General features: G+C 40.6%; 40 protein-coding genes (2 of these 40 running past the window's edge). 14 read left to right on the plus strand and 26 right to left on the minus strand.

Annotation, left to right across the window (positions count from 1 at the left end; all coding sequences use genetic code 11):
- From A7968_RS03340 to bfr (A7968_RS03350), 3 genes are all read left to right on the plus strand, one after another.
- Positions 1–2,115: the 3' portion of a TonB-dependent receptor gene (locus A7968_RS03340; protein WP_064665138.1), read on the plus strand. 24 nt of this gene lie to the left of the window's left edge; the window shows 2,115 of its 2,139 coding nt (coding positions 25–2,139); its start codon lies off the left edge, out of view; its stop codon occupies positions 2,113–2,115.
- Between the two features lie 229 nt (positions 2,116–2,344).
- Positions 2,345–2,818: a bacterioferritin gene (gene bfr / locus A7968_RS03345; RefSeq protein ID WP_064665139.1), complete on the plus strand. Its 474-nt coding sequence runs from the start codon at positions 2,345–2,347 to the stop codon at positions 2,816–2,818.
- A 10-nt stretch (positions 2,819–2,828) separates the two neighbouring features.
- Positions 2,829–3,293: a bacterioferritin gene (bfr, locus tag A7968_RS03350; protein WP_064665140.1), complete on the plus strand. Its 465-nt coding sequence runs from the start codon at positions 2,829–2,831 to the stop codon at positions 3,291–3,293.
- Positions 3,294–3,364: 71 nt separating this feature from the next.
- Here bfr (A7968_RS03350) and A7968_RS03355 read toward each other — a convergent pair whose 3' ends face one another.
- Positions 3,365–4,849, minus strand: a complete 1,485-nt coding sequence (locus A7968_RS03355) for a phospholipase D family protein (RefSeq protein WP_157586623.1) — start codon at positions 4,847–4,849, stop codon at positions 3,365–3,367.
- Between the two features lie 78 nt (positions 4,850–4,927).
- On the minus strand, positions 4,928–5,122 hold the full coding sequence (locus A7968_RS03360) for a (2Fe-2S)-binding protein (protein ID WP_016706844.1): 195 nt from the start codon (positions 5,120–5,122) through the stop codon (positions 4,928–4,930).
- 817 nt (positions 5,123–5,939) lie between these two features.
- On the opposite strand from A7968_RS03360, the gene A7968_RS03365 reads away from it, so the two are divergent.
- Both A7968_RS03365 and A7968_RS03370 read left to right on the plus strand, forming a co-directional pair.
- A complete protein-coding gene (locus tag A7968_RS03365; protein ID WP_157586626.1) occupies positions 5,940–6,425 on the plus strand; it encodes a hypothetical protein in 486 nt (161 codons plus the stop codon).
- Between the two features lie 136 nt (positions 6,426–6,561).
- The gene (locus tag A7968_RS03370; protein WP_064665143.1) at positions 6,562–7,392 is read left to right on the plus strand and encodes a hypothetical protein; all 831 of its coding nucleotides are present in this window, start codon (positions 6,562–6,564) and stop codon (positions 7,390–7,392) included.
- A gap of 723 nt (positions 7,393–8,115) precedes the next feature.
- Here A7968_RS03370 and A7968_RS03375 read toward each other — a convergent pair.
- Positions 8,116–8,919 carry a hypothetical protein gene (locus A7968_RS03375; protein WP_064665144.1) on the minus strand — a complete coding sequence of 268 codons (804 nt, stop codon included), beginning with the start codon at positions 8,917–8,919 and terminating at the stop codon, positions 8,116–8,118.
- A gap of 130 nt (positions 8,920–9,049) precedes the next feature.
- Here A7968_RS03375 and A7968_RS23675 point away from each other — a divergent pair, with 130 nt between their 5' ends.
- Complete coding sequence (locus A7968_RS23675) at positions 9,050–9,178, plus strand: hypothetical protein (protein ID WP_280138452.1); 129 nt, start codon at positions 9,050–9,052, stop codon at positions 9,176–9,178.
- 130 nt (positions 9,179–9,308) lie between these two features.
- On the opposite strand, the gene A7968_RS03380 is transcribed toward A7968_RS23675, so the two are convergent.
- From A7968_RS03380 to A7968_RS03405, 6 genes are all read right to left on the minus strand, one after another.
- Positions 9,309–9,767: a GNAT family N-acetyltransferase gene (locus A7968_RS03380; RefSeq protein ID WP_064665145.1), complete on the minus strand. Its 459-nt coding sequence runs from the start codon at positions 9,765–9,767 to the stop codon at positions 9,309–9,311.
- Positions 9,768–9,783: 16 nt separating this feature from the next.
- On the minus strand, positions 9,784–10,578 hold the full coding sequence (locus A7968_RS03385; protein WP_084447995.1) for a LytR/AlgR family response regulator transcription factor: 795 nt from the start codon (positions 10,576–10,578) through the stop codon (positions 9,784–9,786).
- On the minus strand, positions 10,578–11,630 hold the full coding sequence (locus A7968_RS03390) for a sensor histidine kinase (protein ID WP_227008943.1): 1,053 nt from the start codon (positions 11,628–11,630) through the stop codon (positions 10,578–10,580). Before A7968_RS03390 ends, A7968_RS03385 begins: the two co-directional genes overlap by 1 nt.
- Positions 11,631–11,691: 61 nt before the next feature.
- Positions 11,692–14,214: a glycoside hydrolase family 3 protein gene (locus A7968_RS03395; RefSeq protein WP_064665147.1), complete on the minus strand. Its 2,523-nt coding sequence runs from the start codon at positions 14,212–14,214 to the stop codon at positions 11,692–11,694.
- A gap of 49 nt (positions 14,215–14,263) precedes the next feature.
- Complete coding sequence (locus A7968_RS03400) at positions 14,264–15,040, minus strand: family 16 glycosylhydrolase (RefSeq protein ID WP_064665148.1); 777 nt, start codon at positions 15,038–15,040, stop codon at positions 14,264–14,266.
- 76 nt (positions 15,041–15,116) lie between these two features.
- Positions 15,117–17,819 (minus strand): TonB-dependent receptor, encoded by a 2,703-nt coding sequence (locus tag A7968_RS03405; RefSeq protein ID WP_064665149.1) that lies wholly within the window; start codon positions 17,817–17,819, stop codon positions 15,117–15,119.
- A gap of 493 nt (positions 17,820–18,312) precedes the next feature.
- Here A7968_RS03405 and A7968_RS03410 point away from each other — a divergent pair, with 493 nt between their 5' ends.
- Positions 18,313–18,870 (plus strand): TMEM165/GDT1 family protein, encoded by a 558-nt coding sequence (locus tag A7968_RS03410; RefSeq protein WP_064665150.1) that lies wholly within the window; start codon positions 18,313–18,315, stop codon positions 18,868–18,870.
- Here A7968_RS03410 and A7968_RS03415 read toward each other — a convergent pair.
- The 4 genes from A7968_RS03415 to A7968_RS03430 form a co-directional block, all read right to left on the minus strand.
- On the minus strand, positions 18,867–20,081 hold the full coding sequence (locus A7968_RS03415) for a PepSY-associated TM helix domain-containing protein (protein WP_064665151.1): 1,215 nt from the start codon (positions 20,079–20,081) through the stop codon (positions 18,867–18,869). The genes A7968_RS03410 and A7968_RS03415 overlap by 4 nt on opposite strands.
- 17 nt (positions 20,082–20,098) lie before the next feature.
- Positions 20,099–22,246: a TonB-dependent siderophore receptor gene (locus A7968_RS03420; RefSeq protein WP_064665152.1), complete on the minus strand. Its 2,148-nt coding sequence runs from the start codon at positions 22,244–22,246 to the stop codon at positions 20,099–20,101.
- A gap of 116 nt (positions 22,247–22,362) precedes the next feature.
- Positions 22,363–22,623 carry a hypothetical protein gene (locus A7968_RS03425; RefSeq protein ID WP_084447997.1) on the minus strand — a complete coding sequence of 87 codons (261 nt, stop codon included), beginning with the start codon at positions 22,621–22,623 and terminating at the stop codon, positions 22,363–22,365.
- A 156-nt stretch (positions 22,624–22,779) separates the two neighbouring features.
- Positions 22,780–23,334 carry an isochorismatase family protein gene (locus A7968_RS03430; RefSeq protein ID WP_157586628.1) on the minus strand — a complete coding sequence of 185 codons (555 nt, stop codon included), beginning with the start codon at positions 23,332–23,334 and terminating at the stop codon, positions 22,780–22,782.
- A 355-nt stretch (positions 23,335–23,689) separates the two neighbouring features.
- Between A7968_RS03430 and A7968_RS03435 the strand changes: the two genes are divergently transcribed.
- Positions 23,690–28,171 carry an EAL domain-containing protein gene (locus A7968_RS03435; RefSeq protein WP_084448025.1) on the plus strand — a complete coding sequence of 1,494 codons (4,482 nt, stop codon included), beginning with the start codon at positions 23,690–23,692 and terminating at the stop codon, positions 28,169–28,171.
- A 23-nt stretch (positions 28,172–28,194) separates the two neighbouring features.
- On the opposite strand, the gene A7968_RS03440 is transcribed toward A7968_RS03435, so the two are convergent.
- Together A7968_RS03440 and A7968_RS03445 are read right to left on the minus strand one after the other, a co-directional pair.
- Entirely contained in the window at positions 28,195–30,966 is a 2,772-nt protein-coding gene (locus tag A7968_RS03440; RefSeq protein ID WP_064665155.1) for a hybrid sensor histidine kinase/response regulator, read from the minus strand.
- Between the two features lie 77 nt (positions 30,967–31,043).
- Positions 31,044–31,931, minus strand: a complete 888-nt coding sequence (locus A7968_RS03445; RefSeq protein ID WP_064665156.1) for a cation diffusion facilitator family transporter — start codon at positions 31,929–31,931, stop codon at positions 31,044–31,046.
- 220 nt (positions 31,932–32,151) lie between these two features.
- Between A7968_RS03445 and A7968_RS03450 the strand changes: the two genes are divergently transcribed.
- Complete coding sequence (locus A7968_RS03450; protein WP_084447999.1) at positions 32,152–33,594, plus strand: sensor domain-containing diguanylate cyclase; 1,443 nt, start codon at positions 32,152–32,154, stop codon at positions 33,592–33,594.
- A gap of 724 nt (positions 33,595–34,318) precedes the next feature.
- Here A7968_RS03450 and A7968_RS03455 read toward each other — a convergent pair.
- The 5 genes from A7968_RS03455 to A7968_RS03475 form a co-directional block, all read right to left on the minus strand.
- A complete protein-coding gene (locus A7968_RS03455; protein WP_064665157.1) occupies positions 34,319–34,846 on the minus strand; it encodes a hypothetical protein in 528 nt (175 codons plus the stop codon).
- Positions 34,847–34,916: 70 nt separating this feature from the next.
- Positions 34,917–35,792 (minus strand): SMP-30/gluconolactonase/LRE family protein, encoded by an 876-nt coding sequence (locus A7968_RS03460; RefSeq protein WP_064665158.1) that lies wholly within the window; start codon positions 35,790–35,792, stop codon positions 34,917–34,919.
- Positions 35,793–35,830: 38 nt separating this feature from the next.
- Positions 35,831–36,538, minus strand: coding sequence for a sulfite exporter TauE/SafE family protein (locus A7968_RS03465; protein ID WP_064665159.1), 708 nt, complete (start codon positions 36,536–36,538; stop codon positions 35,831–35,833).
- Between the two features lie 97 nt (positions 36,539–36,635).
- Positions 36,636–37,415, minus strand: a complete 780-nt coding sequence (locus A7968_RS03470; protein ID WP_064665160.1) for an SDR family NAD(P)-dependent oxidoreductase — start codon at positions 37,413–37,415, stop codon at positions 36,636–36,638.
- A gap of 40 nt (positions 37,416–37,455) precedes the next feature.
- The gene (locus A7968_RS03475; RefSeq protein ID WP_064665161.1) at positions 37,456–38,202 is read right to left on the minus strand and encodes a FadR/GntR family transcriptional regulator; all 747 of its coding nucleotides are present in this window, start codon (positions 38,200–38,202) and stop codon (positions 37,456–37,458) included.
- Positions 38,203–38,434: 232 nt separating this feature from the next.
- Between A7968_RS03475 and A7968_RS03480 the strand changes: the two genes are divergently transcribed.
- The 3 genes from A7968_RS03480 (at position 38,435) to A7968_RS23505 (ending at position 43,444) form a co-directional block, all read left to right on the plus strand.
- Positions 38,435–40,063: a sodium:solute symporter gene (locus A7968_RS03480; protein WP_064665162.1), complete on the plus strand. Its 1,629-nt coding sequence runs from the start codon at positions 38,435–38,437 to the stop codon at positions 40,061–40,063.
- A gap of 151 nt (positions 40,064–40,214) precedes the next feature.
- Positions 40,215–42,221, plus strand: coding sequence for a glycoside hydrolase family 88 protein (locus A7968_RS23500; RefSeq protein ID WP_227008941.1), 2,007 nt, complete (start codon positions 40,215–40,217; stop codon positions 42,219–42,221).
- An 8-nt stretch (positions 42,222–42,229) separates the two neighbouring features.
- Complete coding sequence (locus tag A7968_RS23505) at positions 42,230–43,444, plus strand: BNR-4 repeat-containing protein (protein ID WP_227008940.1); 1,215 nt, start codon at positions 42,230–42,232, stop codon at positions 43,442–43,444.
- 55 nt (positions 43,445–43,499) lie between these two features.
- On the opposite strand, the gene A7968_RS03490 is transcribed toward A7968_RS23505, so the two are convergent.
- Entirely contained in the window at positions 43,500–44,528 is a 1,029-nt protein-coding gene (locus A7968_RS03490) for a glycoside hydrolase family 43 protein (RefSeq protein WP_064665163.1), read from the minus strand.
- A 104-nt stretch (positions 44,529–44,632) separates the two neighbouring features.
- On the opposite strand from A7968_RS03490, the gene A7968_RS03495 reads away from it, so the two are divergent.
- On the plus strand, positions 44,633–45,643 hold the full coding sequence (locus A7968_RS03495; RefSeq protein WP_064665164.1) for an arabinan endo-1,5-alpha-L-arabinosidase: 1,011 nt from the start codon (positions 44,633–44,635) through the stop codon (positions 45,641–45,643).
- An 82-nt stretch (positions 45,644–45,725) separates the two neighbouring features.
- On the opposite strand, the gene A7968_RS03500 is transcribed toward A7968_RS03495, so the two are convergent.
- From A7968_RS03500 to A7968_RS03520, 5 genes are all read right to left on the minus strand, one after another.
- Positions 45,726–46,157, minus strand: coding sequence for an FKBP-type peptidyl-prolyl cis-trans isomerase (locus A7968_RS03500; RefSeq protein WP_064665165.1), 432 nt, complete (start codon positions 46,155–46,157; stop codon positions 45,726–45,728).
- A gap of 10 nt (positions 46,158–46,167) precedes the next feature.
- Positions 46,168–48,621: a beta-L-arabinofuranosidase domain-containing protein gene (locus A7968_RS03505; protein ID WP_064665166.1), complete on the minus strand. Its 2,454-nt coding sequence runs from the start codon at positions 48,619–48,621 to the stop codon at positions 46,168–46,170.
- Between the two features lie 59 nt (positions 48,622–48,680).
- A complete protein-coding gene (locus tag A7968_RS03510; RefSeq protein WP_064665167.1) occupies positions 48,681–50,018 on the minus strand; it encodes an MFS transporter in 1,338 nt (445 codons plus the stop codon).
- A 235-nt stretch (positions 50,019–50,253) separates the two neighbouring features.
- Entirely contained in the window at positions 50,254–53,052 is a 2,799-nt protein-coding gene (locus tag A7968_RS03515) for a TonB-dependent receptor (protein WP_064665168.1), read from the minus strand.
- A 527-nt stretch (positions 53,053–53,579) separates the two neighbouring features.
- The gene (locus A7968_RS03520; RefSeq protein WP_064665169.1) at positions 53,580–56,411 is read right to left on the minus strand and encodes a TonB-dependent receptor; all 2,832 of its coding nucleotides are present in this window, start codon (positions 56,409–56,411) and stop codon (positions 53,580–53,582) included.
- A gap of 555 nt (positions 56,412–56,966) precedes the next feature.
- On the opposite strand from A7968_RS03520, the gene A7968_RS03525 reads away from it, so the two are divergent.
- Positions 56,967–57,671, plus strand: partial view of a glycoside hydrolase family 43 protein gene (locus A7968_RS03525; RefSeq protein ID WP_064665170.1) — the 5' portion only. It continues 258 nt past the right edge of the window; the window shows 705 of its 963 coding nt (coding positions 1–705); its start codon is at positions 56,967–56,969; the stop codon falls past the right edge of the window.

The raw sequence follows: 57,671 nt of genomic DNA on the forward strand, positions 1-57,671 counted from the left end.
TTAGCCCTCGCTATAAGTACAGCCACTTTCGCTGATGACGCTATCAATAAAAAACAACTCACTGACGAGCAAATGGAGCGTATCATTGTTTCTGGGAGCCGCGTTTTTGAAAGCATTGATGAGGTCCCTGCATCAATTACCGTTATCAATCAAAAGCAAATTGAAGAGCATTTAAAGGTAAATCCTGAGCTACAAAGCTTACTTGCGCAAATGGTGCCGGGCCTCGCTCCAGATACCGGCAGCTCAAGTAATACCGGACAAACACTGCGCGGTCGCGCCCCGTTGGTGATGATTGACGGAGTACCGCAATCAACACCGCTGCGTAATGGCTCGTTAGGCATTAAAACCCTCGATCCAAGTGCCATTGCTCGTATTGAAGTGATCAAAGGAGCAACCTCGATTTATGGTAACGGTGCATCGGGCGGTATTATTAATTACATCACTAAACAGGCGAGCAGTGATGATAAAACAGCTGGTGAAATAAGCCTATCGAGCCGTTTTAGCGCAGTCAAACTTGAAGAAAGTGCCGGTGCAAGAGCATCAGTGGCGATTAATGGTCGTGCAGATAAGTTCAGTTATTTAGTAACAGCCAGTTATGAAGAAAACGGCGTACAACGCGACGCACAGGGTGATATTTTAGGGTTGCAATACGGTTTATCTGATGCAGTAACGCAAAACTACTTTACTAAGTTAGGGTATGATTTTGATGCTGACAAGCAATTACAGTTTAGCTATAACTATTTCAGTTCACAGCAAAAAACCGACCTTGGTGATGTTAATGGCGATATGAGCTTAGGTGAAAAAACCTACGCAATCCACGTACCACCTGAGCTACAAAAACAAGGCAAGCCACAAGGCCCTGAAGGCAACGAAAATATCACCTTAAAATACACGGACTACGCATTATTTGAAAATACCCAAATGACCTTAGATCTCTACATGCAAGATATAGAAAATGTATTTTTCTTCTCACCTAACCTCGCCAATCCTGACGAAAATTACGAAGGTGGCCAGTCTATTATCAGATCTGACAAAAAAGGCGCGCGTGCGACATTGAATACTCAAGTAGACTTTGACTCTGTCGAAGCCACGTTCGTTTATGGTATTGATGCCTTAAATGACGTTACCTCGCAGCCGCTGGTTGATGGACGAGTTTGGGTTCCTGAGATGGATATGAAAAGTATTGCAGGCTTTTTACAAACTAAATGGGTGATCGCCAATGACCTTATCGTCAAAGCCGGTGTTCGCCAAGAAAGCATTGATTTAAGCGTAGACGATTACCGCACACTTAAACTATGTAAAACACCAACGCAATGCTCAGTGCCAATCAACGTAAAAGGTGACACCATTGATTACGATGCTACGACCTATAATATCGGAATTAAATACAATCTTGATGAAAAATTCAGCCCATTTTTAAGCTACTCACAAGGCTCTGATATTTCAGACATTGGTCGTCTGTTGCGCGCTGCCACGGTGAACGATATTGGGATGATCCAAACCCAAGCCTCAATTATCGACAACTACGAAATTGGTTTTAACTCACAATTTGACAATCTACGTATTGAAGTTGCCGCCTATCGCAGTACTTCTGAACTTGGTACAACCAATAAATTTAACGAAGTGACCGGCGTGTACGAACCAGTACGTGCACCACAAGAAATTTGGGGCTACGAAACGCTAGTAGATTACACAATTGCCGCAAATCTTAAATTACTGGCAACCTATAGCTATGTTGAAGGTAAAAATACCGAAGCGGATGTGTACTTAGGCTCAAAACAAATAAGCCCACCAAAAGCGACAGCAAACTTAAACTGGCAACCAAGCGATGCTATGTCATTGACATTAAGTTACCTGTATGTCGGCGATAGAAAGCGCTTTGCAGCAAACGATGCAGGCAAGTATGTAGGCGATCAAGGCCCTGTCGATAGCTACAATATCTTTAACCTAAGTGGTCAATACCAATTTGCCGATAACTGGCAAGGCTTTGTCGGCATTGAAAACTTATTTAACGAAGACTACTTCCCTGCCCGCGCGCAGTCGTATACATACGGCGGTTACAACATCAAAGGTTTAGGAACAACAGCAACAGTTGGCGTTAAATATCAGTTTTAAACATCATCAAATTCGTTCATTGCCCAGTGCAATGAACGAGCCTCTCTTAATTTCACCTTTCGCCTTTAACCTTAAATATAAATAGCAATCTGTTCATAAAGCAACCAACAATGCAAACTTAAACGAGAATCACACTCAATAGTAACCAACTGATTTACAAGGAAAATACTTGCAATAACTGAGTTTTATACTACACTAGCAGCATTAAGTATTCTAAGAGGCCACCATTATGAAAGGTAATCAAAAAGTTATCGACAGCTTTAACAAGTTACTTGCGAACGAACTTGCTGCAATCGACCAATATTTTATCCACTCACGTATGTACGATGATTGGGGTTTGGATAAACTTTATGTACGCTTAAATCATGAAATGGAAGAAGAAAAAGATCACGCTGATTGGTTGATCAAGCGTATTTTATTCCTCGAAGGCATACCAAATATGACCAAACGCCGTGACCTAATTATTGGTCATGACGTAAAAAGCATGATGCAAAACGACCTCACACTTGAGCTTGAAGTAGTTGAATGTGTTAAAGAAGTCATTGCTGTATGTGAGCAAGAAAAAGATTATCAATCGCGTGAAATCTTAGAGAAACTGTTATTCGATACCGAAGAAGATCATGTTTATTGGCTAGAGCAACAGCTTGGTTTAATTGATAAAATTGGTAGCCAAAACTACCATCAATCACAAATGGGCGAATAGGAGCTAAAATATGAAAGGCGATAAAGACGTTCTTGTTGCATTAAATAAAGTATTGGCGAATGAGTTAGTCGCTATTAACCAATACTTTTTACATGCCCGTATGTTTAAAGATTTTGGTTTTAGCGCATTAGACAAAGCCGATTACAAAACCTCAATTCAAAAAATGAAAAACGCTGACCGTTTAATTGAGCGTATTTTGTTTTTAGAAGGCTTACCTAACCTGCAAGATCTTGGCCGTTTACGCATTGGCGAAAACAGCGAAGAGATGATCGCCTGTAATATGGCCTTTGAACTTGATTCATTGGTTGATCTTAAAGATGCAATCAAACTTGCTGAAAGCAAAAAAGATTATATCAGCCGCGAAGCGCTGGATAACATCTTAAACGAGCAAGAAGAACAAATCGATTGGCTTGAAACACAACAACTGTTGATCAAAAGCACCGGTATTGAAAACTACCTGCAATCGCAAATGTAATTTAATTAGCGTTAAAAAAGCAGCCTAGGCTGCTTTTTTATGTATTAGTTATAGCATTTACAGAGAAAATATTACAACGCATCCTCAATAGGAAATAGCGACATAAACCACACCTGAAAACGACGCCAACTCGACGTTTGAGGCTCATTTTTAAAGATTTCACCTGTCACAATATCCCGCCAAACTAACGCATCTTCCGTCGGGTTTTTAAGCTCTAACTGCCAGGCAAAGAGCTTCATTTTGCTATCAACCCAATCACTGAGCATCATACTCAGCTTTTCACTGTGCACCAATACACCCATTTCAGTATTTAACTCAAATGAACGAGGGTCTAAATTAAGCGAACCTACGAAAAAAAGGCTGTCGTCAATAGTCATGGTTTTAGCATGTAAACTGGCTTGGGATGAACCTGTTTTACGTATTTTATTACTTGGGATTTCCAGTGCAGCTAAATCGCTGGGCTTTAACTCCCACAATTTCACCCCGCCACGTAACAAAGCTGCGCGATAATGTCCGTAACCTGCGTGCACTGCAGCTACATCAGTCGCCGCCAGCGAATTGGTTAGTACAATCACTTCTACCCCTCGCTGCGCCCACTCAGTCAAACGCTTAACACCTTGCTCTTGGGGAATAAAATAAGGCGAAACAATAATAACTTTGTGCTTTGGTTCTCCCATCGCTTGAAAAAGATGTGGCGACATATTGGCAGAGCGCTGCCCTACTTCATTTAAAAGTTTATCAGGGTGATCATAAAATATTTCAGCTTGTTGCCAGTCCAAATCTAAATGCCCAGAATCAAGCAAAGTAACTAAATTACTCGCTCTTAAACGCTGCACATAATTGCTGTCGTGGTTTTGTTTAACATAGTTGTCTAAGTGATCCGTCACCTTTTGCAATGCAGCATCATCACTCTCACCTTGTAGTGTTTGGATTGGGTAAGCCAATTCATGATTCCAATAAAGGTCAAACGCAATTGATGCCTCTGGTACAATTTTACCAACCGCAAGCACATCCAAATCAATAAACTCAGCATGATCTTCGCCAGCATAATAAGCATTGCCCATATTCCTGCCGCCAGTAATAAATACTTGGTTATCTACTATAAAACTTTTGTTATGCATACGCCGCGACAGCAGCTTAAAATTAGTGATAAAACCTAGTGCAGGCAAGCTGCGATTAGGAAAAGGATTAAATAACCGAACTGAAAAATTTGGATGGTGTGCCAATGCCCCTAAATCAAAGGCACTATCAGCTTGAGACATATCATCGAGTAACAACCGCACCCTTACGCCTCGTTTAGCTGCTGCCAATAAGTAAGCCGTAAATAACTTAGTGGTCTGCTGGCGATGATACAAATAATATTGCACATCAATCGTGTGCTGCGCCGATTCAATTAACGCAAGCCGCGCTACAAAGGCATCAACACCATCAGCGAGCAGATAAAACCCAGATAAATCATTGTGGTTATGACCCACTAAATCTCCTAAATTATTTTTCGTGCTGGCATCAATGGCATAGCTTGGAATAATCATATCTCGAGATTGTAAATCCAGCAATCCCGATGATGTATTAACTATAACGTGGAATTGCAGATACTTAAAATAATGGAGAAAACTAGCAGGGGTAAATAGGGACTAAGCAACTTGATCGGTGATATCAGCGATTTCGATAAGCTTACGATTGAGAATTTTTTTAGTACAGCCGCAGCATTTACCGCACTGACTACCGACTTTAAGCTCTTTCGAAAGCTCACGCATTGTTGTCGCGCCGTCGTCGATTGTTTGTTCAATTTTTTTATCTGTCACACCGTGACATAAACAGATATACATGAATACAAACCACTCTCAATTTCATTAGAGCTTGCATATTAATCTAAACGTAAACGGTTCGCAATTACTATTTGCACAAAACTGAGAATTATTTTTATTTGTTGGCCAGCGCCACTTAAATCGAGAATTCGCGGCAGCTTGAGAATTGTTTGAATTTCATTCTAAGTATGGCACTTAAATTGAGATTTATTGATCCTATTATGGCCTTAAGTTATGCCATACAAATCGAGATTAAATTATCTTACTAAACCTCAAAACGGTGCCATTCATGTCGAGATTTATTGATCTCATGATGCTCTTAAACTTAAGTAAGATTAGCTTTAGGTAAATAAGTAGGTGAGTTCATGAATTGATCTCATAAAGGCTTTAAAAGCCTTTATGAATAAATATGGAATTTATTGAAGCGTTTCTATTTCCGGTTTGTGCCATGAGCAGTCATTCATGATTAACTCGTTTCTGCCCCAAAACGAGTTAACGTAAATGCTCTAAGGGCGGCTATGAGCTATCAGATACATTTTTATTCACCTAATGATATTGGCTCTACCCCATAATCTGATATTCCACTAATTTTTATGTTGGTGATGATATAAATTACTGTATTAATATACAGTTTTGTTGTTGTGCTCCCAGATTCAAGAAAATGAGCGACGAGCGTAATTTCTTTTTCTGAATACCTTTAGTGTCATAAAAATATTAAAGTTGGCAATGCATTACGTTATTTGTTAAAAATAGATTCATTAATACATGCGCGTAACATCGGCAGGAAGATGCGCGATGGGCGCACTATAAAATTGTTATACGCAAGGATGAATACGCAGTGATGGTAGAGTTTCTCCCAAAAGAGTTTGATGTTCCAAGGGTGTTTGAAGTCGAAAAATTTAGGCTAGAAGTACTTAGACCTGAAGTTGCCGAAATCGATTATGATGCGGTAATGTCGAGTAAGCGAAGATTGAGGCAGGTGTTTTCTTCAGCTACGGAATGGCCTAGAGACGATATGACGCTCTCGGAAAATAGAGATGATTTGATAAGGCATCAAGCTGAATTTGAGTCACGAGAAGCATTCGCATATACCGTATTAACAAAAGATAGAGCTAGATGTATAGGCTGCGTCTATATCGATCCCTGCAAGCTTGAGAAGTTTGATTGTGAGATATACCTTTGGGTTAGAGAGGACTGCGCCGAACTGGATGATAAACTTTACGAAGCAATAAAAGCCTGGGTCTCAGGGTGCTGGCCTTTCGGTAGTGTAATTTTTCCTGGTAGAGAGGTACCTTGGAGTAAATGGGAGTCATACCAAAAGTAGCGTATAACAAACAGCTCAATCCGACCTCCACTGCGTTGCTCGTTTTGTGCTTTTCCGCTACGCTCGCACAAAACAATCAACTTCGTTCCGGCGGCTTAGCTGGGCGTTATACGTCAGAACAAACTGAAGGAATAGAATGGCACGACTAGCACCAAAAACTGATGTTTTGAGAGCACTCTTTGCAAGATCTGGGAATCAATGTGCCTTTCCAGGTTGCACTCAGTCATTGATAAATGACAAGAACAAATTCATAGCACAAGTCTGTCATATTGAAGCCGCATCGGAAGGCGGCGAGCGATATAATCCTGAGGGAAATGACGAGCATAGAAGAAGCTACGAAAACCTACTGATTTTGTGCTACCCGCATCACATTGAAACTGATGATCTTAAAGAATATCCAGCGGATAGGCTTCAACAGATCAAAAGAGATCATGAGCAATTATTCCTCAAGTCTGACTTTAAAATTGACGAGTCGGAACTTACAAAACTCTCTTATGAAATGGAGAAATATTGGTCTGACATAGATCGCCTTAACAAGCTTGACCACATATTCGCCGATAGCGGATTAGCGATGGATGTAAATGGCGAGAATAGCTTCTTTGAAGTCATCGCAAGTGCGTATGATTCAGTTAATGGTATTGAGTCTCTCCTAGAGTTATTTCATAAGAGTGATGAAGAACTAAAAGCCGATTTTGAAGCATTGCTAGTTAAGAAAGGTGTGTCACCTGAGTTGTTTAGTGACATACCATATTATGCCAACCCTTTTGAAAACAGGAATTGGGAGTCGCATAACCTCGGAACACCAAACTGGCTTCAACGACTTAGAATAGACCTTGTCCATATTGAGGTTAAGTTTCTAGAAGAATATTTAAAAACGCATAGCGACGACCTTCATGCTAAAGCCAAGTTCGAAAAGGCGAAGAAGGAGCTAAAAGAATATGCAGAGACTGCAATGCATGTTGACTAAAACGTATAACAAGGCCAGCCAGAGGGAACAAAAAACCGCCGCTTCGCTCTGGTTTTTCGTCCCCTGCTGGCGGCGTTACCGAATAAATACTCTAACTTGCTTTTGTCCAAAAACGAGTTTACCCGACCGTCCGCTGATCGCTCAAAGCTGAATTTCGGCAAAGTGCCATTTGCGGACGGTGGCAACGAGCCTGTAGAATAACTCGTTTTAATTTATTTTTATTGATGCATTAACCATAGCCGAGTTCCCATTTTGATTCAATTAGTTACTTCGATTTTACGTAAAATATAAAAAGAGGGTTTGCTGTTGCTTTAATTGGCGTTTTGGAAGGTATCACAGGTCTTTGAGTGGCTTACTTGGTGAGGTAGCAGCTACCTCTATTAATGCATCGTGTTTTCACATATCAATATTAGCCTTCAAGTTCACCCTCATTTACTTCTCATTCCCTTCTCTTTGTGCAAAAGATCTTTAATTGAATTATTCACAAAGAGGTTTAGAGGCGCTTCGCTTTAGAGGAATATCAGCAGATGAAGTGCTAAAAACATAAGGATTATTGCGTAGCGCTCCTTGTATGTATTTGCCGTAAGCTACTTTGCTTAACTGGTGTATCGACGGACGAAGTAAACGAATTTGTTTATTGATTTAGAAAGAATTGACCGTTACTGAATGAAAACGGTCAAATAAAATACTATTGCCTATTGACTGAGTTAAGGCTCATATGTGTTAGGCTATTATATAGCTACGTATTTTTTTAATTAGCGGCTTTATGACATCTTTATCTGTCCAATATTTCCCATGACTCCATGGATTCCAGCTAGAAAAAATACCGCCAGCGTTAATCTCATGATCTATCACTAGAGCATTATATGAGTCACTGAGTGGTGATAGCGGCCAACCGAGAACATCATCTCTATCAAAGTAGTTATACCATGTGAACGCATCATTTGGCTTTTGAATCGCCTCAATAGGGGCGAGACCGCCAACAAACATTGGTATATTGCACCCTGTAGTTAGTAAATGAACACAGCTCTCGAGACGTCTAAAGCTCTTTAATTGATCAGAGGCATCAGAATAAAGCCCATTAAATATACCAGAGCCTTTTTTTGCGTCCCAAATGTAATTTGAAATTACCTGACACCCTAGCGATTGTGCAATGATTATGACAGGTTTATCGTTACCCCCGAGCTCAATATATACTTTATCCAAAGCCTGCATAATTTCTTTTTGAACTTTAATATATTGGTCGCTTACGTTAGATCTAGCACTATATTCTAATGAACCTGCGTCGGAGAAACCAAACAGTAAAAAGCGTCTTAATATAGAACCATCCAGCGGAAAACGATTCATTCTTTGCCAAATATCATTTTGGTTATTTTGTAGTATGGGCTGATATTGAACAGGCTCGAAGGCAACCTTCTGCCAGTCAGTATCTAGTGCCTTCACAAGCTTACTTTTTAGTTCCTCATAATAATTAGGTTTATAGTCGCCCATTCCATGAAGTGTGATTATTGCGATTTCTTTCCCCATAAGATTCACCTTTATATTATCCAAAATGAAATTTTGAGCCTAACGAATGTTCTGGACTCCCCCACTTAGCACATTTTTACCAATGTGCAATAGTGAAATTGATAATAAGCTTCTAATATGAGGAGTCCATATGTCTTTAATTAAAGCAGTTGACATCGATTTAGCCAAATTAGTGTTTAGTTTTCACGCTATTGATGAGCATGACAAGAAAATTTATGATGTGTGTCTTTTTAAATTATTTGCAAAAATGTGGAACTGAGCAAACTGTTTGTACTTAGTGCATTTTTATGAGTAAGTGCTAAAAAGTGCAACTTTAACTTATATTTCTTTGCAGTATTAAACCGTTAACATCCTTATCAACTTGGCTTTGATTTAATTTACTTTATAATTTAATGTAGGTTTATCGTCATAAAACGGCTGTGTGGATCTTCAATATAATCTGAAAAAGGGCCGCAGTAACTAAAGCCAAACTTCTCATAGAGGTTTCGGGCTGGTTCAAAAAACGCTTGTGATCCGGTTTCTAAGCTTACTTGTTGATAACCTTGCTCGGTTGCAAAGTTCAGCGCATGCTGAAGTAGCTTAGTAGCAACGCCTGATTTTCGAGCGGAGGTGCTAGTTCGCATTGATTTCAATTCAAGGTGCGAAGAATCGAGCTTTTTAACAGCCAAGCAGCCTTGCAAATTGCCATCAAGCCAGCCACTAAAAAAAGTAATATCTGGCGACTTTAGCTTATCAACATCCAGAGCATGTACATTTTCAGGCGGTGATGTCGCGTACATATCCGCTAAGTGCTCTTCTAATAACTTAATAACCTCACCTGACGATAAATCATCTACAATGATTTTCATAAATTAATTTCCCTCGTTACTGTTTAAATAAACTCTTTAAGTTTTTACTATACGTACGGCTAACTTTAAGTGTTTTACCACTTTGTAATACTGCCATGTATTCAGAGTTTCTCAGTGGGTTAAGTTGCTTTATATGGCTTAAATTAACAATCGTTGATTTATGTATTCGCAGGAAATCTTCAGGAAGGGTGTTTTTTTCAAGCTCTTTTAAACGCGCGCGCATTACGTGTGTTTCAGCGGGTGTGTGCACACACATATAATCCCCTGCCGCATCAATCCATAAAATATCTTTAAATGGAATGATTTGAATTGGGTTTTTTGCATCTTGGATCACTAAGTTTTCAGCTTCAAACTTATACTCAGAATTACCCTTAACCTCTGCTTCTTGAGAATCATTATTAACCAGTGATTGGTGAGCATCTATGAGTGCCGTTTTACGGTGCAGCTTTTCTGTTGTAACAACTCTTTCAATGGCTTCTGCTAGGCGAGCTAATTTAACTGGCTTAAGTAAATAATCCAGTGCCCTCACCTCAAATGCTTGCACTGCATGTTGGTGAAATGCAGTAACAAAGATAACCGCAGGGCAACTTTCAGGTTGAAAATGTTTAATTAACTCAAAGCCTGATTTAGATGGCATTTCTATATCTAAAAAAATTAAATCTACGTCAACCTTGTTGAGCAATGCAATTGCTTCGTCAACGCTTGCAGCACTACCAATCACATTAATTTCAGGAAATGCTTCAAGACGAATACGTAAGCCTTCAACAGCACTGTATTCATCATCTACAAGTAACGTTTTTAATTGAATCATTATTGCAACTCATTAATAGGTAGTGATATACACAGCCATGCGCCGCCAGTACTGGCATTGCCTTTTTCAATTCGGTGGCTATTACCATAGATTAATTTTAAGCGTTGCTCACAATTCGCCAAGCCGATACCTCTGTTGGTTTTTTTATTGTCATTAAAGCCTTTGCCGGTATCGGCGACCTTAATGAGTAATGCATTTTTAGTTTTTTCGATATTAATGGTAATCACCATTTTTTGATCGGCACGCATACCGTGTTTTAACGCATTTTCGACTAAGGGCTGAATTAATAAAGATGGGATCAACAGCTCATTACACTGCTGTGCAACTGTGATGTTAACCTCTAATTTGTCGGCAAATCGGCATTGCTCAATATCTAGATAGGTTCTTAATATTGCTATTTCTTCTTTGATCGCTACTTTTTCAAGGGGGTCGGTATATAAACTATGGCGTAATAAGTCACATAGTTTTTCAAGCATAGTAACGGCTTGCAGGCTTTCTTTTTTCAAAATTAACGTGCAAATGGCATTAATGCTGTTAAACATAAAATGTGGATTAAGCTGATAGCGTAACATTTTTAGCTGTGACTCTTTGGCTAAATGAGTGGCTTCTGCAGCCTTTTGCGTTTGCTCGAGGTTGTCTAAATAAATTTTAATACCGTAGTAAAAAGCAGTCCAAGTGGAGAGCATAGTTAATGAGGCCGACGTCCACGTTCCAAAGTCAAACCATGACATTGGCTGCCACCAGTTGCCGTATAACCATTGCAGAGAAACCCATTTAATTTGCGTCCACAATAAGGTGGCAATTAGCAGCAGTAAAATACGTAACGCGACTTTAACTTTGAGCTCTTGCTGGCTAGAGCAATTATAAAAGCGCCTTAAAGCTAACGTGATCAAAAAGCCACACGCTACATCAATTATGAGATGCGGTATATGTATTGTCCACGGCTCTTCGCTTGGTATTTTGATCATTAATTCGGTCAGCATTGCATAAACAATCCAACCACAACTTTGGAATAACCAGAACAACTGACTTCTAGGGTTATTGCTATTCACATTATTAAATCCAATATAAAAGGCCGTTGATCAACAAAGGTTAATCAACGGCCTGAGCGTGTTATTTTGCACACGTTAATAATATTGAGTCATCACTCGGTTTTATCATCAACGCGACATCTGCAATTGCTAAACTTAAATTTTCACTCGCAATGCGCAGCGCGTCTGTTATTGGTTGTTCAGCTTTTGCGCTGTCATCACAATGCAAAGGTATAGCTAGAGTATGCCAACGTTTATCTGCCATTGATTGTGAAAACGATGAAAAATCAATATTCCTTAAGCAGTGGCTTTCGCTGCACATCACTTGCATATTAGCACCCTGTTTAGGGGCTTTATCTATGCGCATTTTCAACTCAAGGTAACCTGTATTAAATTTGCTATCTAGCTGCTCTGGCGTTAAGTAACTCAAGCTAACGACAGATTTTGCACGCCAATTAAAGCCTCGGCCATCTTCTTGATACGATAGATTGACTGACTGCATCAGTAAACTTTGTTTATCCCCACTGGTTGCAGAGGCACCGCTGGATAACACTTTTTCTGTGCTTGTGTCTGCCAGTTGCCAAGTCATATTTTTGGCTAAGTTTCTTACAAACAAGGGATGTGAATCACGGTTAACCGTTTTTTTAGGGCTGGTTTTTTCACTTAATACAGGCACAGTTATGTTGTCCTGATAAGTTAAGCCATAGCCATAAGCAAATAATGGCTCATAGTCTGCATCGTTTAAGTTTAACGTATACTGGTCATCATATTTAGGCCATGAAAAGCTCAACTTACCCGTAAAGTCATATTGAGTTTTACCTTGGCTATCCGTTAACAATACATCTGCAACGCCCTCACCTTCAGAGCCTGGTAACCAAGCAGCTACAAACGCATCAGATGCGTTGAGCTCTTTATTAACCCACAGTGGTCGGCCACTTAAAAATACGGTAACGACTGGGATATTATCAGCTTTAAGCTGCTTTAATAATGCAAGAGCATGTTTAGTTTCATGCTGAAATTCTAGCATCTCGATATCACCAAACCATTCTGCATAAGGCTCTTCACCAATTACCACTATGGCTACATCAGGCTTATGAGTATATTCACCAGACTCGCTTAAAGTGATCTTCCCACCCGCTTTGCTTACTTGCGACTGTAAACCCGAAAAAATAGACGTAGCATTAGGAAAATCACTATTGGTATTGTCTGTGCCCTGCCAAGAAACACTCCAACCACCCGCTTGCATATTTATTGCGTTTGCGGCTTTACCAGCGACCAAAATACGGCTATTCGCTTTGATTGGTAGGATATTTTCGTTGTTTTTTAGTAAAACCAGAGACTTGCGCACCGCTTCTCGTGCTAAGGTGCGATGCTCAGCAGCCCCTAACCACTGCGGATGCTGTGATTCAGGACGCGCTGATGGCTTCCCTTTAGAAAACACCCCCCAACGGATTTTAGCCCTTAAAAAACGCCTCACGGCATCGTTAATTCTTGATTCTGCGATCACGCCTGTTTTCACTTGCTTTACGGTATTATGATAAAACGCTTCAAAATGCTCTGGTACCATGATCACATCAACACCCGCGTTTATTGCTTGCGCGCATTGTTCAAGGTCGCAGCCTTCAACAAACTTATGGGCATTCCAATCACTGACCACAAAACCATCAAAACCAAGTTTATTTTTCAGTACGTCAGTCAGTAAGTATTTATCGCCATGCACACGTTTACCATTCCAACTGTTAAACGACGCCATCACTGACTGCACGCCTTCATTGATTGCTGAAAAATATCCTGCGCTGTGAATGTCTCTTAAACCTTTTTCATCGATCAGTGTGTTGCCGCGATCTATGCCTCGCTCAGTGCCGCCATCACCAACAAAATGTTTTGCAGTAGCAATACGATTACTGCCCGCTAAAAAGTCATCACCGATTGTGCCTTGAATGCCAGTGACCATTTCCCCTGCATAACTTTTCACTAGGTCAGGGTCTTCTGAGTAACTTTCATAGGTGCGACCCCAGCGATCATCTCTTACTACAGCAACAGTAGGGGCAAAACTCCATTCAATGCCTGTGGCAGACACTTCTTTTGCTGTTGCCTGCCCTATGCGTTTGATCAAATCAGCATCGCGCGCAGCACCCAGCCCGATATTATGTGGAAATAACGTTGCGCCATACACATTACTATGACCGTGCATTGCATCGGTACCCCAAACAGTAGGAATCTCAATCCCATCAAGGGTTGCGTCTATTGAGGCCTGGTACATTTCATCTGCATATTTTAGCCACGTTGCTTGATCCGCCCGTTTGTTACCATAAGGCGCAGTGTTCCCACCATTGAGGTATGAACCAAAACCATACTTACGCATTTGTTCAACACTTAAATAACCAATTTCGGGCTGGATCATCTGCGCCACTTTTTGCTCTATGGTCATTTTTGCCAGTAGTTGGTCAATCTGCGCTTCAACAGCTGGGTCGCGCTTAAGCTTGTTGTTTACATACGGCCAGCTGACGTGCTCACTCACTGCACTAAATGATGATTGACAAGTAAGCGCGGCAACGACGGGCAATAAACACAGTGCTAATTTAGAATATTTGATTTGAGACATTAAAAACCTTCGAGTTTAAATTCTATTTATAAATACAAACTTATTAATTTTATTGAGGAATGTATTCAATAAAATCATAATACGCCCACGAAGGGCTGCCATAGTATTGACCAGGAAAGTAATTGCCTTCGGTCGAATTATCGCCATTCCAGTGGTTAATCATTATTTTTGTATTATCCACAGGCCATGCATACGCTGGTATTTCATTTTCAGCTAAATGACAATCGCCATTGTCTTTGTAAAGCACTCTTATTGTTTGCTCCGTGCCTTGAGAATCATACAAATACCAGCGAATTGAGGTACTAGACCAAGCAAAGCCAATAGTTAATAAATTTTCTCGGTAATCAAGCCCATATTGACTGAGATCGATGTCCTTTTCCCAACTTTGATACGTACCGCCTTGCGGCTGATAAATAACATTAGTATGAACCACATTACCAAGAGAAGGCAAAAGTTCTATATCAATTTCTTGCCATGCACGCCCGGGCACATCCCACCATGAAGTGTAAGTAAAAATTGATGACACCGTTCCTGCGATATTGCCCGACTTAAGGCTACCCTGCACCTTACCAAAACTATAAAAATTGTTGCTTTGCAGCTCTGCACATGAACCTTGAGCCAAGGAAAGTGTAACGCCATGTTCACTTGGGTTGATCATTGCGGGGCTAAAAACACAGCCAAAAGGCGAACCATTGTCGCCACTTCGGGCATTCCAAATGGAATTATCGTAACCCCACGAAAAATTATCTTTAAAATAATTTGCATAAGTACATGGCGAAATAAACACACAAGCCGCAACTAACGAGCTAATAAGCGTTGTTTTCATAATTGATCCTTATTTGAATTTTATACCTCCCACAGTGGCATCGTGACTGTGGGAAGGTTAATTGTGGTGAGGTTATCTAGAATGAAAAACCAGCTCTTACACCGTAATACCTTGGCATACCAAAGCTGCCTTTTGGCACACCTTTGCTGGTATTATTCCAATATTGAATCGTTTCATCAGAGGCATTATTAACGAATACTTCTGCGTACCAGTTTTGCCCTTGCGGTTCATACTTGATTGATGCGTTATAGACAGCAAAGGCATCACGGCTATCGTCAATATATTGAGTTGCCTCATCCGACACACTAAAATCCATGTCATCTAAGTGTTTATCAACATTCCATACCGTTGAGTACGAGTCATCTTTCCAGCTAGCATTAAGCCAACTATGAATAAAGCCATATTCACCTAAATTAAATGTGTGGGTATAGCTAATGTTCGCCGTGTACTTAGGCGTCATTGCTAAGTTGTTGCCTTTAAGGTTGGTTGCAAGCAAGGTATTTTCAGGATCAATCGACTCCTCGTAAGAGATATCAAACAGGTATTCAGAATCATAATCCCATTTAGTATTCCAATCTTCAGTGATTTTTGCATCCGTCCAAGTGATATAACCGGTAATACGGCCGTTTGGATACGGCTTCCAATCAAATTCGAATTCAAGGCCTTTGATTGTCGAGCCCGGTACATTTTGCGTGTAATAAGCAATCACAGGCTGGTTTTGAAAATCCAGTACTGGCTCCCCGTTTTCATCTAAAACCGGTGTACCATTGTCGTCTTCAACAACCGATAAACGCTCAACGTTACCAATTGAGCCAACAGAGGCGTATTGCATGTCGGTATAATCTGTGTAGAAAAATGCCGCTTTTAAGTTCAAAGAGTTATCAAAAAAGCTAGACTTAGCACCAAGTTCCCAAGTGAGTACTTCTTCTGGGTTAAACTTGGTTTCAAAGCGCGTTACATCGCCTGTTCTATCATTGACAACTTCATAAACATCACCAATACCACCGGCCTTAAAACCACTGGCAAGGTAAGTATAAATCATGGTTTGTGCTGAAACGTCATAGTCTAAACCAACACGAAAATCATGATGTTGCCAACTGCCTTTGTTGTCGTTTGCAAAGTATGAGGCATAAATAGCGGGATCTTCATAATAATCAGCGGGTAGATTATTCAGATCAGTTCTATTTAACCAGCCTACCGCGCAACCATCCGCATTAGAGCAACGGTATGTTCTACCGCCTTTGTCTTGTTTGGTTTCGTCACTAAAGCGATAACCGAATGTGGCATGCAATTTATCGGTTAATTTGTAGGTACCTTGCCCAAACAAAGCGAATGCATCTGTTGAACGATCTGGTTGATCCCAAAAGGCTTTATCATCCATCGGGTTATCGTAATAACCTAAGGTGGTGGTTTTTTCGTGGAAATAGTTAGCACCAACAATCCAGATAAAGTCACCATACTCATCTGACTGTAATTGCACTTCTGTTGAAAAAGATTCAGCGCCAGTGCCATCTAAGAAGTAGGTTGCCCCATCCCACGGATCGAGGCCAACTTCGCTATCCTGTGCTGAAGAGCGCTCCATATTTTCATAACCTAGTAACCACACCAGTGAATATTGATCATTAATGTCGTAGTTAAAGGTGTTTCTCAGGTAAGTGATATCTAAATTAAGCTCACCAGGTACATTCACAACAGCTTGGTAGGTATTATCGCTTGGTAAAAAGTTAGAGCAATCACCGCCCAATTCAGCTGAGCGTCCGCGTAGTTTGTCGCAGTTTACTAAATCAAGGTTGTTATTGCTGTCATTAACATACTTTTGAAAAACCGTATGGTTCGAAAAACTGCCATCTAATGGCTCCCAAAGAGTACTAATTCTGAACGAGTACTCGTTGGCATTATTGTAAAAATCGCTTTTATCAGCCGGTGTTAATTGGCGTACTTTTTGCGCCTCTGGATCTGTGCCTGCACCATCTATCCACCAGTTTTCACGCTGTGTAACGGTTTGTCCGATACCTTGATAAGAGTCTTCAGAGATAACTGGTGCGTTGAGTATATCGTCACTTAATCGTCTTGAGTCATATTGGTTGGGGTCATAATAACCCTCAAGATAAGAGTCGCGCTTAAGGCCTTTGGCAGAAAACCGCACTGCAAACTCTTCATTAACAGGAATATTGATCATAGTATCAATATTTTTGCTGTTAAAATTTCCCCCTTCAATATTTAAGTTACCGTATAAATGCGTGAATTCAGGCTTTGCTGAAATAACATTAATGCTACCAACTGTTGAATTTCGGCCAAATAGTGTACCTTGCGGTCCCCTCAGTGCTTCAACGCGATCAATGTCATACATCAAAGCAAGTGCGCCTTGCATTCTTGGCGAGTAAATACCATCAAGATGCACACCAACAGCGGGATCGCCAAGCTCAGTAATATTAGTGGAGCGTACACCACGCATAGAAATAACTGGCGCTGATTGATCAGTCGCTGTAGAAATATCTAAGCCAGGTACTAGGTTGGCAATGTCTTTAACACTATTTACGCCATTTTGCCTGAGATCCGCTTCTGATAATGCAGTAATGGCAACGGGTGTTTCCATTAACTTGGTTTTACGCTTGGTAGCTGTAACTGAAATAACTTCTAATGAGGTGCTTTGTGCGTCAGCAGTTTTACTTTCATTCGCATTTATTGAGTTATCAGTAGCTGCTTGTTGGGCATGTACTGGGAATGAACAAGCCAATGCGACGGCTATTGATAATGCTTTTTTATTTATTGTGTGCATGTTCGACCTTTTTGATGTGTGTGTAAACGTTAAATTTTGTTACTTTTATTTAACAGTCACACAGTATCCATAGGGTCTTTTTTGATTACTAGCCAAATACGCTAAAGCGAGTGAGATATAATACAAGCCGAAGTTAAACACAGCACAATAAACAAACTGGTTTAATAAATTGCCTGCTTAAAGCGTTATTGCTGCCAATTATGTCAGGCTGCTTCTTGATATGGTCACATTTCAATTTAATACATAATGCCATGCTTGTACCTTTACTTTAAAAATAAATTATGGCAAAGTGCGCGCTTCTCGGGGGAGTAGCCTGCTTGACCGCTTTGTTATTAAAGCGCGGCAAGTAAACTTATCAACATAATTGCACCACATGTGCATGGTAAGTTTGTAATGTAGCAAGCATTATCGGCAAGACCTGGGTAAACACTATCCTCATGGCGGGAGATAGGTGTTTACCTTGGTTTAATGTTCCCGCCTCGTAGAAGTAAAAATGGATACCTTTATCACATCAACCGTCACCGTTGCCCTAGCTGAAATAGGCGATAAAACCCAGCTTTTATCCTTGTTACTGGCTGCCCGTTTTGCTAATAAAACCGCACTTATATTAGGTATTTTGGTCGCGACTATCATCAATCATGGCTTATCTGCATGGTTAGGAGATTATCTCGCGGGAAGCTTTACCTCTGAATACTTACCTTGGATTGTGAACAGCTGTTTTATTGTTGTTGGCTTATGGCTTTTGATCCCCGATAAGGATGAAGAAGTAAGCAATAAATACGATCAGTACGGGGCATTTTTAGTTGCCTTAGTGCTGTTTTTTATCGCTGAAATTGGTGATAAGACTCAAATAGCGACTGTGTTACTTGGTGCGCAATATCAATCTGTATTATGGGTCACTATAGGTACTACAGTCGGTATGTTGCTTGCCAATGTGCCAGTGATTTTTGCAGGTAATGCGTTACTAAAACGTATTCCTCTGGCAAAAGTTAGAATGCTAGCAGCCTTAGTATTTGTGGCACTGGGTTGCTACGGCTTAGTCACTAGTTAATTATTTGACTGAGTTATTCCAAGCACTGGCGAATACACAGTTGCCGGTGCTTGGCGAACACTAAAAGTTTGTATGGTAAGCAACAGTGAATAACCTATCAGCAGCATACTTACCGCTCCCATAATACCAAACCACTTTAATAATGACGGTTGCTTGCGTTTTACTCTGAGCCAATTCATATAAAGCCCCGCTACACAAATAAACGTCATCAAAAAACCAAATAGCGCCCAAATTAATTTAGTACCAAGCCCCGCAAAATTACCGAAATGCAAAGGATCGGCAGTGTCTTTAATGCGCGCAACAATTGGTAAATCAGCCGCCTTTTGAGTTGCTAATACATCTGCTGAAGCTGCATCTAAGTACACTTTATTGGCTCGTAAGCGCACTAAAATGTCATTGTTATCACCTAATACCATCACCGCTTTATTTGCTTTAGTTGGATATTGTATGGCGCGAATATGTAAACTTGGAAATGCCTGCTGTGCAGCACTAATTATGGTAGCGCTAGAGCGTGGTTGTTGAGCATTACTTTGCAATTGGCTAACTGTTGCAGGCGGTTTTACATAGTGGTCAACTTTCGATGTTTGTAAGCCATGCTCGACTAAGTACCACACGCCAGTAACGGCCATAACCACAATAAACCAGTAGCTCCAAAGCCCTAGTAATTTATGCCAATCAGCCCAGCTGCTGCGATTTGTTGTTTGTAATTGCCGTGGCTTTTTTAGGAAGTACCGCCACCACTGTCGATATACTATAGGGCTAGTAAACACTAAAATAACCAATAAAATAGCCAAACTAGTGACAATCAGCTTACCCGTCCAGCCCATGGATAAATTCATGTGCCAGTTACGTAAAAAGCGCGATACTCGCCCCCACTGGCCTTCGCCAAGCCACTGACCAGTTGCTCCATCAACATACACAAACAAAAACTGTTGCTGCCACTTAAGCGACACTTCGGTTGCTAGGTAAGATTGCTGATGTCGCAATATGCTAATGATTTGACTACCAGGGTAACGCTCAGCCAGGGTATTTTCTATAGCAGTAAAGTCAATGTTAGGGGAATGCGAGAGCGCTCGAAATTTACTATCACTAAGATACTCAATTTCGTGACTCAAGGTTGCCAACGTGCCCGATAAGCAAGTTATCAATAACAAGCTGCCAACAAAGAGTCCTGCCCAAGCATGTAAGTTAAACCACTGCTTTGCTTTCATATTGCTAAATTAACAGCTTAGAATGTATATTTAGCTGACAAATAAACACGGCGCGGTTCACCAGGGAAATGCCCTGCACGGGTTATAAAACCGCTTGATGCGTATTCTTTATCAAACACATTTTTCACTGAAAGCTGCCAAATCCATTGTTGGTACTCGGTTTTCCATGCCATGTTATACACCGTATACGGCTGCACTTTATAACCATCGAGGCTCACTTGTTCATCAACATAATCAAGTCCTGCCGCGATTGATGAATGTAATTGCGGTAACTCATAGCGTGTCCATAATCCTGCGGTATTTTGTGGCGCATTGGCGAATTTATCGCTGCCACTTGCTTGCGCTGAAAACTTTTCACTTTGCTCAACAATACGCGTGTCGTTATAGGCATAGCTTGCTGTGATCACTAAACGTTCGGTAACATCGCCAACAATTTCTAGTTCAAAACCACGACTATCAACTTCGCCTAATGCTTCCATTTGATCAATGCCGGTGTCTGATAACTCAGTGCTAGCTTGTAAAATATTATTACGAATGATCCGATAGCTTGCCATATTCACAGCTAATGAGTCATCCAACAACTTAGTACGTAAACCAAGTTCGGCGATATTGCTGTGCTCAGGTTTAAACGGGCCGCCCACCTCTGGGTTTTGGTTACTGGCCGATTGCGGCATAAAGCCGGTGCCATACAGCGCATATGGGAAGAAGGTGTCGTTTAAGTTATAACTGGTACCAATACGATAGGTTACATCGCTGTCTGAAAACTCGGTGTTATTAAGTACATCGGTATCTTCAAAGCGGTCGTAGCGCAGGCCAAAAGTGACATTCCAGTGAGCGGTTACGTCAACTTGATCTTGTGCATACAGACCAACTCGTGTTGACTCGGTACTCGATAGACGCGGCGTTACGTTTTCTAAATCATAATCATCTTTTGAGGTAAGTCCGTATTCAGGGTTTAAAATTGAAATACCCGGCACTGGACCGCCTTTACTGGCCTGCACGGCAGTTCTATATTCTGAGTCAAACTCATGTTGATACCAATCAACCCCCACCAGCATGACATGTTGCATAGCAGCCAGCTCTGTCTCAGCAATCAAATTGGCAGTGAAACTAAGCCCGGTATTTTCCCGTTGTTGATCACGAAACTCGCGTTCGCTCCAGTCCAACACGCCATCACCGTCGGTATCGCTTAGCCCGCGTGGTTCATGGTAGTTTTGATTCGCTTCATTATTAAAATAACGGGCGGTAAAATCGGTACGAAATACATCATTAAATTGGTGCTGAAAACTGGCTTGAAACACATCTGCGAGTACGGTTTGGTAATCCGTTGCTTCATTATGGTTCCAGCTAATGTCAGCAATAAAATGACCATTCTCATCCACTGGCACGCCTCGTAATCGAGCGCCCCCTAACTCTTGATCAATATGGGTATATTGCAATACTAGGTTGGTGTCGTCTGTAAAATCAAAACGATAGCCTAAATCAATAATGGTGTTGTCTTCACTGGTGTTTTCACGAAATGGTTTATCTGAGTCTTTATAAAGGCCCACTCGGTAAGCTTGTGTTTGCTCATCGTTAACACTACCAGTCGATTCAACAGCCGCGCTAAAAAAATCATCATTGCCCACTTCAAGTGCCAGCGAAGTGTTGCTGGTATAACTTGGCTTTTTGGTCATGTAGTTAATAATGCCACCAGGGTTACCACTGCCATATACCGCGCCACTAGGGCCTTTTAATACTGCCACTTGTTCAATATTAAATAACTGCGGTACTGCAAAACCACTAAATGGGTCACCTTTTACGCCATCATACAAAATTTCGTCTTGGCGAAAACCGCGAAACGTCACCCCTGAATAACTAAATCCATTTACACCCGCGATATTGCTATACAGGTCGGTCACCTGACGTGCAGCCTGATCGCTAATTAACGCTTGTGGAATAATCTGAATGGACTGCGGGATTTTTTCAAGCGGTGTGTCAGTACGCGTGCCAAATGTTGACTCAGTAGGCCGGTACATTGAAAAAGCACGCCCTACCACTGAAATGGTTTCTATGTCTTTTTCTGCAACAGTTACCGATTGTTGTTGCTCGGTTTCGGTTTGTGCTATTACAACAGGAGTAACAAATATGCTAGCTAGTGCGATTGAGATTAAAGAGTGTTTCATTGATATTTATACAGCAATCAAAATAATTCACCGCATGATAATGAAAACAACTATCATTTACAATACTAAAAAGTCATTAATCTTATCCGAGCATTTCAGCCTTATTATTTACTTTGTTAAGTTATTTTTTTAGGCTCAGTCGCAAACCACATGATATAGCTGCAACTCTTACACGATAACAGCGATGCGCTGCCATTTGCCCAATCCAAATTGAGGAAAGTCAAACCAGCAGTATTTAATTGCGCATCACCTAATTCGAAGTGACTACCCCCACAATGAATACACTTAGCTTTAACACCATTGAGCTGATATTCATCAGAACTTACTGCTGCCATTGCACCTTTTAGACCTTTACCCAGTTTAGAAAAAAATGACATTTAAACCCTCCATGTAATTATTAATAATGATGGTTACACTTTTTGAACCATAAAGCTTACCACTAAGCTATTTCTGGTGACCATTTAAAGTATTGAATTGAATATCTCGAACTAAATTGACGTCATTCTAAAAGAAAATACAATAAAAATGACAAATCACTTCACAATTTCTAAAATTGATTTAAATAAGCGGGTATTCGCCACTTCTGCCCATTGAAAAATAACACTTTCAGCGCAGCTGATCACCGCCCCTGCTTGCCTAAGTTGAGCGATAGCTAGATCTCGATGAAGATCATTACGCGAACTCACTCCATCAGCAATTAAAAATACTTGATAGCCATTTGCTAACAGATCTAAGCATGTTTGCAGCACACATACATGTGCTTCCATGCCGACGACAATGATTTGTGGTCGCTCATAGGCCGCAATTTGCTGTAGAAAGCCTGGCTCTTTACAGGCACTAAAGTGCGTTTTATCAAAATAGCGAGCCTGGTTTAATTGCTGTTGTAATTGCAAATCTGTCTCGCCAAGCCCCTGTTTATACTGCTCAGTGATAAGGGTAGGCACTGCCTGTAAATTAGCTGCTTTAGCTAATTGTAAAGTGGTCTGCTTCACCTGTTCATAACGTTTCATAGCCGGCTGTAATTTATCTTGAATATCGATAACTAGTAATAGGCTTTGCGCCGCCTGTGCGTTAAATGAGTGCAACAATTTAAACATCCTGTAAAATAAACATAATAATCAGCATAATGCATTTGTGGTAGCCAAGCCACCCGATCAAAAACAGCTAATCAATTTAGGTGGCAATTTTACTTAAGAAACGATGTATTTTGCGTGTTGATTTTACCAATAAAAGCACTATTCTTAAATTAATGCTCAGGGTCTTCATTTTAAAGTTCCATTTGACAGTTATAGCGTGCAGTTATGGCTAATTCTTTAATAAAACTGCAAATTGTTATGCTATATTTACAAACGACTAACGTCTTACTTAAGTGGAGCAATAACATAAGTGCGGTTGAGCAATATTTATCTTATCTTATTTAGCATTATTCTCAGTTTTTGCAGTGTGGCTGCAAGTGCACAAAATTATGCTCAACAATTACAGCGAATATCGACTGATGAAGGTCTATCACAAGGCCATGTTACTAATACCTTGCAAGATAAACTTGGTTTTATTTGGATCGGCACGCTGCAAGGCTTAAATCGTTTCGACGGCTACCAAGTAAAAACCTTTGCCGGTGAATATAACCTCGATCAATTGATGATTAATCTTCTATATGAAGTAAGCAACGGCGATATATTTGTCTCTACAGAGTATTCTGGTGCATTTCTTATCGACCCGATAACACTTGAAGTGGAGAAGGTGTACTCAGGTAAACTAAACGCCGAAGATAGCCATTATTCCCCTATTTTAGCTATTACTGAATACCAACAACATTTTTACTATGCAATTAACGAGCATGTGTATATCTATGATATTGAAAATAAAAACTTTAGTCATGAATTTTCGATCAATAAAGATGATCATATCGTGCGAGCGCTTAGTATCTATGACAACTTTTTATATATCGCCACAAGCGATGGGTTATATGCAAAATCACTCATTGATGATCATATAACTAAAATCCCCCTTGTCGCTAAAGATAAGCTTACTGAAGATAAAAACAATACCAAGTTTTTAGCGGTCGATCCGCAACTAGGTTTATTAGTTGGCACCGTTGAAGGCTTATATTCCATCCCCTTTGATGATAACGACATGCTCAATTTTAATGCTACAAAAGCGATATTCCTTGAACACAACATTTGGGACTATGTTAACACCGCTTACGGGGAGTTTATTGTCACCGAAAATGGCTTATATCAGTATCATCGTGACACAGGTGAAAGCCAGTTTTTATTGCGCTTTGACCAAAGTAAATTTCATATGACAGATAATACTATTGTTGATGTGATGGTCGATAAAACAGGACTTATGTGGTTAGCATCACGCTCGCAAGGCGTATTCACTTGGTCAAGTTTAGCCAGACGCTTTGGTAATGTGCAAGTTACTGCTGGAGACAAGCCGCATAGCAATATTATTCTTGCAATTCATCAGGGGGAGAGTGGTATTTGGTTAGGAACAGAGAATGGTTTAGCAAAAGTAACTAATGATGGCTCAACCAGCGATCTCTTTTTGACAACCGATGATAAAAAAGCGTTTTACGGCCAATTTGGTGTGTTTGGCATTGCCCCTGCAGATCAAAATGAGCCGGGGCGTTACTTATGGTTATTACTTTACGACAATCTCGCCTTATTTGATACCTACACGGAACAACGAGTTCCTTTACCAATGGACGACGCCACAAAGGAAATTTTTCAACAAAATATGACGTATGGCCATCATCAGATTGACGCTGATACCTTTGCTTTTTTTAGCGACAATAATTACTTTTTGTACGACGGCAAAACGGGCCATACTCGGATTATAAAGGGCTTAAAAGAGCAACTAGATCCGCTAAATGCACATAGATTTTTAAAACCGTTAACGAGTCACCCTGATGAATACATGATCAGCGTGTCCGGGGCTTTATATCGTTATAATGAAGACACCCAATTGCTTACCCTCATTTACGCTGTTGAAAACTATAATCCACTTAATTACGTAACAACAGAAGATTGGGTGCTCGATTATAACAACACGCTTTGGTTGGCCTCAAACCAAGAAGGTTTAATAGGCATTGACGCTAACAGCTACGAAGAGAAATACCGAGTTAATACTAAAACGGGTTTAAAAGCCAAAGCATTAGTGGCTCTGCAAATAGACCAATTTGGCTTTTTATGGATGAGTAGTAATAACGGTCTCTACCGGCTCGATTTAAATTCGATGCAAGTACATGCATACACAGTAAAAGATGGCCTTACCGTCAACGAATTTAATTTTGATTCACACCTGCAGTTATCAGACGGCCGATTAGCATTTGGCAGTACTCGTGGCATGCTCACCCTCGCGCCTCAAGATTTTTTATCTGTGCCAGATGATCGCCACAGCGCAACAACTGAGATCACTGATATTACTTTATTCTCAAGGGCACTCAATTACCATCCTCAGCAATACGCAAAGCAAACGTTACAACTGACCGATGAAGATATGGGATTGGAAGTGAGCTTCTCGAATTTTGATTTTCAAAATATTGATAAAACGCGCTACAAAGTATCGTTACAAGGGCCAAGCTCGCTACATTATGACGAATATACAAGCAATAAGCTTTTTTTTACAAAACTCCCTCCTGGCAATTACAAGCTATCACTCGCTGCATACAATTTAGATAGTGTAGGCTTTGGAGATACAAAAACCATTCATTTTAACGTTGCTCATGCGCCATGGCGCTCTCCGCTAGCGATAAGTGCCTATGCAATGATTCTTTTTGCTGTGTTATTTTTCATTTTTTGGCAATACAGAACAAAGCAACAAACAATTGCCCACTCACATAATCAAGTGCTCCATTCACAACAGCAAACAGAGCTAGCATTAAGCAGTAGTAACAGTGGCGTATGGGAAGTAAATTTAACGACAGATGCTGGAACACGTCATCGTTTAATTAAAGAACTAGGGTATATAAGAGCAGCCGGAGAAATTGACTTTGCTGAATACTCTAAACTTATTCACCCTGAGGATCTAGGAAACTTGACGCAAGAATGGGCTCGCTTTATATCACAAAATAGTGATCAACAGTGGCAGGCAACCTATCGTATTAAACATGCTGAAGGTCATTGGCTGTGGTACCAAGATATCGGTAAAATTACCCAAAGGAATGAACAAGGTGAACCTACCAAAGTCTCTGGAATTTATACAAACATCACCCAGCAAAGAGCTAATGCACAACAAGCCGCAGTTTTAGGTGAAGCATTTAGTCAAATCAACGATTGGCTGCTGATTTTAGATTCGAAGCTATTGCCTTTTTCGGTCAACAACAGTTTTGCCGAAGCGTTCTCTATTAACACAAGCACCACAAAGCTTGAGTTAAAGCACTTTTTAACTGCAATGGGTAAAAAACAATACCGTGAATTTGTCAGTATTTTAAAATCGTTATCGCCAAAACAAAATTGGAGTGGTGATGCGTATATCAAGACTAACATAAACCCATCGCACCCGATCCACATAAGTATTACTGCAGTGGCAAAAGACAGTGATGTAGTAACTTATTATGTGGTGGTTATTTCTGATCTAACTGAGCAAAAACGCGCCGAAAATAAACTGCGCTATTTAGCCAACTATGATCCATTAACAAAATTGCCAAATCGCTCCTTAATGTATCAAAAAATAGCCAACGCCATTAAAGATGCCGATAACCGTAGCAGCCTAGTTGCCTTGCTCTTCATTGATTTAGATAAGTTTAAGCCCGTTAATGACTCTTTTGGTCATGCGGTAGGTGATCAGCTGTTATGTGACATCACTAATAGAATGAATAGCATGCTTGATAAAAATGCACTGGTCGGGCGTCAAAGTGGTGACGAATTTTTACTGCTAATTAAAAACTTAGACTCACCGCAAAGCTTAAGTACACTAGTACGAGCGCTGACAGATGAACTGGCAAAACGCGTCGTGATCAACGATTTCGCCATCAATATATCGGCCAGCATCGGCGTAGCACTTTATCCGTTTGATGCCGACACCACTGATGAACTTATTCGCAATGCTGATATAGCCATGATGCATGCGAAGCAATCTGGTCGCAATGGCTTTAAGTTTTTCACTGAGCAAATGAATAATCAGATCACGCAAAAGTTACTACTTGAAAATGCCTTAAAAGATGCATACAAAGACGATTTATTTTTTAATAATTACCAACCAATCGTTAATAATAAAAGCAAAAAAATAAACGGTGTAGAGCTACTGATGCGCTGGCAGCATCAAGCAGAGTTGATATCACCCGCGGTGTTTATCCCAATTGCCGAAGAAACTGGTTTAATCGATGTGCTTACCGAGCAAGCGCTTACCCGTGCACTTGAAGATCTCGCACCATTATTTCGTGCCAATTCGCGCTTCTATTTATCGCTCAACCTCTCACCCATGCATATTTTAAAATCTAATTTAACTGAGCGGTTATTGCTTATTCTCAATCAACATCATATAAAGCCCGCTCAATTGCGGTTAGAAATTACCGAAAACACCTTGCTAGATGACAAGAGCAAAGCTGCTAAGCAATTACGTGCGCTAAGAGGTGCTGGTTTTAAATTATTATTAGATGATTTTGGCACTGGCTACTCGTCCTTAACCTATTTGAGTCACTTCCCCATTGATGTAATTAAGATAGATCAAAGCTTTGTACGTAACATTGGGCAAGATAGTGGTAACGAATCAATTATTAGAACAATTCACACTTTAGCTGAAAATCTTGGCCTCTATTGTATTGCTGAAGGGGTAGAAACAATTGAACAGATACAATTTTTAAATCGCATCGGCTGTGATGATTTACAAGGGTACTATTTTTCTAAGCCAACCACTGCCGACAACCTACTGAACGACGATTATATCCAAACTGTCCATAACCAATTACGATCGGTTTAAGTTACACTAAATACAGGTGAGCTTTAGCGATTAGCCCATTTGTTAAGGCAGCGATAAAGTTGGCTACGATCAACTGGCTTGGCAATAAAATCATTCATACCGACTGCAAGGCATCGCTTTTGATCATCTTCAAATGCGTTGGCGGTGATCGCAATAATAATTACATCACCAAATTTATAACTATTGTTACGAATGTGTGCTGTACATTGGTAGCCATCCATTACAGGCATTTGGCAGTCCATCAATATAATATCAGCCTTACTTTGCTGCAAACTCGTCAGTGCTTTTTCACCATCATTAGCAATTTCAAGTTCACAGTGAGTCTCAGCAAGCATTTTTGATATAACAACCTGGTTAATCGGATTATCTTCTACTAACAGCACTTTAATTCCCGTCATATCAGGTAAAATTACCTGCGTATCGGCAGCAGCGACGTGCTCTGCGATTGTAACTGGCAGAATAATGGTAAAGCAGCTACCCATATCTTTTTCACTTTCTAATCTGAGTTGACCGTCCATCAATTGCACAATACGTTTGCAGATCACTAGCCCCAAACCCGTACCGCCATATTCGCGAGTGGTGGAAATGTCAGCTTGAGTAAATTCATTAAACAAGATACTTTGTTGCTGCTTTGAAATGCCAATACCAGTGTCTTTAATAGCCACAGACAAATTACCATTTGCGTAATCTATCTGCATGGCAATTTTACCCGCTTTGGTAAACTTACCTGCATTACTCAACAAATTATTGATAACTTGGCTTAACCTTAGAGAATCTAAGAGGACAGCCTCGGGTACTGATGGTGCCATAGTAAACTCAAATTCCACACCCGGACGCACTCCCGTATCAGTAAATACATGCGCTATTTGGCTAAATAACTGCCGTATGGGTACAGTGTGAATATCAAGTTTTAGTGCACCAGCTTCAATTTTAGAAAAATCTAAGATATCGTTTAGGATCAGTAATAAATTTTTAGCGCTTTGTTGCACCATTTGCAGCTGATCGCGGTATTCAGGTTTTACATCATCAGCATTGAGTAAAATATCTGTCAGCCCCATTATGCCGTTTAACGGGGTGCGAATTTCATGGCTCATATTAGCTAAAAACTGTGATTTGGCTTGGCTGGCTCGATTGGCAACCGCAACAGCTTTGATCAATTCATCCGTTTTTTCATTTACTTGGTATTCCAATTGCACATTAAAGTGTTTCAATCGCTGATTGAGCGCTTCATTTTCACTATTTACCTGCTCTAAGTCCTTAAAGTTAGTTATTAGTTTAAATGCTAGGGTGGCAAACTGTTGCTGTAATCTAAACACCTCTAGCCAAGCGTTATGCGTAGTTTCTAAATTATCTACATCCGCTTTGGGATCAAAAGCATCAATTTGTTCAGTCAACTGTTCAATCGGACGAACTAACCAGCGGCTTAACTGAGTAATAAAGATGCTGATCAAAATAATCACCAACACAATAAGTAATAGCGACTGCCCCCAAGCACTAGCTGCAACTAAATTGGCGTACTTACGTTGTAATAAACTGGCTACATACCAACCCTGCTGTTGAGATAAGTACACTTTTACATAGTATTGTTCACCATCAATAGTGGTGGTCATAATCGCTTGATCGTTCCCTTCTAATTGCGAAAATTCCTCTGCGGATAGTTGTGCCAACACTTTATAATGAGATGTTAACGTACTGAATACCACTTGCTTTTTGGCATCAAGTACCACTAACTCACCTTGGTTATCAAATATCGACGGCCGAAACTGTTCAAACGATCCCAACGTTAATGAGCCTTCTACCACGCCCTGAAAACGTTCGTCGATATATACAGGCGCAGAAACCCCTACAATAGGCACATTACCAAAGCCGCGACCGCGGAAAATATCAGAGATGTACCCGTTAGGCGACTCTTTGCCTTTGATATAGTAATCACGGTCTGCTACCAACAGACTGTTACCTTTTAAACTTTCTTGTAAACTAAGAGGATTAAATACACGTGCAATGGCGTTTTCGTCGGTCACTATGGAAGTCAAAAAGCTTGGATAAAGTGTCATTAAATGATCCAGTGCAACCTCTTTAGCCACCCCCTGCTCAATTGCTTTTGCCGTTAAAACAATGCCTCGACGATAGTCATTTAAATACAGATCTATTTTAGCCGCTATATCTTCCGACTTTTTAGATAACTGTGCTTTTACTTCATACTCAATCCGGGCGTAGTGGTTATTAGTCAGTACAATAGAGGTGAGTAAAACAACTAAAATGATAAGGATACTAACGATGTAATTAAGGATTTGATAGAGTGAATAAGCACGTTTGTGCCAGGCTTGCTGAATAAAGAAAAAGCTAATTAAATCAACAATAGATAATATAATTGCTGCATTTAATAGGTACTTGACTAGCGCTGTAACAATCGCTAACCAAGGCAAAGCAATAATAAAATAGCCGATCGCAGCTAAAACTGGAATACCAATTACCAGCCAATATACTATGCCGCGAACAAACAATAATCGCGCTTTTTTATGGCTAAAATAATAAAGCCAAATGACTTCGCCAACAAATACCAACGACGGCCAGCAATGCCCCCAGCGATAAAAGATAAACATGGCGCTAATTGCACAAGTGATCAGCGCATAACGCAGACCAAACAACAACAAACAAATTAAAACAAAAAACTGGCCAAATAAAAATTCAGAGCTATCGAGAAACCAAAAAGGCAGTAAATTTACAAAACCCGCCAATATACCTAATAATACGGAGCAGCAAACTGCAAAATATCGATGCTGAGAAATTGACAATAGCTTGTCCAAAAATAATACGAACGATATCTAAAAGTAAAAGAGAAAAGCCGTTTTGCCAAGTACGCTACCTATATTTAATGCTTGCAGCCATTACTTTCTATCTGTAACACACTAATGGTAATCTTAAATTGTTGCGCCAATAACTGCTCAACCTTCAAACGGCATGCTTCGTCATGTTTTTCTTTAGTGCAATGTTGTTTTAATACCACATGGGCACCAACGACCAATTCTTTATCACGACGAGTTACTGTAACGTTATGTACATTTTCTACGTGCTCCACTTGGCCTATTGCTAACTCAATAGCTGCTACATCAGGTAATTTCGCTTTGTTTAAGCGCAGCCCTTTTACGCAGCCAACAATTACTTTTACACCGGTAAACAGGACAAATAAGGCGATCAGCATACTGGAGAGAATATCAATCACGCTCCATCCAGTCAGGTAAATAAGGACCCCTGCTATAAAGGTAGAAACCGTTGATATTAAATCAAAAAATGAATGTAAAAAAACCGCGTATACATTAATACTTGCTTTACGGCCTTTGTATAAAACCCACGCTGCAGCACCATGAAATAAAAACCCAGTTGCAGCAATCACTGACATTAAATAGCTATTTACTTCAGGCCCTTGGCCTTCATGATGATGTAAAAAGCGCTCTCCACCTTCGTATAAAATCACTAAACTGATCGCTAAATACAAGCAACCATTGATCAAACCACCGGTTAGCTCAGCTTTTTGATAACCATCGTTATAATTCTTTGCCAAGTGAATAGCTAAACTAGAGGCTATTAACGCAATGAATAAAGAGCTATTGTGAACAAATAAATGCCCGGCATCCGCCAATACGGCTAATGAGTTAGCATAATAAGCGCCAACCACCTGAATGATCATAAATGAGCAGGTGATCGCTAATGCAATTAATAATCGGCGGCGAGAAGCTTGATGCGTTGTTATGTCGGTCATGAAAGGCGGTTTTACCTGTGCTTAAGTATGCTAAAAATCATTATTTTAAGAAACATTGAAAAGGAGTAATGATATAAAGTATCAATTGTAGTACTTCCGTGGAGCAAACGCACTATAAAATTTAATATTGCGCTAATTTCTCTGTTAAATGCGCAATTAAAGTACCATTTAACTATAATTGTATGTAAGCTACATATGTTAATAAGAAGTTGGAAAGACTGTGAAACAGTATTCTGTTGATGAAATTTGGCAATCATTACAAGCATTACCCATTGCAATCATGCTGTTTGATGAGCAAGCAGATACGCTGCATGCAAATGCTTCTAGTCAGCAGCTACTAGGTTTAATGCCAGCGACCAATCCAGTCAAAAATGCTTTTCAACATTTATCTATTTTCCCTTTAGGCAAACGCAAAGATGTTGATTATAAATCCTTCTTAACACCTAAAAATGACACTGAACACAGCTTCAAAATTATAAAAAAAAATAATACTACGGGCATCAAAGTCACCTATAGCTTGATTGCCCCGCACTTGATGATGCTCGCCTGTGTGCCACAGTCAGCAAGCTCGCAACAGGCTGATTTTGATGAAGTTATAGCAAAAATATCCACCCAATTAATCGATATACAAAGTGACAACTTAGATCAACAAATTGAAAGCGCGTTAAAAACCATTGGTACATTTTGTGATGCCGACCGCAGCTATTTATTTCAATTTAGCGAAGACGGCACAGCCATGAGCAACACGCATGAGTGGGTTAATACACAAATCAAACCATTTAAAGAAAAACTACAAAATATTCCACAAGATTTATTACCGTATTTTTTTGCCACAATGAACAAAAAACACGTTTTTAACGTGCCTGACGTTAAAATGCTGCCAAGCGCCGCCGCTGCCGAAAAAGCTGAATTTGAATCAGAAGGCATCAAGTCTGTTTTATGTATTGGGCTGCGCTCAGAAAATGCTTTGTTCGGGTTCATTGGCTGTGATTGCGTAACACATATACGCCACTGGACCGACACCGATCTGATGCGCATTAAACTGGTTGGTGAAATTATTACCAACGCCCTCAAAAATGTTTTTTATAAACAACGTTTAGAACATGCCCAACAACAACTACTGTTAGTGAATAAAGAACTGCAATCACAAGCCAACCTCGACAGCCTAACAAATATCGCCAACCGCCGATGCTTTGATCAAACCTTACTCAGTGAAATTCAACGAGCAACACGCTCACAGCAACCCTTGAGTTTGATCATTTGTGATATCGATTATTTTAAACTGTATAACGACAACCATGGCCACAGACAAGGTGATCACGCACTCAAACAAGTTGCCCATGCATTACATAGTTTATGTAAGCGACAAGGTGATTTAGCAGCCCGCTATGGCGGAGAAGAATTTGCAATTGTATTACCCAGCATTGACAAAACCCACTGCTTAAAATTTGCCAAGTTACTGCAACAGCAAATAAGCCAACTAAAAATTCCTCACCCAAATTCAAACGTAGCCGACTACCTCACCATCAGCATCGGATGTTATAGCTGCAAACCAGATCAAAACACCACCGCAGATATGATGATCCTCGCCGCCGACAGCGCACTGTATATGGCAAAAAACTCCGGCCGCAATCAAATTCAAGTTTTTGACGAAACACATTAACGCCCACTACCCCAAGCGCTCATTGGTAGCAGCGCGCTAACCTCACGACAAACCAAAGCGTTGCATGTTGCTTAAAAACACTCCCTTTATAAATTCAACAATACTCCAAACCTAACAGCTTTTTATATCACTGCTCTAAACCGCAGCGCCTCATAACCTCTTTGTGAATACATCACTTAAAATCATTTTGCACAATGAGAAGTGAATGAGAGTAAATGAGAAGACAAAAGGTAACGAGCTGCGGCTTACCCTAGCACCAGTTCCTACGATAGTAACAGGTGCTTCTTGGTAGCTTGGTGTTTATGGATGTAGGCGTAGAGCTTGCTCACGCGAAAAGCGAAGCTTTTAAATTGTAGGTCGTGCTTTATATTGTCGTCGTAAACATCAGCAGTATGGCGTGTAGGAGAGCGCTTTAGCGCCGAAGGGTTAAAGATAGCATCGCGCCCAATCCGCGGGATACGATACTTAGCACCTAATCACTTTCTGGAACCTAACAGCTTTTTATATCACTGCTCTAAAGCGCAGCGCCTCATAACCTCTTTGTGAATACATCACTTAAAATCATTTTGCACAAAGAGAAGTGAATGGGAGTAAATGAGAAGACCAAAGGTAACGATCTGCGACTTACCCTAGCACCAGTTCCTGCGATAGTAACAGGTGCATCTTGGTAGCTTGGTGTTTATGGATGTAGGCGTAGAGCTTGCTCACGCGAAAGTGACTTAATTTAAGAATAACCTTCTGTGTTAACAATCCATCCATGGAGCTTGGTTACATCGGTTAATTCTAAACCAGGAAAGTCTTGCTGTAGCATGGCCCTGAACATATTCAACTCAGATGCGGGGATCTCGTTTACCGCGGCTTGGTTGTGCTTATCCAACTGTGAGCGAAATGTATGTGATATTGCTGCTATATCTAAGTCACCTGTAAACGGGTGACTTGATAGATAATCTAAATCTGCATTTATCCAATCCACCAGTTCACTTCGCTGCTCAACCGTTAAGCTCTTACGTGGAATAAATTGACTTAAATGAATAACTTGCTGTGCAATCATCTGTGCTTGATACTGCTCATGCGGCTCTACTTGTTCTTTGAACTGAGTAAATAAACCCTGCTTTTTAGTATCAAAATTAGCGTTGCGCTTAGTGTGTTTTTCTATGCGTTGCCATAGTAGTTCTAACTCAGAGCTTGGCTTTGCTGTGGTTGATTGTTTTACATTTTGTAAAAAGTAGTGCTTGCTTTCATAGCGGCTCATTTATGCAAATATATACTGGCAAACTAACATTTTATCCTGACACTAAAGAAGGCACCTTGACTGATAGTGCTCACAGCTGCGCGGGCGTTTCTGCTATTCCTTGTATATCGGCTTGTAAAATAAATACAGCACCGCTGTAGGGATATTGTGTTAATACCTCAGGTTCAAGACCAATACGGGCGGAGGTAACGGCGATGGTTGTTAGATCATCGCCAAAAAAAGTGAGGCTGGTGATCCTAGGTGCGGGGAGTCGATAAAAATGCACAATAGTGCCATTTTCACAAAAACGATAAAGGCCATGACCATTCCATGACGCGACCCATAAGTGATTGTCGTTATCGACTGTCATGCCATCGGGAAAACCCATTGTTTGGTCAAATTTTACGAATACGCGCTTGTTGCTGAGTTCACCTTGGGCATTTAAATCAAATTGATAAATAGTCTGAGTTGAAGATTCTGTTGAATAAAGTGTGCGACCATCTTTACTAATTGCGGGGCCATTACTGATCACATAATTGCTATCAACTTTTTGTAAGCTTTTACCATTGCCAAGTCGATACAATGAACCCACGTTTTGTTGCTCAAGCTTATCCATAGTGCCGAAGAACAGGTTGCCATGGCGATCGGTTTTGGCATCATTTAAACGGTTACCTTGCGGCTCATTTAGTTGGCAATACAACGAAGTTCTTTGTAGCGTGTTGCTATCAAGGTAGTAAATCGCATTTTCAAACCCTGCAATAAGTTGCTGATCGTGGGTTTCCATCAACCAACAGATAGACTCGGGCATCTGAAAGGTCTTTACTGTTTGCTGTGTATAATCAAATCTATAAAGCTCTTTGCTTAAAATATCAACCCAAAATAAACAGTTAAAAGTACGGCTGAAATATGGCCCTTCACCAAGTAAGCATTGGCATGGGATGATCATTTTTATTGCGTTAACTGCCATGAAAACCTAATTTAAAAGCACATTAAAGGCCGACTATATTAACGGTGAATAAAAATAAGTGCTAGACCTGAAAAACTGGCGACCAAAATAATGAGTATCCGTGTGGCTTTTTCGTTGATGCTATTATTAACAAAATACGAGGCTCCCCAGCCAATTAATATTGCTGGTAAGCACTTTAAAAATAATACAATATCTTGCATATCAGCGGAGCCTGTTACTAATAAAGCAATGATGCCGAACAGATTGATAAACACAAAAAAAATACTGAGATTTGCTTTAATTTTATCTTTATTTTGTGCTTGGTAAAGCAGCCCCATCGGCGCGCCGCCTGCTGAGGTGGTGGTGCCAATAAAACCTGATGCAATGGAGGCAACAAGGTTTGATAGCATAGTTAATTTAGGCGACCAACCTGTTAAAGACAGGCCGACAGCAAGTAATAAACAGCTACCTAATAGCAGCCGATATTGCTCAGAATCTACATAGACCATAACAGCAGCGGCACTGAGTACACCAATAGCTCCGCCAAAAATGGAATAACCAGTTTGTTTGACATCAATTGCGCCGCGGTGCTTTATTGTCAGTAATGCGGTGATTAACAACGCGTTGAGGATCATAGGCGCGGGCACTAGCTCTGGCATTAGCCAATACAGAACTGGTACGCAGAGTAACCCTAGCCCAAAGCCAATTACGCACTGTAAACATGCGCCAATTATCAATATAAAATAAACGAGTACAATATCGGGCAACGCCTTTCTACCTTTTAAGCTGGTTTTGACTAATATACAGCCAACAGTATTTTAATATTATAATATGATTACCAAAAGGTAAATTTTTTTATTCGTGTTAGGTCCAACCGGCATCAACAACAAGTGATTGTGCTGTCATCATTTTACTGTCATCGGCTGCTAAAAATAATGCCGCATTAACAATATCATCAGCTTGTAATGTTTCATTAATACATTGGTTATGCCTAACATCTTCAATCATTTCTGGTGTTAACCAATGGGTAATTTGCCGCTCAGTCATCACCCAGCCAGGTACTAAGGTATTGATACGAATATTATCTTTGCCGTATGTTGCCGCTAATGAGCGTGTCAGCCCCTCAATACCCGCTTTTGCTGTGGTGTACGCTGGCATACCAGTTTGTTTGATCCGCCAACTCACTGACCCCATATTTATAATACTACCACCACCAATGCGTTGCATTTGTGGCGCCACAGCTTGTGCAGAGAAAAAACACGGGCGAAGGTTCACAGCAAGTTTATCATCCCAATATTCAACACTCATTTTATCGGCAACATGGCGCGTGTCGTCAGCAGCATTGTTGATCAACACACTGATTTCGCCTTGTGTTTTACCGGTCGTTTCAATGGCTGCTTTTAATTGCTCAATATCACGCAGATCACAGTAAATATAGAGTGGATCAAAGCGATACTGCCCTGCCAACTGTGCAACGAGCTTGTCGCCTTGTTGTTTGGCAATATCAATAAAAGTCACTTTTGCATGCTGCTCGCAAAAGCGTTTTACCATTATTTCACCAATGCCTGTGGCACCGCCGGTAATAAAAACACTTTTACCAGCTAGGCTTGGATAACGTGTTATTTGTGTTGTTGAAGCTGGCATGATTTCCTTAAATATTAAGATAATTCATTAATAAACGCGGCTATTTTGATACCTTGCTTGACTGTTGATCAGCAATTTCTTTTTCAACTATTTCTTTTTCAATGAATGACATCGCTTCGTCAATCATATAAGTCATCATATTTTTAGCGCGTTCAGGTTCACCATTTAAAATTGCTTGATACACTTTAAAATGCTCATCAGCAATCGCTTTTTTACTGCCTTTGGCTGGTGTTGTATGCTGAATACTGACATTTAATGCGGTGCGAATAAAGTCGCGTAATTGGAAAAAGAACCGATTACCACTGGCAAATAAAATAGCGGTATGAAAAGACAAATCAGCTTCGTGAATTTCACCATCGGGCGCATCTGCAGCTGCTTGCATATTATCAAGTGCAAGGGCTATTTCTGCAATCGCGTCTTTATCTGCACGCCTTGCCGCGAGTGCCGCCGCTTGTGGCTCAATCGCTAAACGCACTTGTAAAAATTCTTTTAATACATACAGTGATGGGCTGCTTTCGAGTAGCCATTTTAATACACTGGTATCATATAAATTCCACGTATTTGCAGGCTCAACACGAATGCCTTGGCGTGGTCGTGATGATATAAGTCCTTTTGCCGCAAGCATTTTTACAGCTTCACGAACAGCAGTACGGCTAATACCATACTCTTCACATAATTTTGCTTCTGTAGGTAAACCAGATTCCGCTGTGTAATGGCCGTTAATAATGGCTTTACCTAGCTCATTGGTTACCTGTTGTGACAAATTTAGATTCTCAATGCGTGCCATAAACAAACAGTTCCTTTAAAAATACTTATTGTATGATACTACTATAATTTTCCTGCGTCATCTTACAAATTACTTACTCTGTTGAATAGCACGTCATTTTGCTCGATAAAGTTCTTTAACTTATAACCACACTATTTTTAACAAATCTCTTTCATTTAACTTATTTGTATTATAATATTTTTATTACACACAAATTTACCGAAGTCATTTTCGGGCTTAAATGGAATCAAAGATGATCGAATTAAGTACACTCGACTGGCTTGTGCTGGCAGGATTTTTTGTCTTGCTACTCGCCGTTGTAGTCGTCTCAATGAGACAAAAAGAAGAAGATACTACAGATTATTTTTTAGCAGGGCGTAATGCCAGTTGGTTAGTCATTGGTGCGTCAATATTCGCTTCCAATATCGGCTCTGAGCATTTAGTTGGTTTATCGGGCGCAGGTGCCCAGTCTGGTATGGCGTTAGCCCATTGGGAAATGCAATCGTGGATAATATTATTACTCGGCTGGGTATTTGTACCTTTTTATTGGAGTAGTAAAGTTTATACCATGCCGGAGTTTTTAGAGCGCCGCTTTAACTCCAAGTCGCGCACTTTCCTATCCGTTATTTCACTGATCAGTTACGTACTTACTAAAGTTGCGGTGACCGTTTATGCAGGCGGTATTGCCTTTAAAACAATCCTCGGTATCGAAAGTATTTGGGGGATCGACTTCTTCTGGATCTCAGCCATTGCCTTAGTCGTGATCACTGGTATTTACACAGTACTGGGTGGCATGAAAGCAATTATGTGGACATCAGTATTACAAACCCCGGTATTAATTATCGGCTCTGTGGTTATTTTAGTGGTCGGGCTTGATAAAGTCGGTGGCTGGTCAGAAGTTGAACGCTTAAATGATATAAACATGCATTTAATTCGCAGCGCTTCCGATACAGAGTTCCCATGGCCGGGCATCATTTTTGGTTCATTCATCATTGGTTTTTGGTACTGGTGTACCGACCAATATATCGTACAACGGGTGCTTTCAGCCAAAGGCATTAAAGAAGCGCGTCGCGGTACTATGTTTGCCGGTTACTTAAAATTACTGCCTATTTTTATCTTTTTAGTACCAGGAATGATCGCTTACGCATTAAAAACGAAAGGTATTATTAGCTATGACAGCGCCGATCAGGCATTCCCAACTCTGGTTGCTGAGCTGCTACCTTCTGGTGTTAAAGGCATTGTAATTGGTGGTCTAGTTGCTGCGTTAATGAGCTCGTTAGCCTCGTTATTTAATTCGTCAGCCACCTTATTTACTATCGATTTTTATAAGAAGTTCAAACCTGAATCAAGCGAAAAACACCTGTTAAAAGTAGGCCGTTTGGCAACCGTTGCAATTGTTATTTTAGGTTTATTGTGGATACCTATTATGAGCTTGATTGCAGACGTACTGTATGAATATCTACAAAGCGTGCAATCACTAATTGCCCCGGGTATTGCTGCGGTATTCTTATTAGGTTTATGTAGTAAACGTATTACACCTACAGCGGGATTTGTTGGTTTAGTATCTGGTTTTGTGATGGGTATGTTCCGCTTAGTACTTTTGCCATTTAAAGACAGCCTAGTGGGTACACCAGTGGAATGGGTTACCACAATGAACTGGTTATACTACTGTATTTTACTATTCGTACTCGTTGTCGGCATTATGATTGTAGTGAGTATATTCACCAAGCAAGCAAGTGAAGAGCAATTAAAAGGCCTTACCTTCTCAAGTCTAGACAAAGCTACATTAAAAGAGGTTGCTGATGGCCTAGATAAATGGGATTACATTCATACCGCAGGGATCATCGGTATCACCGCGTTTATTTACTACCGTTTCTGGTAAAACATAATTAGTTGTTCCCACGTTTATGGGGGGTGTTATCACCCCCCTTTTTTTGCACACAGATAAAGACACTCATTAATCAGGCTATCTAGCTTCCTCTTGTATTGTTAGCCTCGGTGCCGATTGATGAATAATCAAATAAGAGGTAATGATGAACACACTGCTTAAAATTGCATCTATAAGTTCTCTGATATTACTCAGTAGTTGCTCAACTACCCCCCCCCAAACTAGCGTACATGCCCGCTATGTACCAGAGCGTATGGACGACTTTGCGTTTGAAAATGACAAGGTTGCCTTTCGTGTTTATGGCCCTGCTTTAACAGACTCCGCTGAAAACAACGGTACGGACTGTTGGTTAAAACGGGTTGATTACCCGATTGTTGATAAGTGGTATAAAGGCCATGAGCAAGGTATTTCGTATCATGAAGATCATGGCGAAGGTTATGATCCTTATCATGTAGGTACTTCCCTTGGTTGTGGTTCCATTGCGCTTTGGGATACTGAGGCAAAAACCGCAGATAAACTTATTCAGCCAAATGTCTACACAGATTATGCAATAATAGAAAAATCCGCCGATAAAGTGGTTTTTGAATTAACTTATCACTACAACACTAAAAATATTGATGAGATCAAACGCATCACCCTTGAAAAAGGCAATCAGTTTTATAAAGCCCAAAGCCAATTTAGCCAAAATGGCCAACCGATTCAGTTAAACGTTGCGGTGGGTGTTACCACTCATGATGGCAAAGCTGTTGCTAAAGTTAATTCAGAAGGCGACACTATCACAACCTGGGAAACCATTGACGACAGCCAAGTAGGCACCGCTGTCGCATTACCAAAGTTCACCCATACTCAGTTTATATTGCAACAAACTGAGCAAAAAGATAGAAGCCATGCATTGCTTGTCGCGCAAACCGATAAGCAAGGTCAAATCACTTATTATGTAGGCTCTGCGTGGTCAAAAGCAGGTGATATTACTAGCTTTTCACAATGGCAAGAGTATGCAGATAACTACTTAGCAAAGGCTGACACTGCAAAAATAACTGCTGATTCAGTAAAAGCGTTAACAAAGAAAGTGGCCGACTGGCAAATTGAAAATTTTGCAGAAGAAGGTAAATACCGCGCGCTACCACGCAAACCACCCCAGTGGATGAATCGAGAGCAATACCATGATTTAGAATGGCACCACGGCGCCCTTTATGCAGGTATGAACGAATGGCGTAAAATTGCTGATGATGAAAAATATACCAATTTCCTAAAGAAAATTGGTGAACGTAATGACTGGGGGTTGCATCAGCGTCCATATCACGCGGACGACCACACTGTTGGCCAATTTTATTTATCATTTTATGAAGACTTCCACCAACCAGAAATGCTTGAACCGACGCGTAAGCAATTTGATTGGATTTTGGCTAACCCAAAAACCGGCACCCTTGATTGGCTAGCAGAAAACACCCATGCTCATGACCGCTGGGGCTGGTGTGACGCGTTATTTATGGCTCCGCCGGTATGGGCACGGTTAGCAAAAATTACCGGTGAAGAAAAGTATTTAGACTTTATGCACCAAGAATATAAAGCAACATACGACTTATTATGGAGTGAAAAAGATCACCTATTTTGGCGTGATTCAAGCTATTTTACGCAAAACGAGCAAAACGGCCAAGATGTGTTTTGGGCACGTGGCAATGGTTGGGTATTTGGTGGTCTTGCATTAATGATCCCAGATTTACCGGTCACTTGGCAGCAACGTGATTTCTACATTGATCTTTATCAAAAAATGGCCGCACGGTTAATCGAAATTCAACGCGATGATGGCACTTGGTCAATGGGATTATTAGGCGGAACAGAAGGTTACCCAATAAAAGAAACCAGCGGTACGTCGTTTTATGCGTATGGTATTGCATGGGGTATTAACCAAGGTTACTTAGATAAAGCCACTTACCGTCCAGCGTTAATGAAAGCATGGCGCGCCTTGGAAAAGTCAGTCACTGATGAAGGCATGCTTGGCTTTGTTCAACCTGTAGGCGCCGCTCCCGGTGATTCATTCCCTGATTACACAGAAGTTTACGGTGTGGGCGCATTTTTAGCCGCAGGCACAGAAGTCTATAAATTATTAGACAGTGAAGAAGCTAAAAAAAACTCGCAAATAACCCCGTAAAAACCTTAATGTATAACGCGGGCTGGTGTTGGTTCCAAGACCCCCGCGCTATTATCCAAGACGGAAAACTTGTTATTGGCAGTGTTGCTGGTAACGGCATTGGTGATGCAGCAGTAGGTGTATATGACCTCGACAATAAGCAACTTTTAGGGCGCACCACATTAAAAGCTGATTTTGATCATGACGATCATAACTCACCGGTTTTTTATACCCGCCCAGATGGCAGTCTATTAACTGTGTATGCCCGCCATAATAGTGAAAAAGTGCATTATTACCGTATTTCAACGTCATCCGATTTTTTAAATTGGGGCGAAGAAAAAACCATACAAAGCCCCGCCAACGTTACTTACATGAACTTGTATAACCTGTCAGGTGAAAAAACACTGTATAACCTTTATCGTGGTATTGATTGGAACCCTACTTATGTAACATCTAAAGATGATGGTGCAACGTGGGACGATGAACACGTCCATTTAATTCAAAATGAAGTACCAGGTGTGCAACGACCGTATGCTCGCTATGCCGGAAATGGCAAAGACACCATTGGCTTATCGTTTACCGACGCTCACCCGCGTGATTTTGGTAACAGTATTTATTATGCTGAGTTTCGTGATGGCAATTTCTACAACGTTGATGGGAGCTTTATTAAAAACTTGAAAAAAGACGGTCCACTTAAGCCCTCTCAAGCGAAAAAGATATTTCAAGGTGGCGGCGGTGATTTTCGTGGCCATGACTTAAGCGTCGAAAAAAGCGCATGGACCAGCTCTGTCGCATTTGATGATAAAGGCTATCCACATATCGCTTACACGTATTACCTAAGTAACCAAGATCAGCGTTATCGCTTAGCGTCATGGGATGGCAATAAATGGCACGACCGAGAAGTGGCTTTCGCTGGGAGCCGTTTATACGACCGAGAAGCAAGCTATACAGGCCTTATAGCGGTTGATCCGAGTGATCCAACGCATCTGGTTATTTCAAGCAATGTAAATCCGACTACGGGTAAATCGCTCGCGATGCCGCATCAAATATTTAGCGCACACGTAACGCTGGATGATGATACTAAAACTATCCAGTGGCAACAGTTAACGCATGATAAAAACAATGAAAATTTACGCCCTATGATTGTCAATTCCGACAAGCATAAAGTCATTATGTGGTTGCAAGGACAATATAATAGTTGGACAGACTATTATTTAGATGCTGTGGGAATTATTGTTGAGTAATAGCATCTTAACTTATTGATTTAAAAGGGAGCTAAGGCTCCCATTTTTAATTGTGTTAGTCTGGTTTGTCAGGTGATAAAACCGGAAAGCCATTTTCATCCCACTTTATAATACGTGCTCGCGCATGGCGGTTTGGATCTGTCAGTGGTGTACCCTTTAGCTCTTTATAATCACGACTGTGGTAAATTAATAAATCGGTGACACCATCCTCTGCTTTTACAAAGCTACTGTGACCAGGGCCAAAACGCCCTGCTGCTTCATTGCTGGCAAAAATCGGCTGCTGCTTTTTATGCCAGCTTGCAGGGTCGAGTAAATCGGCATCAGCATCGGCCCATAATAAACCCATCGCGTAACGATGATCAGTCGCACTGGCAGAATACGTAAGTAGCACTTTTCCCTCACGGATCATCACTGCAGCGCCTTCATTAACCTTATAGCCTTGCACTTCCCAATCTAGAGTAGGCTCTGTTATGGCTACAATTGGCTCTTTGATTGACGTGGGTGAATCCATTTCGGCGATCCATAATGCGGAGTTATATGTTGCAGGCTGGTTTTGCTGTGCCCAGACTAAGTAGCGTTTGCCATTATGGCTAAATGTTGTGGCGTCCAGCGAAAAGCTATCGAGGTGTGTTTTTAACTGCCCCATTTCTTGCCAGTTACCTTGCATGGGATTTTCACTGTCATTTTTAAGGACATACATGCGGATACTGAATGGTTTTTCAACATCACCGGCCGCAAAATGAATATACCAACTGCCATCGACTTTATGCAGCTCTGGCGCCCAAATATTGGCACTCATTGGGCCTTTGGCATTTTTTTGCCAAATCACTTTTGGCTCTGCAAGTTTTAAATCATTAAGTCTACACGCTTGGCGTAGCTCTATTTCGTCAAACTTAGGGGAGGTGCCAATAAAGGTATAACAACCCGTTTTGTCATCGCGGACTAACCAAGGATCGGCACGTTGCAATACAATTGGGTTATCGATTGGTGTTACACTGGCGCTGCTATTAGCATCTGCATAACTTAATGTTGGCATAGCAAGTAACATACTCACAATAGGAAATAGAGAGCGCTTTTTTAGCATAATTTTTATCCTGTTATTTATCTTGTTTTCATTGTTAATATTGTATTACATATATTATAGTAGCTGAATAAGTGTAATGATTAAAATAAAAAAGGTAGGCAACTATGAAACACGCAAAAAAGTTTGCTCATACATGTAAACTGATCGGTGCAAGTACATTACTTTGTTTAGCGAGTAATGCCATGGCTAAACAAGTTGAAGTACACGACCCGGTAATGACCAAAGAAGGCGATACATATTACGTCTTTAGTACGGGTATGGGGATCACTTATTACGAATCCAAAGACATGAAAAATTGGCAGCTTACTGGCCGCGTATTTAAAGACGAGCCAAGCTGGGCAAAACGAGTGGCCAATGACTTTGGTGGCCACCTTTGGGCACCAGATGTATACCAAAAAGACGGTAAGTTTTATCTTTATTATTCCGTATCTGCGTTTGGTAAAAACACCTCTGCGATTGGTGTAACGGTTAACGAAACTCTAGACCCTAAATCACCAGATTATAAATGGATAGATCACGGTATAGTTATACAGTCTGTGCCTGAGCGTGATAACTGGAACGCGATTGACCCTGCTATTGTTGAAGATGACAACGGCACGCCGTGGATGAGCTTTGGTTCGTTTTGGGGGGGCCTTAAATTAGTAAAACTTGATGATGATATGGTTCGTATTGCACAACCGCAAGAATGGCATAGTATTTCAGCACGCCCTAACACCGAACACGGCCCTGTAGAAGCGCCATATATCTTTAAAAAGAATGGCTATTACTATTTATTTGTATCGTTTGATAAATGCTGCCAAGGTTTAGACAGTACTTACAATGTTCGTGTAGGGCGCAGTAAGAATGTAGAAGGCCCTTACCTTGATAAAGAAGGTCGTGACTTAAATAATGGCGGTGGTTCACTGGTGATCGAAGGTAATAAAGACTGGGCAGCACTTGGCCATAATGCCGCCTACACCTTTGATGGCAAGGACTATTTAGTACTTCATGCCTACGAAAGCTCTGATAACGGCTTACAAAAATTACGTATTTTACCAATGACTTGGGACGATAACTGGCCAGTAGTTGATAGCAAAGATCTAAACAAGCGCACCACTAAGCTGATTGAGAAGTAATGCAACGGTATAAATAATGAAACTAAAAAAACCTGCAGATTGCAGGTTTTTTTACACTTTAATTTAATACTAAATTTGCGTCTTAATTAAAATCGATTAGAGTAATATCCATAAAAATAAGCTGTTCACTACTGGCCGCTAATGACTCGTTAAGTGCCACACTGTAAATATCATAGGCAAGATGCGGTAAAATCAAAAGTTCATAACGGCTGCCTTTAGGCATCAGCATGAGTGCTTCTTGCAAACCATCTATCGCTTCTGCAATTTCATACTCTGCCAATTGCTCGATTTGCCGCGTATCATAAAGCACATGCCCTGTTGCAGTCATAACCCGTTGCTGCACCTTAACAGTGGCATCCCATGAAGGTGGTTCGCCACTGCCAAGCTCAATTACGCGATACATTAAGCCAGAACCTGTGACGTGCACGCCAGGCTGTGTGATATATTGCTCTGCAAGTGGGTAGCGTCGTTCACTCACTTTTGAGTGCTTACTCTGGGTATGGTGTAAAGTCATGCTCACTCTGCTACTTATTATTAATTAAGCGAATACCGTAAATACCACCGGCAATAGAGCCTTGCTCGGCGCTAAAACGCAGTGTTAACGATGATGCTTGTTGCATTACATCGGTTAACGGGTAATCAATGCTATAAAATTCTGTATCAGTTTGCTTAGCAGGTAAGCTGACTTTTGCCAACACCTCACCATTAATAGTGATGGTAAATTTACGGCCTACATCAGCATTAAAATAACGAATACGCAGTGCCACTGCTTGCTGATCTGGGTTGGCTAATGTGTATTCAAACCAACCTGTTGCATCACGCCAATGGTGGCCATTATTTACGCCTGCGCGGGTGTTTTCGCCTTTAAAATCATGCTCTACTTCAGGCTGTTGCTCACCCGGAGTAATTTGGTCAACCGTCAATAATCGTAACTGCTCTTTTGCGTGTTCTTGTGCTTTTGAATCTTTTACAAATTGGGTGAATTCAGCTTCACTTTGCTGCGGCCAATAAACTTGATAGCGACTATCATGCAACCTAAAAAACGGAATTAACTGAGTTGTTTGTGTACTTCCTATGCCCTGGCGAGCAATAGCGACATTTTTATCTGTGGTAAATGCCAACTCTGCGCTAGGCGTACGCTTTAAATCAGCAATAAACTGCTCAGGTTCACTGAGCATGATAGGCAGTGCTTCGGGTGGACACGTAGGTCCCGCAGCAATATGACCCATGCGGCTGTTGTCTGCCACAAAATTCAACTGCTCGTTTTTAAACGCCTGAACTTTTGTTGCCATAACCACAGGACCATACAATACTGCATAATAATCTTGGCCATCCGGCAATTGCTCTGTGTACAGCTTTGGCGCTAAAGTAAAAGTTAATTTGTCGCCATCATGCCAATCATGTTTTATTGCGTAATACCCCTGCTCTGCAGTGGCATTTATTGCTTCGCCATTAAGTTCAAATTGCAACTCATCATTAACCCAACTTGGTTTTCGAATATGCAGCTGCGCTGATGAGTTATGTTTTTTATCTAATGTGTTAATCACTAAGGTTATATTATTAGCATCAGGAAAATGGCTTTGTTGAGTTACTTTTAAGCCTTGTTGCTGCCAATCAAGCGTACTGGGAATAAATAGATTTACCCATAAGTTATCATCATGTTTACTGTAGATCAGCTCAGCATATTTACTATGGTTTTCAATGCCTGAACCGACACAACACCACATAGAATCTTGCACCGATGAATAGGTGCGATAATGGCCTGGTCGCATTGAGGTAAAATAAACCAAACCACCATGTTCAGGGTGTTGCGACGATAAAATATGGTTATAGGTTGCGCGCTCATAATACTCTAAATAACGGGTATCAGCGGTTTTGAGAAACAGTAATTTACTGAGTTTCATCATGTTGTAAGTGTTACAGGTTTCAGGGCCTTCAACATCTTCAACCATAGGGGTAAAGTCGTTTTTATCGTGGAAATGCTCACGTACGCTGTTACCACCAATGGCTACTGAACGCTGTTTAGTCACTGTTTGCCAAAAGTAATCTGCGCCTTGCTGCCACGCTTCATCATCACTTGCATCGGCTACTTTTAACATACCAATAATTTTTGGGATTTGCGTATTCGCGTGTAAACCGGTTAGCTTATCTTGCTTTTCTAAAAGCGGATCGATAATGCTGTTATGGGTAAATTGGCGCGCTAGTTTTAAGTAACGTTTGTCTTCACTGATTGTTGCCATATCGGCAAATACCGCATTTAAACCACCGTATTCTGAGTAGAGCATCTGTTGAATTTGCTCGTCACTTAATTTAGCCGTTAAGTTTAAAAACCATTCACCTAATGTGAATAACATGGTTTTAGCTTGCTCACTGCCAGCAATTAAATAAGCATCACGCAGGCCGTGGAAAATTTTATCTATATTATAAAGTGGCACCCAACGATCATTTAAGCTAAATAAATCAGCTTTAATATTACCATCGTGAATTTGTTGCCACATTGCTTGGCCATCTGGTATACCGCCTAAGTAACCGTTATTAGCCTGTTGCGCTCGTTGTAGCTCATTTAACATGTAATCTAAACGACGCTTTAATTCTTCATCGCCGGTTGCTGCCCAAGCAAGGCTTAGCGCTGATAAATAATGCCCACCAATATGACCATCAAGGCCGGTGTCTTCCCAGTTACCGTACGATGGCGCTTTTTGCTCGATACCAGCTTCTCGTAAGTAGGGAGCTAACAGTTGATCAGGATGTAACGCGAGTAAATAACGCACATTCGTTTGTTGTGCGTGTAAAAAAGGACCTGCACTTAAACTTACTTGATCAAGTGCAAAGAGCTGTTGGCTACTTTTGTCAGTTTGCTTAGTATCTTTAACGGCAGTGCCAGTATGTTCAGTTTGCTCGCTGCACGCAGTTAGCATCATTAACATAGCACCAACACTTACCAGTTGGCACAAGCCTACTTTTATTGCTGCAAACATATCCAAAGTCCTTATTATTTTATTATTCTTTTAATCACGTTATTTAAACAAAGCGCTGGTTATTTAGGTAAACTTTGTTTGATCACCATATCGGTATAGTACTGGTCGGTAATTTTGTATTTCTTTAAAATAAATCCAAGCAACGCATGGAATACACCTGGAATAACGGTAAGCATTAAAGCCAAGCCCATCAGTGTAAATTCAGATTGTTCAACATTAGGCTTGTACTCGAAAAACGCCAATAATAACCCCCCTGCAAGACCAGCTAAACCACCACCGGCTTTTTGGCAAAATGAGATGCCACCAAACGATAAACCAGACGCACGCACACCATCTTTAATTTCCCCGTAATCAACAGCTTCGGCAATTGCAGACCAAAATACTGGCGCATGTAAATCAACCACAAAAGACAAGATAATGTATAGAACAAAGGCGAGGTAGACATCACCAGGTTGCACAGCAAAATACATCACAACAGAAATCACGAGTACAGCGATTTGTGACTGGCGGAATAACTTCATTTTACAATAACGCTGGGTGATCCAGGTACTGGCGACCATTGACACAATCGAGGCAGCAATACCGGCACTAGTAAAGGCCCCAGCTAAATCAGGTACCCCCAGATAATAAGTCGCATAATACATGGCGACACTGCCGCGAATTGCATAGCCTAACGTGCCAAGCACACAGGCTGCACACAGTAATAACCACTGGTCATTTTTCAGTAGTGCTTTAAATTGCGTAGCAATACTTTCAGTTTGTGGTTCATGGGTAATACGCTCACGCGTAGTAAAAAAGCAAAATAAGAATAGTGCTACACCACAAGTAGATACTAAAATCATAGCCAGTTTATAACCATGAGCAATATCGCCACCGCCCCACATTGATGCTAACAAAGGCACAGAAAACACGATGATTACATTCGCAATTTTTGCAAAAAACATCCGATAACCATTCGCCGATAAACGCTCTTTAGGATCAGCCGTTAATACACCAATGTATGAAATATACGGGATAGCCACACCGGTAAACATCAAAGTAGCAAATAGGTAGGTAAGGTATGCCCATAGCAACTTCATGTTGTAATCAAAATCTGGGGTGGTGAATAGCAAAACGATTGCAATACCATAAGGCACTGATAAAAATAAGAACCAATGGCGGAACTGACCCCAGCGAGTTTTTACTTTATCGGTAATAACGCCCATTAATGGATCAGTAAACGCATCGACAAAACGCGCCACTAAAAATAAGATACCCATATCAACAGGGTCAAGGCCATAAATGTCGGTGTAGAAAAACGACATAAAATAAAATAACGCAGCAACCATCACATTGACTGCCATATCGCCGGCACCAAAACCGACTTTTTCTACCACTGATAACTTTTGATTTTCCATACAACTACCTGATTTTTAAAATACGTTGTACCTGAATACTTCATATTTAAAAGAATAAAGGTCACCTATTCTTTGTTTTATCACATTGGTGACCATTGTATTGCTTATTATTGTAAATTTAATGCTAACCTGATTAATAGTATTATCATACTATTTGTAACGCAACCATTTTAAGGCCAGATTCTAGAAAATAAAAAAGCCCCGGATGATCCGAGGCTTTCGACTTAAACACAGATTAGAATGAGTAACGTGCACCCAATGCGAATGTACGACTAAATAAAGCAGTGTTAGAATTATGAGTGGTTGGGTACTCATAATAAGTTTGTGCTAACTCTTCAGTTAAGTTAGTACCATCAAAGGTAATCATAAAGTTTTCTGTTACATCGTAACTTAACTGGAAGTCCAAGCTTTGCTCTGGGCGGCGATAGACTCCAAGAGGGTTAGCAAACTGGGCTGCTTCGTAGTTATTTAAGAAGTTATCACGCCATACATACCCTAAACGCATATCAAAATCTTCGCGCTCGTAAATAAGTACTGTTGAATAAGACGACTTAGATACACCAAACATATCTCGTGAAGTATACCCAGTAAGTTCACCCTCTTCGTATATTGGCAGATCTTGGCTTGAATCAAGGAATGTCGCGCTGGCTTGAATACCTGCACCCATTAACCAATCAGGTAAATTATCAGGGAAATAAACTAAACCAAGCTCTAAACCATCTAATGTGCCATTAGATGAGTTATCTGGCTGACTTAAAATATATGGATAAGGTTCAGTATCATCTGGGCCTTGATAATCCACAATACTTCTTGAATCAAATACAAAGCCTTCAATATCACGCTTAAACAAGGTTCCGTATAATGAACTGTCATCAGCAAAGTACCATTCAAGTGTTAGGTCATAGTTCTTTGACTCAACAGGCTCAAGATCTGGGTTACCACTACTTGCTGTGCCGTAGCCAATGTTAGTCACGTCTTCTGTATAATAGATAAACGAATTTAACTGTGCGAAATCAGGGCGACGAATTGTCTCTGTATAGGCTGCACGGGCAATGAAATCTTCCGCTAAATGATAACGAACCACGATGCTTGGTAACCAAGATGATGAACTATTTTCAGCAGTACTCACTGCCGTTGGGTTCTGGTTGATATCAAAAAAGGTCATTTCTGCTTTAGCGCGTTCATAACGAAGGCCTACTTGACCATCAAAATCACGGCCAAATAAGGTTGTTGAGAAATCACCTTGAACATAAGCGGCATACGAGGTTTCATCGATATCAAAGGTATTTTCTAACTCGAGATCTGCAGCTTGAATGCCATAAAGTTCACGGAACTGTGAGCGGTTGTTATAAATATAATTTCCACTTGGAGCTACCCAACTTGATGGGAAGTTTGCGTTACCATCAAAGAAACCGTTATTTACAGCTGCAAGGCCCGCATCCAATGAGCCAAATGGTTGACCTAATGCATTACCACCTGCTTCACGTACTGAATCTGTTGCGCCGCGCTTGTCGTAGCGAACACCAAATTGCATTCCGTCAAAGCCGAAGTTATCTACAAACAACTCGCCATCTAAAGTAAACGTCAGGGCATCACCTTTAGAAGCACCGCCATTGTCGTATAGTTCAGCGACATTCCACTGCGCAGTGTCGGTTAAATCAGCTTCATTCGCTGGAGTATCAGGGTTATCCACATACTCTAATGCTGGGATACCATCTTTGTCATTAAAATCAACATTTAAGCCATATGCAACACGGTCACTTCGCATTGCAAGAAATTCTGTTTCGTATTGGCTGTCTTGATAATAAATCTCTGAAGAGAGGTTAAAAGTATCTGTAATGGCCCATTCACCACCGAGTGCATACACAAAGCTGTCGGTTTTGCTTACCGTCAAATCACCGCTATTAAAGCCATACGGTGCATCAACATAACGTTCTTTAATAATGTTAGTACCATCAAAGGTAACCGGTGGATTTTGCGTATCAACATTGCCCCACCAATCTACAAAGGTAAAGCTAAGAGAATTAAATGACTCATTACGATAGCCATTGTAAAACGCTTCGAAAGTATATTGAGAGTCGTCATTCGGACGCCATTGGAACGCCACATTAGCAGCTGGGCGCTCACGTTTACCGGTATAATCACTGGCAAAAACAGCATCACGAGATAAATAATACTCAGTTGGCACGCCATTGATATTCAATGTTGAACCCTGTTGAAACGGCAGGCCGTTTTCAAGACCAGGTTCCCATATTGGGCTTTCACTTACATTACCATTGCTTGGGAAAATACGCTCAAGCGGGCCATAACCGGCAGCTGGGTTTAATGTCATAAACGGTACCATGGCACCTGCAGCGATATTTTGGTCGCGATAATGAGTTTCACCATATGAAACGTTAACTAACGCACCAAACTCACCAACACCAGATTCCCAACGATTTGTTGCTAATAAAGAGACATTTGGATCCAGCTCATCAGCCTGCTCTTGATAAATGCCACGAGCGGAAGCAACCACTTTTGAGCCATCGAAGTTAAATGGACGTTGAGTTTTAATATCAATTTGGCCAGCGATACCACTACCGACTTGTGATGATGAACGCGTTTTATAAACATCAACACTTTCTAGTAACGCCGCAGGAATATCGGCAAGCGCTACATTACGACCAGCAGCTGTAAATATTTGACGACCATTCACCGTTGTTGTTACATCTGTTAAACCACGGATAGAAACCGTATTAACTTCACCTGCACCACGGTCAGTAACCTGTACACCGGTTACACGTTGCAGTGCTTCAACAACGTTATTATCTGGAAACTTACCAATGTCTTCGGCAACAATCGCATCTACAACTTGAAAAGATTGGCGCTTGATGTTTAATGCTTTATTTAAACTGCCACGAATACCTGAAACAACAATAACTTCCATATCGTCTTTTTCAGCATTCACTGATGTATTATCTTCTTGCTGTGCATATGCAAATTGACATGTAACTGCCATTATTATTGCACTTGCTATGTGTGTTTTTTTGAACATGTTGGTGTTCTCCATTGTATGTTTCCCCAGAAGACTAATTGCCCTCTGCTTGCCCTTATTTATGAAGCGTGTTGTCAGAGCCTCAACTAAGGTTGCGTTTTATTATGTTAATTATTTGCTGCCTGACATTGATAATATTGTATGATTAATTAACAGTCAACTTATAACGCTAAATAAATGTTAATTTAAAAAATCAAAATAAAGACTTCAGAACGGTAAATAAGAAGTGAAAAGTAAATGAATAACATAGGGTTAGACATTTAATTATGCAGAAGGTGAAGAACTTAATTATATTTAACAACAATTAAATAAAATTATTTTTTATTTTACACGAGCAATAAAGATACAATATTACAATTCAGCAAAACAATTTCCCGCTCTACAACACCTGCATGCTGATGCTCATCAGGCTCCCTCTGCGACAAACGTTGCTATTTTTCTATCGTAGAATAAAGGCTAAGCAGGATACAAAAAGTCCCAGACATGCTGGGACTTTTTAACTTATAGATTTAGGATTACATAAACACTTAGAAAGTGTAACGTGCCCCAATCGCGAATGTGCGAGAGTATATAGCATTACTGAAGTTGAATAGGTTATCGTTACCTTCACCGTAATAGCTTTGATATACATCATCTAAGATGTTTGTTGCATCAAATGTCACAACAAAATCATCTGTCAAGTCATAACTAAATTGAAAATCTAAGCTTTGCTCTGGTCGGCTCCAAAACTGTAGCGGGTTAGCAAAAATAGCCGCTTCGTTACCGGTATAGAATTCAGAGCGCCATACATACGATAAACGCATATCGAACGAATCTCGCTCGTAAATACCAACAATACTATAGGACTCATCCGACACACCGGCCATATTAGAATCAATATAACCTGATAAATTACCCTCTTCATCAAAATCAGGCGTATCTTGTGACGAGTCAAGTAAGGTTAAACTAGCTTGTACACCTATACCTTGTAATATATCTGGTACATTGTCAGGAAAGTAAACAGCCCCGAACTCAAAACCGGATAACTCACCATTTGATGCATTTACTGGCGCGCTAAGTACATATGGACGAGTTACCCCATCATTACCTTCACGAGTGACCGTCTTACGACCTGGAACGACTAAACCCTCAATCTCTCGTTTAAAGTAAGCACCATAAATTGAACTTGAATCTGCAAAATACCATTCTAAAGAGATATCATAGTTTTTAGATTCAGTTGGCTTAAGTTCTGGGTTACCACCGGTACCTTCACCATAGATTGCACCTTCCGTAAGTGGATCGGTCCAGTATTGTAAGGCGTTTAAGTCAGCAAAATTCGGCATACGCAGTGTTTCAGTGTAAGCAACACGGCCCACTAATTCATCGGTAATGTTCCAGTTAAGCATTAAGCTTGGCAGCACCTTGCTAACATCAGCATTCGCTGAGCTTGAATCAAATACATTGGTGTTAGTGCCCGTTTCAGCAGTGAATTGCATATCTTGCTCATAGCTCACGTAACGTACACCAATCTCACCACTGATATTTTCAGTTAAGAAGAAGTTTGTTGTGGCGTATAACGCATAAGACTTCTCTTCAATATCGAAGGTTTTATACTTTTCTTCAGCTTCTAGGCCATATATACCACGAATTACATTGGCGTTATCTAGTAAATAGCCACCGTCAGCAGTGATGAAGCTGTCAAACACATCAGCACGACCATCAAGGTAATCATCAACTTGGTAAACCATACCTGAGCCATCACCAGATGCGCCATTAGCGGCAAGTAAATCAATTAACTGTGCGACCGATGTATTGGCAATACCGCTATCTTGCGTACGAGTAAACTCTTCTGCTGTACGGTTCTCATAGCGCCCACCGAATTTTATTTTATCGATGTAAGTACCACCAACTAAATACTCAGCATCAAAAGTAAACGCAAGTGAATCACCACTGTTGCCACCGCCATTGTCATATAGGGTACTTGCATTCCAGTTTTCAACAGCCGCCATATCGGCTTCATTTACCGCGGTATTTGGATCATCCCAAAAAGCAATGCCTGGCATGCCATCGTTATCATTAAAATCAACATCAAGGCCTGTAGCAACACGATCAAAACGCATACCAATGAAGTCACTTTCAAATTCACTTTCTTGGTATACCACTTCTGTATTTATCGTCAGATAATCGCTAGCCTGCCACTTAGCACCTAAGGCATATAAGTAGCTGTCGGTTTTTTCAGAATTTGAGTCACCACTTTGGAAGCCACCAGCAGCAATTGCTTGCTTTTCTTTGACAACGTTAGTGCCGTCAAACGTAATTGGCGTCTCTATATTACCGTTACCGTTTTCGAAAGTATTAGAGAACCAAAGCGCATTTTGTGATTCATTTTCATAACCTGTGTAAAAACCTTCAGCGGTAATTTCTAATGTATCTACCGGCGCCCACTGTAAAGATACTGATGCAGCTGGACGCTTACGAAGACCGGTGAAAGACGTACCAAAGATAGCATCGCGGGCAAGCAAGTACTCGGTTGGCACCCCACCGATATTCAACGTAGAACCCGCAGCAGAAGGAAGTCCGCCTTCAAGGCCTGCTTGCCAAATCAAGTTGTCTTGTGGATCTCGATTCGGAATACGTGAGTAAGGAGAATAGCCTGTAGCAGGTTTATCTGTGAAGAATGGAAATGCAGCACCAGCGGTCATGGTGTCATCACGGTAATGAGTTTGCGCATATGAGATATTCACTAATGCACCAAATTCCCCACCACCATCTATTTCCCAACGATTACTTAATAAAGCGCTAATGTTTGGATCAACTTTATCTGGCTGGTCTGAATAAATACCTCGCGCAGCAAGTACAACTTTTTCACCATCAAAGTTAAATGGACGGTTTGTTTTAATATCAATTGAACCAGCAATACCACGTTCTACTTGATCTGCCGAGCGCGTTTTATAAACGGTCACACCCGAAAGTAAACTTGCAGGGATATCTTGTAGTGATACATCACGGCCGGCGCCAGTAAAAATGTCACGGCCATTTACGGTTGTATGGACATCTGTTAAACCACGAATTGATACTTGGCTTACTTCACCAGCACCGCGGCCTGTAGTTTGTACCCCAGTTACCCTCTGCAAGGCTTCAACAACATTGTTATCTGGGAATTTACCAATATCTTCAGCAATAATAGCGTCAACAATTTGCACGCTAGCACGTTTCTCATCTAACGCTTTATTTAGACTGCCACGAATACCTGTAACCTGAATAACCTCGATATCATCAGCGCTTTCTTCAGTTGTGTTAATTGCTTCTTGTTGTGCATAGGCAAATTGGCAAGTGAATGCCAAAACCATCGCACTGGCTATGTGTGTTCTTTTAAACATAAGCGGTGTTCTCCAAATTATAGTTTTATCGGCACGCTGAATTGCTCCATTTAGCTACCGAGAATGACCACTGCATTGTCCAGAGATGTTGTCAAAACAGTACACGGGGATCTACGTATTATTTTGTTAATAGAATAACGCCCGAACTTTAATCATATTGTATGACTAATCAGGGGTCAATACTAAAACCTAAATTAAAACAATCCGTAAAAAATATATTAAAGTTCTCACGCAATTTAACCTTGCTCATATGTTTACAGATACGTAAAACATAAAAATAACCCCTTAAATTCAATCAATTAAAACATTCAACCGTGGAGAAAACACATATTAGCAGGCTTTTGACTGACAAAAAATGAGTAACCAGATATTTACCTTAGTAATTTTGATGCTAAGATAATAAAAAATACAATACTACAATAAAAGATTCTTTTTCACTGTATGTTTACTTATTTGTACCAATTGAGGCCATATGTATACTCTATAATACAATTTGAGTCAGTAACCGTGAAGAGCACATGTTCAATTACAATTATTAATCACCTAGGACACTTCATGAACACTAAATTAAAAGCCCTTGCCCTGCCATTACTGTTATCTAGCACGATGGCTGTTGCACAAAACCCATTATTTACTGATGTTTTCACCGCAGATCCTGCCGCACTTGTACATAAAGATACGGTTTACCTTTATACCGGTCATGATGAAGCTCCTAATAATGATGTTTTCTTTGAGATGCATGATTGGCTTGCCTTTTCATCAACCGATATGGTGAATTGGAAAAAGCACGGCCCAATAATGAAAGCCACTGATTTCAAATGGGCTAAAGGTGAAGCTTGGGCATCGCATATGATAGAGCGCGACGGCACTTTCTACTTTTTTACTACCGTTCGCCATGATGATACTAAACCTGGTTTTGCAATTGGTGTTGCCACCTCTACATCTCCTACTGGGCCATTTAAAGATGCTATCGGCCATGCCCTGGTCACCGATGACATGACTAAACACACTCCAAATGATTGGGACGATATTGATCCGGCTATCTATGAAGAAGAAAACGGCGATACCTACATGTTTTTTGGCAACTTAGTGCCTAAATATGTAAAACTAAGCGATGACTTACTCAGCTTAGATGGCGAAATTAAAACCATTGATTTACCAAACTTTACCGAAGCACTGTGGGTTCATAAAAAAGATGAATACTATTATGTTTCTTATGCATGCGAATTCCCTGAAAAAATCTGCTATGCAATGAGCAAA

The sequence above is a fragment of the Pseudoalteromonas prydzensis genome (assembly GCF_001661495.1).
GTDB classification, from domain to species: domain Bacteria; phylum Pseudomonadota; class Gammaproteobacteria; order Enterobacterales; family Alteromonadaceae; genus Pseudoalteromonas; species Pseudoalteromonas prydzensis.

What these genes read in the sequence shown, in the direction of transcription:
- bfr (WP_064665139.1), top strand. Translation starts at nt 2,345, where the DNA reads ATGAAAGGTAATCAAAAAGTTATCGACAGCTTTAACAAGTTACTTGCG.
- bfr (WP_064665140.1), top strand. Translation starts at nt 2,829, where the DNA reads ATGAAAGGCGATAAAGACGTTCTTGTTGCATTAAATAAAGTATTGGCG.
- A7968_RS03360 (WP_016706844.1), bottom strand. Translation starts at nt 5,122, where the DNA reads ATGTATATCTGTTTATGTCACGGTGTGACAGATAAAAAAATTGAACAA.
- A7968_RS03370 (WP_064665143.1), top strand. Translation starts at nt 6,562, where the DNA reads ATGGCACGACTAGCACCAAAAACTGATGTTTTGAGAGCACTCTTTGCA.
- A7968_RS03375 (WP_064665144.1), bottom strand. Translation starts at nt 8,919, where the DNA reads ATGGGGAAAGAAATCGCAATAATCACACTTCATGGAATGGGCGACTAT.
- A7968_RS23675 (WP_280138452.1), top strand. Translation starts at nt 9,050, where the DNA reads ATGTCTTTAATTAAAGCAGTTGACATCGATTTAGCCAAATTAGTGTTT.
- A7968_RS03380 (WP_064665145.1), bottom strand. Translation starts at nt 9,767, where the DNA reads ATGAAAATCATTGTAGATGATTTATCGTCAGGTGAGGTTATTAAGTTA.
- A7968_RS03385 (WP_084447995.1), bottom strand. Translation starts at nt 10,578, where the DNA reads ATGATTCAATTAAAAACGTTACTTGTAGATGATGAATACAGTGCTGTT.
- A7968_RS03395 (WP_064665147.1), bottom strand. Translation starts at nt 14,214, where the DNA reads ATGTCTCAAATCAAATATTCTAAATTAGCACTGTGTTTATTGCCCGTC.
- A7968_RS03400 (WP_064665148.1), bottom strand. Translation starts at nt 15,040, where the DNA reads ATGAAAACAACGCTTATTAGCTCGTTAGTTGCGGCTTGTGTGTTTATT.
- A7968_RS03405 (WP_064665149.1), bottom strand. Translation starts at nt 17,819, where the DNA reads ATGCACACAATAAATAAAAAAGCATTATCAATAGCCGTCGCATTGGCT.
- A7968_RS03410 (WP_064665150.1), top strand. Translation starts at nt 18,313, where the DNA reads ATGGATACCTTTATCACATCAACCGTCACCGTTGCCCTAGCTGAAATA.
- A7968_RS03415 (WP_064665151.1), bottom strand. Translation starts at nt 20,081, where the DNA reads ATGAAAGCAAAGCAGTGGTTTAACTTACATGCTTGGGCAGGACTCTTT.
- A7968_RS03420 (WP_064665152.1), bottom strand. Translation starts at nt 22,246, where the DNA reads ATGAAACACTCTTTAATCTCAATCGCACTAGCTAGCATATTTGTTACT.
- A7968_RS03425 (WP_084447997.1), bottom strand. Translation starts at nt 22,623, where the DNA reads ATGTCATTTTTTTCTAAACTGGGTAAAGGTCTAAAAGGTGCAATGGCA.
- A7968_RS03445 (WP_064665156.1), bottom strand. Translation starts at nt 31,931, where the DNA reads ATGACCGACATAACAACGCATCAAGCTTCTCGCCGCCGATTATTAATT.
- A7968_RS03455 (WP_064665157.1), bottom strand. Translation starts at nt 34,846, where the DNA reads ATGAGCCGCTATGAAAGCAAGCACTACTTTTTACAAAATGTAAAACAA.
- A7968_RS03460 (WP_064665158.1), bottom strand. Translation starts at nt 35,792, where the DNA reads ATGGCAGTTAACGCAATAAAAATGATCATCCCATGCCAATGCTTACTT.
- A7968_RS03470 (WP_064665160.1), bottom strand. Translation starts at nt 37,415, where the DNA reads ATGCCAGCTTCAACAACACAAATAACACGTTATCCAAGCCTAGCTGGT.
- A7968_RS03475 (WP_064665161.1), bottom strand. Translation starts at nt 38,202, where the DNA reads ATGGCACGCATTGAGAATCTAAATTTGTCACAACAGGTAACCAATGAG.
- A7968_RS03480 (WP_064665162.1), top strand. Translation starts at nt 38,435, where the DNA reads ATGATCGAATTAAGTACACTCGACTGGCTTGTGCTGGCAGGATTTTTT.
- A7968_RS23500 (WP_227008941.1), top strand. Translation starts at nt 40,215, where the DNA reads ATGAACACACTGCTTAAAATTGCATCTATAAGTTCTCTGATATTACTC.
- A7968_RS23505 (WP_227008940.1), top strand. Translation starts at nt 42,230, where the DNA reads ATGTATAACGCGGGCTGGTGTTGGTTCCAAGACCCCCGCGCTATTATC.
- A7968_RS03490 (WP_064665163.1), bottom strand. Translation starts at nt 44,528, where the DNA reads ATGCTAAAAAAGCGCTCTCTATTTCCTATTGTGAGTATGTTACTTGCT.
- A7968_RS03495 (WP_064665164.1), top strand. Translation starts at nt 44,633, where the DNA reads ATGAAACACGCAAAAAAGTTTGCTCATACATGTAAACTGATCGGTGCA.
- A7968_RS03500 (WP_064665165.1), bottom strand. Translation starts at nt 46,157, where the DNA reads ATGACTTTACACCATACCCAGAGTAAGCACTCAAAAGTGAGTGAACGA.
- A7968_RS03505 (WP_064665166.1), bottom strand. Translation starts at nt 48,621, where the DNA reads ATGTTTGCAGCAATAAAAGTAGGCTTGTGCCAACTGGTAAGTGTTGGT.
- A7968_RS03510 (WP_064665167.1), bottom strand. Translation starts at nt 50,018, where the DNA reads ATGGAAAATCAAAAGTTATCAGTGGTAGAAAAAGTCGGTTTTGGTGCC.
- A7968_RS03515 (WP_064665168.1), bottom strand. Translation starts at nt 53,052, where the DNA reads ATGTTCAAAAAAACACACATAGCAAGTGCAATAATAATGGCAGTTACA.
- A7968_RS03520 (WP_064665169.1), bottom strand. Translation starts at nt 56,411, where the DNA reads ATGTTTAAAAGAACACACATAGCCAGTGCGATGGTTTTGGCATTCACT.